The organism is Clostridium sp. MCC353 (genome assembly GCF_018785315.1).
GTDB lineage: Bacteria > Bacillota > Clostridia > Lachnospirales > Lachnospiraceae > CHH4-2.
The window spans coordinates 1-57,671 of sequence record NZ_WQPN01000109.1 but is presented as its reverse complement, the minus strand read 5'-3'; the positions used below and the strand labels follow the sequence as shown (position 1 = coordinate 57,671).

The 57,671-nt window shown below is 48.0% G+C and carries 52 protein-coding genes and 1 pseudogene (1 of these 53 running past the window's edge); 37 read left to right on the top strand and 16 right to left on the bottom strand.

Annotated features, from left to right (window positions below):
- Positions 1-211, top strand: the end of a protein-coding gene (locus GPL15_RS18545) for a M14 family zinc carboxypeptidase (protein ID WP_215700188.1). Its footprint begins 1,007 nt before the window's first position; only the last 211 of its 1,218 coding nucleotides appear in the window; its start codon lies beyond the left edge, outside the window; its stop codon occupies positions 209-211.
- Here GPL15_RS18545 and GPL15_RS28100 read toward each other — a convergent pair.
- Positions 195-320 (bottom strand): annotated as a pseudogene (locus GPL15_RS28100) (DUF6783 domain-containing protein); the annotation flags it as partial. The gene GPL15_RS18545 and the pseudogene GPL15_RS28100 sit on opposite strands and share 17 nt — an antisense overlap.
- Between GPL15_RS28100 and GPL15_RS28095 the strand changes: the two are divergent.
- The 8 genes from GPL15_RS28095 (at position 279) to GPL15_RS18510 (ending at position 7,099) form a co-directional block, all read left to right on the top strand.
- On the top strand, positions 279-398 hold the full coding sequence (locus tag GPL15_RS28095) for a DUF6783 domain-containing protein (protein WP_346345002.1): 120 nt from the start codon (positions 279-281) through the stop codon (positions 396-398). The pseudogene GPL15_RS28100 and the gene GPL15_RS28095 sit on opposite strands and share 42 nt — an antisense overlap.
- Positions 399-495: 97 nt before the next feature.
- Positions 496-1,413, top strand: a complete 918-nt coding sequence (locus tag GPL15_RS18540) for a phosphatidylglycerol lysyltransferase domain-containing protein (RefSeq protein WP_215700187.1) — start codon at positions 496-498, stop codon at positions 1,411-1,413.
- 4 nt (positions 1,414-1,417) lie between these two features.
- On the top strand, positions 1,418-2,548 hold the full coding sequence (locus GPL15_RS18535; RefSeq protein WP_215700186.1) for a GNAT family N-acetyltransferase: 1,131 nt from the start codon (positions 1,418-1,420) through the stop codon (positions 2,546-2,548).
- A 100-nt stretch (positions 2,549-2,648) separates the two neighbouring features.
- Positions 2,649-3,797, top strand: coding sequence for a hypothetical protein (locus GPL15_RS18530; RefSeq protein ID WP_215700185.1), 1,149 nt, complete (start codon positions 2,649-2,651; stop codon positions 3,795-3,797).
- A gap of 3 nt (positions 3,798-3,800) precedes the next feature.
- Positions 3,801-5,075, top strand: a complete 1,275-nt coding sequence (locus GPL15_RS18525) for a tetratricopeptide repeat protein (protein WP_215700184.1) — start codon at positions 3,801-3,803, stop codon at positions 5,073-5,075.
- Between the two features lie 54 nt (positions 5,076-5,129).
- The gene (locus GPL15_RS18520; RefSeq protein ID WP_215700183.1) at positions 5,130-5,852 is read left to right on the top strand and encodes an NAD-dependent protein deacylase; all 723 of its coding nucleotides are present in this window, start codon (positions 5,130-5,132) and stop codon (positions 5,850-5,852) included.
- 15 nt (positions 5,853-5,867) lie between these two features.
- On the top strand, positions 5,868-6,878 hold the full coding sequence (gene mgrA, locus GPL15_RS18515) for an L-glyceraldehyde 3-phosphate reductase (protein WP_215700182.1): 1,011 nt from the start codon (positions 5,868-5,870) through the stop codon (positions 6,876-6,878).
- A 14-nt stretch (positions 6,879-6,892) separates the two neighbouring features.
- Positions 6,893-7,099 carry a DUF951 domain-containing protein gene (locus GPL15_RS18510; RefSeq protein WP_215700181.1) on the top strand — a complete coding sequence of 69 codons (207 nt, stop codon included), beginning with the start codon at positions 6,893-6,895 and terminating at the stop codon, positions 7,097-7,099.
- On the opposite strand, the gene GPL15_RS18505 is transcribed toward GPL15_RS18510, so the two are convergent.
- The gene (locus GPL15_RS18505) at positions 7,071-7,742 is read right to left on the bottom strand and encodes a GntR family transcriptional regulator (RefSeq protein WP_215700180.1); all 672 of its coding nucleotides are present in this window, start codon (positions 7,740-7,742) and stop codon (positions 7,071-7,073) included. The two genes, GPL15_RS18510 and GPL15_RS18505, sit on opposite strands and share 29 nt — an antisense overlap.
- 35 nt (positions 7,743-7,777) lie before the next feature.
- Positions 7,778-8,563, bottom strand: a complete 786-nt coding sequence (locus GPL15_RS18500) for a metallophosphoesterase (protein ID WP_215700179.1) — start codon at positions 8,561-8,563, stop codon at positions 7,778-7,780.
- Positions 8,564-8,784: 221 nt separating this feature from the next.
- On the opposite strand from GPL15_RS18500, the gene GPL15_RS18495 reads away from it, so the two are divergent.
- From GPL15_RS18495 to rpsR, 5 genes are all read left to right on the top strand, one after another.
- Positions 8,785-9,087, top strand: coding sequence for a metal-sensing transcriptional repressor (locus GPL15_RS18495; protein WP_215700178.1), 303 nt, complete (start codon positions 8,785-8,787; stop codon positions 9,085-9,087).
- A gap of 92 nt (positions 9,088-9,179) precedes the next feature.
- Entirely contained in the window at positions 9,180-11,690 is a 2,511-nt protein-coding gene (locus GPL15_RS18490) for a heavy metal translocating P-type ATPase (protein ID WP_215700177.1), read from the top strand.
- 330 nt (positions 11,691-12,020) lie between these two features.
- Complete coding sequence (gene rpsF, locus GPL15_RS18485) at positions 12,021-12,308, top strand: 30S ribosomal protein S6 (RefSeq protein WP_215700176.1); 288 nt, start codon at positions 12,021-12,023, stop codon at positions 12,306-12,308.
- 24 nt (positions 12,309-12,332) lie between these two features.
- Positions 12,333-12,791: a single-stranded DNA-binding protein gene (locus GPL15_RS18480; protein WP_215700175.1), complete on the top strand. Its 459-nt coding sequence runs from the start codon at positions 12,333-12,335 to the stop codon at positions 12,789-12,791.
- 30 nt (positions 12,792-12,821) lie between these two features.
- Positions 12,822-13,091, top strand: a complete 270-nt coding sequence (gene rpsR / locus GPL15_RS18475; protein WP_215700174.1) for a 30S ribosomal protein S18 — start codon at positions 12,822-12,824, stop codon at positions 13,089-13,091.
- Between the two features lie 111 nt (positions 13,092-13,202).
- Here the strand turns inward: rpsR and GPL15_RS18470 are convergent, their stop codons facing one another.
- Positions 13,203-14,174, bottom strand: coding sequence for a LysR family transcriptional regulator (locus GPL15_RS18470; RefSeq protein ID WP_215700173.1), 972 nt, complete (start codon positions 14,172-14,174; stop codon positions 13,203-13,205).
- A 170-nt stretch (positions 14,175-14,344) separates the two neighbouring features.
- On the opposite strand from GPL15_RS18470, the gene GPL15_RS18465 reads away from it, so the two are divergent.
- The 10 genes from GPL15_RS18465 (at position 14,345) to GPL15_RS18420 (ending at position 24,838) form a co-directional block, all read left to right on the top strand.
- Entirely contained in the window at positions 14,345-15,400 is a 1,056-nt protein-coding gene (locus GPL15_RS18465; protein ID WP_215700172.1) for a C45 family peptidase, read from the top strand.
- Positions 15,401-15,413: 13 nt separating this feature from the next.
- Positions 15,414-16,592, top strand: coding sequence for a C45 family peptidase (locus GPL15_RS18460; protein ID WP_215700171.1), 1,179 nt, complete (start codon positions 15,414-15,416; stop codon positions 16,590-16,592).
- A gap of 37 nt (positions 16,593-16,629) precedes the next feature.
- Positions 16,630-18,228: an ABC transporter substrate-binding protein gene (locus GPL15_RS18455; protein WP_215700170.1), complete on the top strand. Its 1,599-nt coding sequence runs from the start codon at positions 16,630-16,632 to the stop codon at positions 18,226-18,228.
- Between the two features lie 33 nt (positions 18,229-18,261).
- The gene (gene nikB / locus GPL15_RS18450; RefSeq protein ID WP_215700169.1) at positions 18,262-19,212 is read left to right on the top strand and encodes a nickel ABC transporter permease; all 951 of its coding nucleotides are present in this window, start codon (positions 18,262-18,264) and stop codon (positions 19,210-19,212) included.
- Positions 19,205-20,092 (top strand): ABC transporter permease, encoded by an 888-nt coding sequence (locus tag GPL15_RS18445; protein ID WP_215700168.1) that lies wholly within the window; start codon positions 19,205-19,207, stop codon positions 20,090-20,092. Before nikB ends, GPL15_RS18445 begins: the two co-directional genes overlap by 8 nt.
- 12 nt (positions 20,093-20,104) lie before the next feature.
- Entirely contained in the window at positions 20,105-21,112 is a 1,008-nt protein-coding gene (locus GPL15_RS18440) for an ABC transporter ATP-binding protein (RefSeq protein WP_215700167.1), read from the top strand.
- On the top strand, positions 21,109-22,065 hold the full coding sequence (locus GPL15_RS18435; RefSeq protein ID WP_215700166.1) for an ABC transporter ATP-binding protein: 957 nt from the start codon (positions 21,109-21,111) through the stop codon (positions 22,063-22,065). Before GPL15_RS18440 ends, GPL15_RS18435 begins: the two co-directional genes overlap by 4 nt.
- A 283-nt stretch (positions 22,066-22,348) precedes the next feature.
- Positions 22,349-23,038 carry a hypothetical protein gene (locus GPL15_RS18430; RefSeq protein WP_215700165.1) on the top strand — a complete coding sequence of 230 codons (690 nt, stop codon included), beginning with the start codon at positions 22,349-22,351 and terminating at the stop codon, positions 23,036-23,038.
- A 119-nt stretch (positions 23,039-23,157) separates the two neighbouring features.
- A complete protein-coding gene (locus tag GPL15_RS18425) occupies positions 23,158-24,249 on the top strand; it encodes a CAP domain-containing protein (RefSeq protein WP_215700164.1) in 1,092 nt (363 codons plus the stop codon).
- 91 nt (positions 24,250-24,340) lie between these two features.
- Positions 24,341-24,838 carry a hypothetical protein gene (locus GPL15_RS18420; protein ID WP_215700163.1) on the top strand — a complete coding sequence of 166 codons (498 nt, stop codon included), beginning with the start codon at positions 24,341-24,343 and terminating at the stop codon, positions 24,836-24,838.
- Between the two features lie 106 nt (positions 24,839-24,944).
- On the opposite strand, the gene GPL15_RS18415 is transcribed toward GPL15_RS18420, so the two are convergent.
- The 3 genes from GPL15_RS18415 to GPL15_RS18405 form a co-directional block, all read right to left on the bottom strand.
- A complete protein-coding gene (locus tag GPL15_RS18415) occupies positions 24,945-26,939 on the bottom strand; it encodes a right-handed parallel beta-helix repeat-containing protein (RefSeq protein ID WP_215700162.1) in 1,995 nt (664 codons plus the stop codon).
- Positions 26,940-27,149: 210 nt separating this feature from the next.
- On the bottom strand, positions 27,150-28,220 hold the full coding sequence (locus GPL15_RS18410; RefSeq protein ID WP_215700161.1) for a substrate-binding domain-containing protein: 1,071 nt from the start codon (positions 28,218-28,220) through the stop codon (positions 27,150-27,152).
- A 13-nt stretch (positions 28,221-28,233) separates the two neighbouring features.
- Positions 28,234-29,382, bottom strand: a complete 1,149-nt coding sequence (locus tag GPL15_RS18405) for a GGDEF domain-containing protein (RefSeq protein ID WP_215700160.1) — start codon at positions 29,380-29,382, stop codon at positions 28,234-28,236.
- A gap of 232 nt (positions 29,383-29,614) precedes the next feature.
- On the opposite strand from GPL15_RS18405, the gene GPL15_RS18400 reads away from it, so the two are divergent.
- Positions 29,615-30,115 (top strand): hypothetical protein, encoded by a 501-nt coding sequence (locus GPL15_RS18400; RefSeq protein WP_215700159.1) that lies wholly within the window; start codon positions 29,615-29,617, stop codon positions 30,113-30,115.
- A gap of 110 nt (positions 30,116-30,225) precedes the next feature.
- Positions 30,226-31,557: an amidohydrolase gene (locus GPL15_RS18395; RefSeq protein WP_215700158.1), complete on the top strand. Its 1,332-nt coding sequence runs from the start codon at positions 30,226-30,228 to the stop codon at positions 31,555-31,557.
- Between the two features lie 106 nt (positions 31,558-31,663).
- Here GPL15_RS18395 and GPL15_RS18390 read toward each other — a convergent pair whose 3' ends face one another.
- On the bottom strand, positions 31,664-33,628 hold the full coding sequence (locus tag GPL15_RS18390; protein ID WP_215700157.1) for a right-handed parallel beta-helix repeat-containing protein: 1,965 nt from the start codon (positions 33,626-33,628) through the stop codon (positions 31,664-31,666).
- Between the two features lie 171 nt (positions 33,629-33,799).
- Between GPL15_RS18390 and GPL15_RS18385 the strand changes: the two genes are divergently transcribed.
- On the top strand, positions 33,800-34,714 hold the full coding sequence (locus GPL15_RS18385) for a tyrosine-protein phosphatase (RefSeq protein WP_215700156.1): 915 nt from the start codon (positions 33,800-33,802) through the stop codon (positions 34,712-34,714).
- A 227-nt stretch (positions 34,715-34,941) separates the two neighbouring features.
- Here GPL15_RS18385 and GPL15_RS18380 read toward each other — a convergent pair whose 3' ends face one another.
- The 7 genes from GPL15_RS18380 to GPL15_RS18350 form a co-directional block, all read right to left on the bottom strand.
- On the bottom strand, positions 34,942-37,614 hold the full coding sequence (locus tag GPL15_RS18380; RefSeq protein ID WP_215700155.1) for an ABC transporter permease: 2,673 nt from the start codon (positions 37,612-37,614) through the stop codon (positions 34,942-34,944).
- The gene (locus tag GPL15_RS18375; RefSeq protein WP_215700154.1) at positions 37,611-38,294 is read right to left on the bottom strand and encodes an ABC transporter ATP-binding protein; all 684 of its coding nucleotides are present in this window, start codon (positions 38,292-38,294) and stop codon (positions 37,611-37,613) included. Before GPL15_RS18375 ends, GPL15_RS18380 begins: the two co-directional genes overlap by 4 nt.
- Positions 38,295-38,375: 81 nt before the next feature.
- Complete coding sequence (locus tag GPL15_RS18370; protein WP_215700153.1) at positions 38,376-39,368, bottom strand: HAMP domain-containing sensor histidine kinase; 993 nt, start codon at positions 39,366-39,368, stop codon at positions 38,376-38,378.
- A complete protein-coding gene (locus GPL15_RS18365) occupies positions 39,361-40,041 on the bottom strand; it encodes a response regulator transcription factor (protein ID WP_215700152.1) in 681 nt (226 codons plus the stop codon). The genes GPL15_RS18370 and GPL15_RS18365 overlap by 8 nt, the downstream gene beginning before the upstream one ends.
- Positions 40,042-40,134: 93 nt before the next feature.
- Positions 40,135-41,031, bottom strand: a complete 897-nt coding sequence (locus GPL15_RS18360; protein WP_215700151.1) for a LysR family transcriptional regulator — start codon at positions 41,029-41,031, stop codon at positions 40,135-40,137.
- A gap of 26 nt (positions 41,032-41,057) precedes the next feature.
- Positions 41,058-41,981: a LysR family transcriptional regulator gene (locus tag GPL15_RS18355; protein ID WP_215700150.1), complete on the bottom strand. Its 924-nt coding sequence runs from the start codon at positions 41,979-41,981 to the stop codon at positions 41,058-41,060.
- A 128-nt stretch (positions 41,982-42,109) separates the two neighbouring features.
- Positions 42,110-42,769: a GntR family transcriptional regulator gene (locus GPL15_RS18350; RefSeq protein WP_215700149.1), complete on the bottom strand. Its 660-nt coding sequence runs from the start codon at positions 42,767-42,769 to the stop codon at positions 42,110-42,112.
- A 493-nt stretch (positions 42,770-43,262) separates the two neighbouring features.
- Here GPL15_RS18350 and GPL15_RS18345 point away from each other — a divergent pair, with 493 nt between their 5' ends.
- Both GPL15_RS18345 and GPL15_RS18340 read left to right on the top strand, forming a co-directional pair.
- Complete coding sequence (locus tag GPL15_RS18345; protein WP_215700148.1) at positions 43,263-44,525, top strand: 3-isopropylmalate dehydratase large subunit; 1,263 nt, start codon at positions 43,263-43,265, stop codon at positions 44,523-44,525.
- A 4-nt stretch (positions 44,526-44,529) separates the two neighbouring features.
- A complete protein-coding gene (locus GPL15_RS18340) occupies positions 44,530-45,036 on the top strand; it encodes a 3-isopropylmalate dehydratase small subunit (RefSeq protein WP_215700147.1) in 507 nt (168 codons plus the stop codon).
- Positions 45,037-45,157: 121 nt separating this feature from the next.
- Here GPL15_RS18340 and GPL15_RS18335 read toward each other — a convergent pair whose 3' ends face one another.
- Entirely contained in the window at positions 45,158-46,057 is a 900-nt protein-coding gene (locus tag GPL15_RS18335; protein WP_215700146.1) for a LysR family transcriptional regulator, read from the bottom strand.
- 364 nt (positions 46,058-46,421) lie between these two features.
- On the opposite strand from GPL15_RS18335, the gene GPL15_RS18330 reads away from it, so the two are divergent.
- From GPL15_RS18330 to GPL15_RS18295, 8 genes are all read left to right on the top strand, one after another.
- Positions 46,422-47,366 (top strand): ABC transporter permease, encoded by a 945-nt coding sequence (locus GPL15_RS18330; RefSeq protein WP_215700145.1) that lies wholly within the window; start codon positions 46,422-46,424, stop codon positions 47,364-47,366.
- Between the two features lie 40 nt (positions 47,367-47,406).
- Entirely contained in the window at positions 47,407-48,267 is an 861-nt protein-coding gene (locus tag GPL15_RS18325; RefSeq protein ID WP_215700144.1) for an ABC transporter permease, read from the top strand.
- A 51-nt stretch (positions 48,268-48,318) separates the two neighbouring features.
- Complete coding sequence (locus tag GPL15_RS27785; RefSeq protein ID WP_215700143.1) at positions 48,319-50,346, top strand: ABC transporter ATP-binding protein; 2,028 nt, start codon at positions 48,319-48,321, stop codon at positions 50,344-50,346.
- Between the two features lie 115 nt (positions 50,347-50,461).
- Entirely contained in the window at positions 50,462-52,138 is a 1,677-nt protein-coding gene (locus GPL15_RS18315) for an ABC transporter substrate-binding protein (RefSeq protein ID WP_215700142.1), read from the top strand.
- Positions 52,139-52,149: 11 nt separating this feature from the next.
- Positions 52,150-53,133: a mannonate dehydratase gene (locus GPL15_RS18310; RefSeq protein ID WP_215700141.1), complete on the top strand. Its 984-nt coding sequence runs from the start codon at positions 52,150-52,152 to the stop codon at positions 53,131-53,133.
- 13 nt (positions 53,134-53,146) lie between these two features.
- Entirely contained in the window at positions 53,147-54,496 is a 1,350-nt protein-coding gene (locus GPL15_RS18305; protein ID WP_215700140.1) for an FAD-dependent oxidoreductase, read from the top strand.
- 343 nt (positions 54,497-54,839) lie between these two features.
- Positions 54,840-55,823: a mannonate dehydratase gene (locus GPL15_RS18300; protein ID WP_215700139.1), complete on the top strand. Its 984-nt coding sequence runs from the start codon at positions 54,840-54,842 to the stop codon at positions 55,821-55,823.
- A gap of 12 nt (positions 55,824-55,835) precedes the next feature.
- A complete protein-coding gene (locus GPL15_RS18295; RefSeq protein ID WP_215700138.1) occupies positions 55,836-57,515 on the top strand; it encodes an ABC transporter substrate-binding protein in 1,680 nt (559 codons plus the stop codon).
- The last annotated feature ends 156 nt before the right edge of the window (positions 57,516-57,671 follow it).

Genomic DNA, 57,671 nt, shown 5'->3' with positions numbered 1-57,671 from the left:
CCAGGCTGTTTCTGCGGTCACCGGATATCCTCTGGACGCCAATTACCAGAATCTGGACCCCGCCGGATATAAGGATTGGGCGATTTCCAAAAAAGGGATTCCCAGCCTGACCATAGAGGTGGGAAGAGATACTTCGCCGGTTGATCCGGCACAGTTTCAGGAGATTTGGAACAAGAATAAAGAAGTGTGGAGAGTTATCTTAAATTATTAGGGGCATACTTAGAACTAGAGTGTGTTTGAAAATTCATTTCCGTCATCTGCGCGCCCCACTTTGCGGTATATTTGCCCCGAATTCGGTCAACGTAGCCCGCTACGCCTCCCTCATTCGGAACAAATCTCCCACAAACTGTGACGCACAGCTGCCAGAAAGCAATTTTCAAACACACTCTAGAGCGTGAACCGGTTTACCGGAACGATGGATGCGGACAGGGGTTTTAGGAAAAATGTTTCCGGGCGCTTGGGCAGGAAAAGCAGCATAAGAAGAAAGGAAGAAATATGAACTTAGTTTTTAAAAAAGTGGATGCTCACGATATAGACAAGCTGACGCCTTATTTTAATTTAAGAAGCAACAGAACGTGTGACAGCGTATTCCTGGACAGCTTTTTGTGGAGGGAATACTATAATGTAAGATATGCAATTGTAGAAGGCAGGGCCCTGTTGTGGCTGATGAGCATGGACGGAGAGGAGCACAGCGCGATGCCGATGTGCCGGGAAGAGGATCTCCCCTTCTATTTTAATATGATGGTGGATTATTTTAACCAAGTTCTGAAAAAACCATTCAAAATCTATTTGGCCGATGCAGAGGCGGTGGAATACCTGAATCTGGACCCGGAACGGTTTCAGGTGACGGAGCAGGAGGATTTAAAAGATTATCTCTATGACGCCCAGGCGCTGCGGACTTTGGCAGGCAAAAAGCTTCATAAAAAGAAGAACCATTTAAATGGATTTTTGCGGGAATATGAAGGACGGTTCGAATACCGGGCCCTTTGCTGTTCCGACCGCTACGATGTATGGAATTTCCTGACCAAATGGAGAGATAAAAAGGGTGAGGAAGTGGAAGAACATCTGGATTATGAAGTGGAAGGAATCCATGAAATCCTTAAAAACTGCTCGGCTTTATGCGTGCGCATGGGTGGCGTTTACATTGACGGAAACCTTGAGGCATTTACCATCGGAAGTTACAATGAAAAAGAAATGATGGCAGTGATCCATATTGAAAAGGCGAACCCTGAAATCCACGGTTTATACCAGTTTATCAACCAGCAGTTTTTAATCCATGAGTTTCCGGAAGCCAAATTGGTCAACAGAGAGGATGATTTGGGGCTGGAAGGGCTGAGAAAGGCCAAAATGTCCTACAACCCCATTGATTTTGCAAGAAAATATCTTGTCTTGCAGAAAGATTTTAAAGGATGAGCCTATGATCGGTTATCTGAATGAGAATGAGAAAAATAAATCAGAATTATTGTGGAAACAGGCATTTCCGGAGGACTCCGAAAGCTTTGATCAGTATTATTTTTCCCACAAGGTAAAGGGAAACAGGATACTGGCAAAGGAGGAGGACGGAATCATCGTGTCTATGGCCCATTTGAACCCTTATCTGGTTCAGGCGGGCAGCCATGTGTGGCGGAGCGACTATATCGTGGGCGTAGCTACCGATAAGGAGAGACGCCACCGCGGTTATATGAGAGAGATACTGACATGGATGATGGGGGATATGTACGAGGAAAAAATGCCATTTTGTTTCCTGATGCCGGCAGATGAGAAAATTTATCTGCCGTTTGATTTTACCTATATTTTTGACCAGCCCCATTGGAAGTTGAAGGAGGGCTGTTTTGTCAATGCCGTGTCCTGGAAGGAGGCGGGGAAGACCCTGGAGGAGACAGCCGCATTTATGGAAAAATGGCTGTCCAGCCGTTTTGATGTATACTGCAGGCGGGATGAAGCATATGTGGAACTGCTCTTGAAGGAACTTGCAAGTGAAAACGGCCGTCTGAATCTGCTGTTTGATGATGGCCGTCTGATCGGGGTTGAGAGCCGGTGGGGAATTGAAAAGCAGGATCAGCGGCTGCTTTATTGCGAAAACGGATATACGGAAGAGGAAAAGGCCCCCACACCCGCCATCATGGCCCGGATTATCTGTTTGGAGCGTTTTATGGAAGCCATTTGCTTGAAGGATGACTGCCGGGAGAAAGAAATGACCGTAACATTGGCGGTGGAAGACCGGTTTTTGCCGCAGAACCATGGCGTTTATCTGTGGCATTTGAATCATGAAACGTCCTGGGTGGAAAGAATAAACACGGATTCAAAGAACCGTGAAACCGTGAACACGGATTCAAAGAACCGCGAAACCGTGAACACGGATTCGAAGAATCGCGAAACCGTGAACACGGATTCCGCATCCATAAAGGCAGGACAGGCCGGCGAACTGCTCTCCATGTCCATAAGCCGCCTGACTTCCTGGCTGTTTGGCTATTCAGAAGAGGCGGGGCCGGAATGGATGAAGAAAATACGGACTTTGAAGGGCGTTTTTCTGGATGAAGTGGTATAATGAATAAAAGGGCCGGGACATTTTACTGAAAATGTTTGAAAGGCAAAATGGGGTAACCGTTCAGACCAGTCTGAACGGTTACAAAATGGGAGAACGGAGTATGAAGATACAGAAGAGAAAGCTTGCCTTATTTACAGCCGTATTCTTATTTGCGATGATTTCAGCATGTTCGCAAAAGGCCGTAGATATTGCCAAAGAGATGGAGCGGGGCCAGAAATTCTTGACGGAAATGAATTATGAAGACGCGATTATCACCTTCAGCCGTGTGATCGAAATTGAGCCCAGGAATATGGAGGCCAACCGTATGCTGGCTTCTGCTTATGAGCAGTCGGGCAAAAGGGAACAGGCAGCAGCGGTGCTTTTGTCTGTTTTAACATCGCCGGAATATACGGAAGAAGACCGTATAATGCTGGCAGATTCTCTGCTTTTGATGGAAGACGGAGAGAAAGCCTCTGCGATGGCGCAGATGGCTTATACCCAGACCGGGGATGAGCAGTTTATTTCCGTAGTATTTTCCGTCAAGGGAAGGCTGAAGGATTTTGAGGGAATTGACCAGGGAATTGATGATATTCAGATGCTGGGCGGAGCAAAGGATTTAATGTTTGAGAACCTGGTACAGAATTTCGTGGACGCCGGGGATACTGACTCCATGAAGCAGCTTTCTGAGCTTTTAAAGGAAAAAGAAGTGTGTGACAGTACGGTTCTGGTTCTGGATATGTGGCAGGTCTATATGGATGGGGGAGAGGACGGCGTGATCCGGCTTCTTGAAACTTACTATGATGAAGGGAAAGACCTTCCTGTGATTGGAACTGATGAAGAATTTTACATAGGCGGTTACAATGAGGATGGAAAGCGGGAAGGTTACGGCATCTGCTTTTATGGAGAAAAAGTAAAACCCACCAGCCGTCTCTACGCAGGATACTGGAAAGAGGATTTAAGAAATGGAGAGGGCAGGGCTTACCGTACTTCGGATTACCGCATTCGGGGGCAATGGAAGGATGACAGGCCGGAGGGAGAGGTGCATATTTACCAAAAGGCTGTAAATGTGGAAGGATCTCTCGACCAGGGACATGTCATATCTGAAATGAACCTTTATGAAGGCGGAGAGTGGAGCGCTGTACACTGCACTGCCGACCAGACGAAAAGCACCGGCTATTCATTCCGCACGGAGACCATGGATAATCCCGGAATCTGCCATCACGTAGAAAAGCATACCTATTGCTGGGATTGCTATACGGAGGAGGAATAGGCGATGAAAAAGATAAAGAAAAGTTTAGCAGTTTTGTCTTTTTTGGTTTTAACGACAGCTTGTTCTTCCGGGAAAAATGAAACCATAAAGATAGAAGATAACCAATATTACGCCGGTTTCCAGGCTTTGGATAAGGGGGAGTGGGATACCGCGGTGAGCCTTTTTGAAAAGAATTTGGATGAACAACCGGAAGATATCACCCCTTATATAGGAATGGCCCGGGCGCTGATCGGAGCCGGAGAGCTTAAAACGGCCAAAGAGACGCTTTTTAAAGCCCTGGAAATGGAGCCGGAAACGGAAAATGCCCTGTTTTATTTAGGAGAGGTCAGCCAAAAGCTGGAGGACTATGACCAGGCAGTGATTTGTTATGAAAAGCTGATGGAATTAAGGCCGGAAGATGCTCTGGTGAAAGAACGGCTGATAGATAATTTATGGAAAACAGATGATAATGAGAATAAATATAATGTCTCCCTGTACATCTACGAGCAGGACAATTCTTATTTACAGAATTTGTTATGGGCATGTTCCGCCTGCAAAGATGAGCAGAAGATGGATGCCGTATTGGAACTGACAAAGGATACGGATCAATACGATCCTGTAAAAGCCCTGTTTGAATCTTATACCGCATTAAAGAATGGGGACAGGGAAAAAGCGGAAACTATTTTGTTCGATATAGATAATTCAGAAAAATTGTTCCAATATGGTAAGCTCTATTACGGTGAATGCGACGGTCAGAAGAATTTGAATGGTCTGGGCGTGGGAATCCAAAAAGTTTTTGGCCAGTATGGGGCCATGGTGGGTACCTGGAGCAGCGGATACTGGGACGGTGACTGCACGGCCTGGAATGGAAAAATTACAAATATGACATCCCGAAGCAATGGAATTAAACGAAAAGGAAAACGGCGTGAGTCCAACATTTATAGGGGGATTTGGCAGGCCGGAAGGCCGGAAGGAGAAGTCGTTCATGATAACAGCAGTTCTTTAACCTATGATGATGAGGCCCAGCCGTACCATAGCGGGCAGGAGAACACTGTGCTGCACTTTGCCAATGGCGGCGCTCAGGGTGAGACAGTCACCCGGAGAAAGATTTATAACAACTACAACCAAAGATGGGAGGATTCGGATAACATACACCATGTATTTGTGGATGGAAAGCCGAGCCTGTTTGAGATAGAGGCCTATGATGGTAAAAAAGAAGTCTATGAGGCCTATATTAATGGCAATTTTGTCATGCGCTATGAAGAAACCATGTGTGACTGCAGTTATATATGGAAGTAAGACGGATGAAGGCAATAAATAAAAAACAACCAATAACAGAAAGGCGGATATGAGATGGCAGATTCAATGGAAATTTTGAAAAAATGGATTGAAGAAAGCGGAAACATCGTATTTTTCGGCGGCGCGGGGGTATCCACGGAAAGCGGTATCCCTGACTTTAGAAGCGTAGACGGATTATATAACCAGCAGTACAAGTATCCGCCTGAGACGATCATCAGCCACAGCTTTTACCGTAAAAACCCGGAGGAATTTTACCGTTTTTACAAGAGCCGCATGATCTTTTCCGATGCCAAACCCAATGCGGCCCATCTTGCGCTGGCGCGGCTGGAGAAAATGGGAAAGCTGAAAGCTGTGATCACCCAGAATATCGACGGCCTTCACCAGGCGGCAGGAAGCCGTGAGGTGCTGGAACTCCACGGTTCCATACACAGAAATTACTGCACCAGGTGCGGCCAATTCTATCCCCTGGAAGAGATCATGGAAATGGAAGGGGTGCCCAGATGCAGGTGCGGCGGGATCATAAAACCGGACGTGGTTTTATATGAGGAAGGACTTGACCAGGATACCCTCAGCAAATCCGTCCATTACATAAGCAATGCGGATATGCTGATTATCGGCGGAACATCCCTGACCGTCTATCCGGCGGCAGGGCTTATAAATTACTATAATGGGCATAAACTGGTTTTGATCAACCGGAGCGTTACGCCTTTAGACAGTCAGGCTGATTTGGTTATCAGCGGAAGTATTGGAGAAGTTTTGGGAAGTATTGTTGAATAAGAGGAGGAGTTAAACATGTATCAGGCGCAGGAAAACAGATATGATACTATGGAATACAGAAGATGCGGAAAAAGCGGATTAAAGCTTCCTGTAATCTCCCTGGGGTTATGGCAGAATTTTGGTCTGGAAAAGCCGCTGGAGGATCAGAAGGAGATTATATTCAGGGCATTTGACAAGGGAATTACCCATTTTGACCTGGCTAACAATTATGGATTTCCGGCCAGAGGGAAAGCGGAAGAGAATTTTGGACAGATTTTGAAAGACGGTTTATCGCCCTACAGGGATGAACTGGTCATATCCTCAAAAGCCGGTTATGAGATGTGGCCGGGGCCTTATGGAAACTGGGGGTCCAGAAAATATCTGACTGCCAGCCTGGATCAGAGTTTGAAACGGCTGGGGCTGGATTATGTGGACATTTTCTATCATCACCGTCCGGACCCGGAAACTCCCATAGAAGAGACAATGGGGGCGCTGGCCGATTTGGTGAAGAGCGGGAAAGCGCTTTACGTGGGCATTTCCAATTATAATGATGAGGAAGCGAAAAGGGCCATAGAGGTTCTGAGAGAGAATAAAACCCCGTGTCTGATCCATCAGCCCCGGTATAATATGTTCGAACGCTGGATAGAAGACGGGCTTTTGGATACGCTGGAACGGGAGGGCGTGGGATGTATCGCTTACAGCCCTCTGGCACAGGGGGCGCTGACCGACCGGTACTTAAATGGAATACCCGAAGGGTCAAGGGCCAGCCGCAGCGGAACTACGGTGGCAGGAAGGTATTTGACCGGTGAGCGGCTGGATCAGATCAAAAAGCTGAATGAAATTGCAGAAGGCCGCGGCCAGTCCCTGGCCCAGATGGCCCTGTCCTGGATTCTGTCACATAAGGCGGTGACCTCCGTACTGGTGGGAGCCAGCAGCGTGGGACAGCTTGAAAACAGCATCGAAGCCAATCAGAAGCTGGCATTCCAACCATCTGAATTGGAACGGATTGAGGCCGTTATCGGGAAAGGGCCCGGATTATTAGCATAGGAGGTTGACGGATTATGCCCGGACAATGGGTTTATGAAATAGGAGATATCGTTAAATTAAAAAAGCCGCATCCCTGCGGCAGCAATGAATGGGAAATCCTGCGGGTAGGCGCTGATTTCCGCTTGAAATGCATGGGATGCGGCCACCAGATTATGGTCGCCCGTAAACTGGTGGAAAAGAATACCCGGGGGCTCAGGAAACCGGAACAAAATAATCTTTAAATTCCGTATAGATTAACTGTCCAAGACGGGTTATGCCGCCGTAAAGGTGCTTCTTCATGAGAGGTTCAATTGCGGCGGTATCTTTTCGCTCCAGAATGTCCAGAAGCTCTTCATGTTCTTCGATAATCTGTTCGAAGTTCTTCATCTCTACAATATCCATCATGCGGAACCGGGAATAATCGCTGTCCGTCTTCTGAATCATATCCCAGATATAATTTTTCTTCGTTTCAATGAACCAAATGCTGTGAAGCCGGCTGTCCAGTTCATAGAAGTCTGCCGGTTCAAATGCTCCTGTAATCAGTTTTCTGGATTCCCGCACCAGATGGCGCATCTTTTCCAGCAAAAGCAGGTCGCATATTTTAGTGAAATCCCTGAGCACCATGGTCTCAACTGCCAGCCGCTGGTAGATCATTTGGTTTACGCTGTCCAAATCCAGAAGCGTAACGGCAGTTCCCTTATAAGGCGTGATGGTGACCAGCCCATTCTCCTGAAGGCGCTGCAAAACGCCCCGGATCGGGGTGCGGGAGACGCCAAAACGGGCACAGAGTTCATTTTCGCTGAGAACTTTTCCGGGTTCCAGAGTCAGGTTGATAATTTCTTCTTCTAATATCTTATAAATCGCATCGCTGTTAAGTGTTTCCATAAAATCTCTCCTTGCCGGAGGGCTGTCTCCGTATTTCAACTGTGTCGTAATGCAATAATAACTAATTCAGGCGGATTAAAGATGCGGACGAGAAAGTTGTTGCCCAGTCCGCGGCTGACAACCAGATGTTTTCCATCTTCTTCAAAAAGCCCGCCGTCGTATTTGGGGAACAGGCTCAGATCCGGGGACAGAAGTCCTCCCAGCCCTGGAATCCGTATGATCCCCCCGTGTATGTGCCCGGATAAAGTCAGATCGGCGCCCCATTCCCGGTAGGAGGGATAGTAGAGCGGATTGTGGGACAAGAGCACGGTGTAGCAGGAACGGTCAATGGTTCCAAGGGCCTTTTTCGTATCTTCCGCTGAAAAATGAATCCCCTTCACATATTCGCCCAAAGGATCTTTATAATAAACCATGGGCGTGACTAAGCCGTACAGCTTGAGAAATGCACCTTTTCGCGAGATGGTGGTCCAACTGTTTTCCAAAACTTTAATTCCCATCTTTTTGAGGTCGGAGAGCAGTGCGGAAAGGACGTCCCTGCTCAGGGTCTGTTCATGGTTGCCGGTGATATAGTAAACAGGATAGCGTTTCACAAGCCTGCGGCATAAGCTTAATAGGCCGGAAACCGCCATGCCGCTGTCATCCGCCATATCGCCGGTCATGGCTATAAAATGAGGACGGGCCTGGTCGATCTGCTTTAACAAAAGCCGGTTATCAGGGCCGTACAGCGCACCGTGAAGGTCGGATAGATGAACGATCCGGCAGCCGTTAAACTCTGCCGGAATCTTTGGTGAGTCAATTGTATAGTGAACGGTCTGAAACAAACATAATCCTTTCAGGACAAAATGCCCGCTGTTTTATAATTTAGACGTAACAGACCAGCTTTCTGAACTGTTACATTTAGGTTTATTATACAAAGTATTTTGGCCTGTTACAAGTAATTCGGAAAAATTAAAAAAAACACTTGCATTATACCTATTGGGGGTATATAATACATGTAAAGATACCTGATGGGGGTATAGATGGAGCGCAAGGAGGATAAGTTATGGAAGAACAGATGAATTGCTGTCATAAAACAAAAGAGCGGTCTGAGAAGGAATACAGAAGTCTGATCAACCGGTTGAACCGGATTGAAGGACAGATACGCGGCATTAAGAATATGGTGGAGAAGGACGCTTACTGCACCAATATCCTGGTACAGGTGGCAGCGGCCAATGCGGCCCTCAACAGTTTCAGCAGAGAACTGCTGGCCAGCCATATCAGAACCTGTGTTGCCGATGATATAAGGAACGGCAAAGATGAAACCATAGATGAATTGGTTGACACGATGCAGAGGCTGATGCGTTAGAGAGTGGAATTGAAAGCATTTATGGAAAGAGTATTCCGGAAAATAGTATATAAGAATTATCTTGGAAAAAGAATTAAGAAAGGAGCAGATAGATGGAACAGTATAATGTAACAGGCATGAGCTGTGCGGCATGCAGCGCCCGTGTTGAAAAAGCGGTATCAAAAGTACCGGGCGTCACGTCCTGTTCGGTCAGCCTGCTGACCAATTCCATGGGAGTGGAAGGCGATGCTCCTGCGGAGGAAGTGATACGGGCTGTGGAGGAGGCGGGATATGGAGCGGCCCCCAAAGCCGGGGCGGCTAAGACACCTTCCGCTTCGGAAACCGACGACATGCTGAAGGACCGGGAGACGCCGGTATTAAAACAGAGATTGTTTTACTCGCTGGGATTTTTAATTGTCCTGATGTATTTTTCCATGGGGCATATGATGTGGAATTGGCCGGTTCCGGCATTTTTCGCGGATAATCATGTGGCTATGGGATTATTGCAGCTGATCCTGACCGGCGTGGTTATGGTCATTAACCAGAAGTTTTTCATCAGTGGATTCCGGGGGCTGATACATAAGGCGCCCAATATGGACACCTTGGTGGCGCTGGGATCGGGGGCTTCATTTATATACAGCGTATATGCGCTGTTTGCCATGACGGACGCCCAGGTCAGGGGAGATATGGCAGGGGTTATGGTATACATGCACGAATTTTATTTTGAATCCGCGGCCATGATCCTGACCCTGATTACGGTTGGAAAGATGCTGGAAGCCCGTTCCAAGGGAAAGACTACGGACGCATTAAAGAGCCTGATGAAGCTGGCTCCCAAAACCGCAACAGTTGTGAAAAATGGCGTGGAGACGGAGGTTTCCATCGATCAGGTAAAAAAAGGCGATATATTTGTAGTCCGTCCGGGGGAGAATATACCGGTAGATGGGATTGTGCTGGAAGGCAGCAGCGCGGTCAATGAATCGGCGCTGACCGGGGAGAGCATTCCTGTGGATAAGGCGGCCGGCGACCAGGTTTCGGCAGCCACCACCAACCAGTCCGGCTTCATCAAGTGCGAAGCGTCCAGAGTTGGAGAGGACACCACCCTTTCCCAGATCATTCAGATGGTCAGCGACGCGGCGGCCACCAAGGCGCCTATTGCCAAAGTTGCGGATAAGGTGTCGGGAGTATTTGTTCCGGCTGTTATATTGATTGCGGCGGTGACGCTGATTGGCTGGCTGATTGCGGGGCAGAGCATAGGGTTTGCACTGGCAAGAAGCATTTCCGTGTTGGTGATCAGTTGTCCCTGTGCGCTGGGGCTGGCCACGCCGGTGGCCATTATGGTAGGCAACGGCATGGGGGCAAAGCATGGAACCATGTTTAAAACAGCCGTTTCATTAGAAGAAACGGGAAAAACGGAAATCGTGGCTTTGGATAAAACAGGAACCATTACCAGCGGCGAACCGAAAGTGACGGATATCATCACCGCGGAAGGCATGAGCGAAATCCGGCTCATGGAACTGGCAGCGGCTTTGGAAAAACGGAGTGAACATCCTCTGGCTAAGGCTGTTTTGTCAAAAGCAGGAGAAGACCAGACGGAGATCAGGGAAGTTACGGAGTTTCAGGCCCTGCCGGGCAACGGGTTATCGGCTGTGCTCGACGGTTCCAGGCTGTGCGGCGGAAACTTCACATTTATAAGCAGCCAGGCGGAAGTGACGGATGAGATGAGACGGCAGTCGGAACGTCTGGCGGAAGAGGGGAAGACGCCGCTGTTTTTCAGCAGGGACGGACAGATGGCAGGTATCATTGCCGTAGCCGATACTATAAAGGAAGACAGCCCCCGCGCCGTAAAGGAACTGCAGAATATGGGAATCCATGTGGTAATGCTGACCGGGGATAATGAGCGGACGGCCAAAGCTGTGGGAAAACAGGCCGGTGTGGACGAAGTGATCGCAGGAGTACTTCCGGAAGGAAAAGAGAATGTGATCCGGGAACTGAGGAAAAAGGGCAGAGTCGCCATGGTGGGAGACGGAATCAACGACGCGCCTGCACTGACCAGGGCGGATATCGGAATCGCCATCGGAGCGGGAACCGATATCGCCATCGACGCGGCGGATGTGGTTCTGATGAAGAGCCGATTAAGCGATGTTCCGGCGGCAATCCGACTGAGCCGGGCCACATTGAAGAATATCCATGAGAACCTGTTCTGGGCATTCTTTTATAACGCGGTGGGAATCCCGCTGGCGGCCGGTATCTGGATTCCACTGTTTGGATGGAAATTGAATCCCATGTTCGGAGCCGCGGCCATGAGCCTGTCCAGCTTTTGCGTGGTAACAAATGCGCTCCGGCTTAATTTTTTCAAAATGCATGACGCATCCAGGGATAAAAAATTAAAAGTGAAAAGAAAGGAAGAAAAAACTATGGAAAAGACGATGAAAATTGAAGGAATGATGTGCGGTCACTGCGAGGCCAGAGTGAAAAAATGCCTGGAGGCCCTTCCGGAAGTGAGCGAAGCGGCAGTCAGCCATGAAGCGGGCACCGCTGTAGTCACATTGAATGCCCAGGTGGCGGATGATGTCCTGAAAAAAGCGGTGGAAGACCAGGATTATAAGGTGCTGTCCATCCAGTAATGGGAACGCATATAGAATAGAAGAGATCTTTTGAATACAGATATTGTTTCATGGATCAAAAGTTCAGCCTTTAGCTGTCCGCCCGTCGGTCTGCCCCGGGGATGCTGCTGAAGGCTGAACTTTTCGGTTCCCGTACGTCCGCCTGTTTTGCAGGCGAGTTATGGCCCGGCTTGTACATACTCTAATTAAAATAGGAATAAAAACAGTAAAAGAAAACCAGAAAACGCTTGATTTTACGGACAAAGTTTGATAGAATTAATATTCGTGACATATAAATTCCTTGCTCCTGAACTGAAAGCAGGGGCCAGAGACCACAAGGAGGTTAAAAGCATGAACAAATATGAATTAGCAGTTGTTCTTAGCGCAAAACTCGATGATGAGGAAAGAGCAGCAGCACTGGAAAAGGTAAAAGGATATATTACCCGTTTCGGTGGAACTGTAACTAACGTTGATGAATGGGGTAAGAAGAGATTAGCTTACGAAATTCAGAAGATGAAAGAAGCCTTTTACTACTTCATCCAGTTTGAATCTGATTCCAATTGTCCTAACGAAGTGGAAGCACACGTTCGTATTATGGAGCAGGTTATCAGATATTTATGCGTAAGACAGGATGCATAATAGAAGATAAGAAAGAGTGATCGTATGAATAGAGTTATCCTTATGGGTAGATTAACAAGAGATCCTGAAGTGAGATATTCCCAGGGCGAGCGTTCTATGGCAATCGCAAGATATACTCTTGCCGTTGACAGAAGGGGCCGCAGAAGCCAGGACGGAGCTGAGCAGACAGCAGACTTTATCAATATTGTAGCATTTGACAGAGCCGGAGAATTCGCAGAAAAGTACTTCCGCCAGGGTATGAGGGTTTGTGTATCAGGAAGGATTCAGACTGGCAGCTATACCAATAAAGAGGGTCAGAAAGTTTATACAACTGAAGTTATTGTAGACGATCAGGAATTCGCTGACAGCAAGGGCGCTTCATCCGATATGGGTGGCGGCGGATACCAGCAGCCAGCAGCCAGACCGGCACCATCCAGCGCGATCGGTGACGGATTTATGAACATTCCGGACGGAGTTGAAGACGAGGGACTTCCGTTCAATTAATACCTATATTCGAAGAAGGAGGTAACATCAATGGCATTCAATAAAAATGATAAAGCTGACGGTTCTAAGATGAGAAGAGGCGGCGGTATGCGCAGAAGAAAAAAAGTCTGTGTATTCTGCGGCGATAAGAACGGCGTAATCGATTATAAAGATGTTAATAAATTAAAAAGATATGTATCTGAGAGAGGTAAAATTCTTCCCAGAAGAATCACAGGAAACTGTGCAAAACATCAGAGAGCTCTTACAGTAGCAATCAAGAGAGCACGTCATATCGCTTTAATGCCTTACACAATGGAGTAAGAGTTTGAATGAGATTTCACATCGCAGATGTGAAATCTCATTTTTAATTTTTGAAGAAAACGATTCGGCCTTATTTGTATTATGTAAAAAACCCTAAACCCGCATTTCTAGTTATTTCCAGAGCGGCGGCAGCACCTTCACATTTCTCACCACCAATTCCGGCGTAGTCGCAATGATTTCCTTAGTCAGGTTGATAAAATTAATAATAGGCGGCGTGAGGATTTTGTTTTTGCGGTAAGCAAAAATCAGTTTCCTGGTCAATACCGGGTTATCCAGTGAAAAACAGGCGAATTTGTCGGGAATTGCCAGGCGGATCGGGGTGACGCAGGGGCAGACTGCCAGTCCGTCCCCTACGGACACCAGTCTGACAACGGTTTCGTGCCGGTATAATTCCCGTTTGATGTTGTACTTGATTCCATGGCGTTCCAGCAGGTATTCGGTTATTCTGCGCATTCCGCTTCCGGGGGCAACTACCAGGAAATTCTGGTTGTTTAAAAGCCTGGCCGGAATCAGGTACGGCGTCCAGGGGCTGTTTTGGGATAAATCAAACTGGGAGGCGAACTCCGAATCCCTGGCGGCGATGATGATGAGCGGATCATCGGCCAGCACTTCGAAATCGATATCCGGGGACCCCACCGGCAGGGTATAAAAGCTCAAATCAATCTGCCCTGAGATCATCTTTTCTTCCAGCACATTGCTGTGCCCTTCTATAAATTTAACGTCAACTCCCGGATGCGCCCTGGAAAATGCGGGAAGCAGATGGGGGAGCCATCTTGCGCCCCTCTCTCCGGGGATGCCAAGGGTCAACTGGCTTTTTTCCGATGTGGCAATCGCCCGCATTTCCCCTTCTAAATAATCGTTTAATTCCAGCATCTTTTTTGCCTGGGCTAAAAATACCTTTCCGGCGTAGGTTGGCTCAATGGGCACTGCGCTGCGGTCGAATAGCTGAACGCCCAACTGCTCCTCCAGCAGATTGATGGATTTTGTGAGGGCGGGCTGGGATATGTAGAGTGATTTAGCGGCACGGGACATATTTTTGTGCTCTGCAATTGCAATGATATATCTGAAATGGTTAATGTTCATAAGTTATCACCTCAATAATTATTATAACAAAAAGTTATCGCAATGTAAAATCTTTGGTATTAGACGTTTGTAAAAATTATTCGTATACTTAATTTACCGGATTTAGATGTTTGACAACTGTGTCAGACGGCTAAATCTATTGTTATATTCCAGGAAAGGAGGGGAATTGTATGAGGGAATTTCCATATGTAAAAGTGGATGCGCCAACACCTTTTGAAAGAGGCGTTCAGTACGGAGAGCAGGCGAAGGCGTATATAGTAAAAGCCAGGAATTATTATAAAGCGTATTTTGAATCCAGAGGTGATTCCTGGGAGAATGTGTGCAGGTTTGCAGCGGATTACGCGGATCTGATCCGGGGTAAATTTCCGGATTTGGTCAGCGAAGCGGAAGGGATTGCCCAGGGGGCGGGGCTTTTGTTTGCCGATATCATGGTGATCAACTGCCGGTATGAGATGAGCAAATTTCCTAAAATACCGGAATGCACCACCGGAGCGGTGTTAAATGACGCCACGGAAAAGGGATGCACATATTCCTTTAAGAATTGGGACTTTTCCCAGGGCGTGCTGGATCATGTGATCATCCTGCATGTTGTGACGGAAGATGGTATCCGGATTTTGGGACTGACCGAAGCAGGGCAGATGATCCGGGATGGTTTTAACAATTACGGGCTGTCCATAGGGACCAATAACCTGCAGTCGGTTTATGACAGCGCGGGATTTGGCATGCCGGTGACATTTTTGAGAAGAAAGATTTTAATGTGCCAAAATTTCAGCGATGCGGAAAAGCTGATCGAAGAATCGAAACGCACGGTTTCCAACAATATCCTGCTGACGGACGGCAGAAACAGCGCTGCCAGGGACTACGAGTGGCATCCTGAAGGGGTGAATAAATTGGAGCCGGAACAGGGGATTTTGACTCATGCCAACCATTTTGTCGAAACTCCTGAAATCGACGCGATTAAAGGCCGGCCAAAGAACCGGGATATCCGGCTGAGGGAATTACTGAAAGCCCGTTATGGGCATATTACACCGGAATATATTATGGAATGCATGAAAGACCATGAATATTATCCGCTTTCAATCTGCAGCCATCCGTCGCCGGACGGAGACGGGTATACGAAAGAACGGATGACCGTATCGTCAATGGTTGTGGATTTCGAAAATGAGTGCGCATATATTTGTGCGGGGCCACCCTGTAGTGGAGAATACAAAAAGTACCATCTGTAAAAGGAGCGAAACGATGTTAAACCAGTTGAGTTTTAAAAATGGAATGCTGACCGGACGCCAGTGCGCAGCATCGATTGCCGAAAACCTCCGTGTTTTTTGGCAGACAGCAGCAGAGGCCGGAATTTCAAGAACAGAAATTGAAAGACAGGCCGGGAAAACGGCAGATGCATTCTCAGATGCCAGGTATGAAGAGATACGGGGAATGGCAAAGGGGGCGGGAGTGAGTTTTAAGGAACTGCTTGCCTATAATCTGTTCCAACCCCAGGTTCTGCCTGAGGGCTGCACCGTTTTTTGGGCGGCAGGAAAAGCCAGCAGCACCGGCGCAACCATTCTTGGGAAGAACAGCGATAAAGGCGGGGATGAAGGATTTACTGGCAAAAACTGCCATAACTTACATGAAATAAATGTGGTATCATATTTTGAAAATGAGGACGGAAGCCATATTATAGGCGTGTCGGCAGCCGGTACTACCGGGCTTAAAATGGGGCTTAACAGCTATGGCGTGGCGGCAGCCACCAATTTTGGATACTCGGCTAAGGTCAAGAAGATGACGCTGTCCGTAGAAGCCAAATTCGCCGGGGACCGCGCCCAGATCGCCAGAGACGCTCTGGCAAAAAAAACAGCCCTTGAGGCGGCCCAATACACCGCCGCCAGGCTGATGGAACGGCCCATGGCATCCAGCGGCATGTTTGAATTTGCGGATGCGGATTCCGTATACGTCGTAGAAAATGTATATGAATATGTGGCTGTCCAAAAGGTGGTGGATGCGGTGGATTCCAGGTCCAATTATTTTGTCACCCTGGGGCATTTGAATGAACCGGGCAATGCTTCCTGCTATTGCAGGTATCACAGAAGCCAGAAACTGCTGGCCAAAGTGGATGGGCACGTGACGGTGGAAGACTTAAAGAATATCTCCATGGATCACCATGACGGAACCGGATCAGTTGGAATCTGCCGTCATACGGAAGGGCTTGACAGTTCCACCCAGTCGTCGGTTGTTATAGAGCTGAACAGGGAGCGCCCTGAACAGTCCCGGATCCATGTCGCATTGGGGAAACCGTGCAATGCCTGGAGGTATGAAGACGGGCATACGGTGATCACCATGGATATGAAGCGGGAAGAGATTCCGGAGGCATTTTTACAAGGAGAACCTTATAAGAAATACGGTACGGCGGACCCCTTATTACAGTGAGTATGAAAAGGTAAGATACGAAAAGGAGGAGTATACTATGAAGTTAAAATTAGCAGCATTGACTTGTTCCGTTGTTTTGGCATGTTCTTTGATCGGATGCGGGGGTAATAATGCGTCTGCGCCTGCCGGCAGCACTGCGGCGGGAAATTCTACACAAGCAGCCGAAAAGACAGCGGAAAGCACAACGGCAGCGCCGGCAGAAATGCCTTCATCCGATGTTAAAGTCCAGGAATCCGTTGTGGTGGGGATCAAAGCGCAGATAACCAGTATGGATGTACAGAGCGTCAGCAATGTTGCCCATAATATTCCATATAAGCTGACACATTCCACGTTGGTAACGATGAATCTGGATACTGGCGAAATCCTTCCTGACCTGGCAGAAAGCTGGGAGTGGACAGACGATGCGACCATCGAATTTAAACTCAGGGAAGATGCAAAATTCCACAATGGAGAGCCGGTGACGGCAAGGGATGTTGTCTATACATTTGAAAGAGGAAGGGATGGGATCGCTTCTTCTAATAAGATGAAACCGGCAAAAGAAGTGGTTGAGGTGGACGAACATACGGTGCGTATGGTATTGGACGCTCCTAATCAGGACTGGCTGGATACCATTTCCCTGCCTGTATTTTCCATTTTATCGGAAAAAGCGCTGCAGGATGATCCGGATAAGGGATATGAAATCGGAGCCGGACCATATATGGTTAAGGAATTTGTGAGCAAGGATTATCTGGCCCTCACCCGGTTTGAAGATTATATGGACGGCCCGGTTCCTACGGTTAATCTGACCCTGCGCTACATACCGGAAGCTTCCTCACGGTTAATCGCCCTTCAGACAGGAGAAATTGACCTCTGCCAGGATCCTGATACCATTGAGCTGGATACGATTAAAGATGATCCAAATCTCAAGCTGGTGGAATTTGAAGGGACAACCTGCCAGTTCTTCGCATTTAACTGTAAAAATGAACTGACCAGCAATAAATATCTGCGCCAGGCCATTGCCTGTGCGGTAAATAAACAGGACATCATGGATGCCACCATCAATGGATATGGAACGATTGCCGATTCTTTCTGGGGGCCGACACAGTTCGGTTATGTTGATGATTTTGAAACATGGCCTTATGACCTTGAGAAAGCAAAAGAGCTGATGAAAGAAGCCGGATTTGAAAATGGCGTGGATCTGGAAGTGACCGTAGCTTCCGGCGCCCGTGTGATTACGGCTGAAGTTTTACAGTCCCAGTTAAAGGAAATCGGCGTCAACGTAATTATCAATGAAGTGGATTCAGCGGCATTGACCAGTATCACCAATGAAGCGAGACATCAGGGCCTGGTATACGGTTTAGGATTTAATACCGCAGGCGATGAAGTGAGACGTGTATACGGCGAAGGCAGCTCCACCAACCGTTCCCACTATTATAATGAAAAAGTGGTGGAATTAATGGACAAGGCTGTTCAGGAATTCGATGAGAGCAAGCGTCTGGAGTACTATAAAGAGATTCAGGAAATTGCAAAAGAAGACATTCCGGTCATTCCTCTATACTATGAGAAAAACTTCTGGGGAGTTAAAAAGAATGTAGGCGGCGTTACCTGGTATGGAAACTCGAATGTGGACTTGTCTACGGTTTATGTTGAGGAGTAATGAAGTTAAGAGGAAGTATGAAAGGAGCTTACGATGTATCGTTATGTGATTAAGCGTCTGCTCATGTTGATTCCGGTTATCATAGGTATCTCTTTTCTGGTCTATTTTGTAATCGATTTAGCTCCTGGAGATATTATCAGCCAGATTGCGTCTGAGGACGCAACCGTAGAGGAAATAGAGGAATTACGTGAGGAATATGGATTTAATAAGCCGATCATAGTCAGGTACGCGGAATATATGTCAGGCATGCTGCACGGCGATCTGGGAACTTCATATATTACCGGCGAACCTGTATTTGAAAGCTATATGAAACGATTGCCCAATACACTGATCCTGGCCTTTGCCTCCATCCTGGTTTCGGTGGTCATATCAATTCCGCTGGGGATTATTTCTGCGGTCCACCAGGGGACGTGGAAGGATAATGTGACCATGGTGGTGGCGCTGTTAGGTTTATCAATGCCCAACTTCTGGCTGGGGCTGCTGCTCATTATATTATTTTCACTAAAACTGGGACTTCTTCCTTCCGGGGGCTACGGTACAATAGCCCATATCATACTTCCTGCCATTACAGTGGGTACCGGGTTAACGGCTATGTTAACCCGTACCACCCGCTCTTCCATGCTGGATGTGATCCGCCAGGATTATCTGAGGACCGCCAGGTCCAAAGGGGTTCCGGAAAAGAGAGTGATCCATAAACATGCATTAAAAAATGCTTTGATTCCCATCATCACCGTTATCGGAACCCAGCTTGCGTCCTGCCTTGGCGGAGCGATCATAACGGAAACCGTATTTGCATGGCCCGGAGTGGGGCGGCTGATCCTGGATTCGGTCAATTCCAGGGATATTCCAATGGTTACAGGATGCATCATTATGAAAACCATTACCATCAGCCTCATTCTGCTGTGTGTTGATTTGCTTTACGCGGTGGTGGATCCGAGAATCAAGGCCCAGTATGCTGTGAAGGGAGGAAAGTCCCATGGATGAAAACATGATACTTGTTTCCAAGCAATATAAAAAACGAAGCCAGGGAGCTGAGATTTGGCGCAGAATACGTAAAAACAAAGGCGCCATGCTGGGACTTTTTCTGGTCATCATGATTGTGCTGATCGCTGTTTTTTCCGGGGTATTTTTGGACTATGAAACCGACGTAATCGGACAGAATATATCCCAGCGTCTCCAGCATCCCAGCTTCGCCCATCCCATGGGTACGGATGACGTGGGCCGGGATGTTATGAGCCGTCTTTTATACGGAACCAGATATTCCCTTTCCGTAGGCGTGGTTGCGGTAATCATTGCCTTGGTTTTCGGCGTGACTTTAGGGTCTGTGGCCGGGTTTTTCGGCGGTAAGATTGAAGAAGTCATCATGAGGGCCAGCGATATGCTGGCGGCGGTTCCCAGCATATTGATGGCAATCGCCATCGTGTCGGCGCTGGGACAGAGCACATTGAACCTGATGCTGGCAGTGGGAATCACCAGCGTACCGCAGTTTGTCCGAATTACCAGGGCGGCAGTGCTCACGGTACGAAACCAGGAATACATAGAAGCCTCCCGGTCCATAGGGCTGAATGAGTTTAAAATCATCTGGTGCCATGTACTGCCCAACTGCCTGTCGCCGATTATTGTCCAGACCACGCTTCGTGTGGCTTCAGCCATCATATCGGCTTCCAGTTTAAGCTTCTTGGGATTAGGGGTGCCGTCTCCAAATCCGGAATGGGGCAGTATGCTGTCTGCGGGAAGAAAGTTTATCAGGGGCTACAGCTACCTCACCCTGTTCCCGGGTCTTGCGATCATGATTACGGTCTTGTCTTTGAACCTTTTGGGAGACGGGCTTCGTGACGCATTAGATCCGAAACTGAAACGATAAGGAGGATAGGAGATGGAAAATACCAAGGATTTAGTGCTGGATATTGAAAATCTGGTCATCCATTATGTGCTGGAAGAAGAGACGGTCTGTGCCGTAAATGGGGTTGATATCAAATTGGGCAAGGGCAAAATACTGGGCCTGGTGGGGGAAACCGGAGCGGGAAAAACCACCACGGCTTTATCTGCCCTGCGCCTGGTTCCGGATCCGCCGGGAGTGATAAAGAGCGGGAAGATCCTGATCGCGGATCACGATATCATGAAACTGACGCCGGCTGAACTGGAAAAGGTGAGGGGAAAAGACGTATCCATGATCTTTCAGGATCCCATGACCAGTTTGAACCCGGTTTACACAGTGGGAGAGCAGATTGCTGAGAGCATCGAACTCCATGAAAACCTGACGAAGCAGGAAGCCTATGATAAAGCCCAGGAAATGCTGGAATTAGTGGGTATCCCGGCTTACCGTTCCGTGGAATATCCCCATCAGTTTTCCGGCGGAATGAAACAGAGGGTGGTTATCGCCATTGCCCTGGCGTGCAACCCTAAGCTGCTGATCGCCGACGAGCCTACAACCGCTTTGGATGTGACCATACAGGCCCAGGTTCTGGAGCTGATGAAAGATTTGATCCGGAAATACAACACCTCTGTTATGATGATCACCCACGATCTGGGCATCGTAGCGGAAATCTGCGACCAGGTTGCGGTCATGTACGCAGGCAGAATTGTGGAAGAAGGGCCTTTGGAGGCTGTCTATAACGAGACGATGCACCCTTACACGGAAGGTTTATTCAATTCCCTGCCCAATATCAACAGAAGGACAGAGGAACTGCGGCCGATTCCGGGGCTGATGCCGGATCCCACCGACCTGCCGCCGGGCTGCGCTTTTGCGCCCAGATGTCCATATGCGTCTGAGGAGTGCAGCAAATCCGTTCCACGGCTGAAGGATGTGGGGGGCGGCCACAGAGTCGCGTGCCTGGCTTATGAAAATCCTGATTTTGTAATAGAAAGGAGGAAACATTCATGAGTACTCCTATTTTAGAAGTCCGCAATCTGAAAAAATATTTTAAAACCCCCAGAGGTGTTCTTCATGCGGTTGACGATATTTCGCTGACCATTGAAAAAGGGAAGACGCTTGGAATCGTAGGGGAATCGGGCTGCGGAAAATCCACCACAGGAAGGGTGGTTCTACGGCTTTTGGAACCCACATCGGGGCAGATTCTGTTTAACGGGACGGATATCGCCAAGCTGAGGAAATCCCAGCTTCACAAGATGCGCAAAGAGATGCAGATGATCTTTCAGGATCCATTTTCCTCTTTGGACCCCAGAAAGACGGTGAACCAGATTATCAGCGAACCCATCATCGAGTACAAAATTATCAAAGATAAAAATGAGCTGGAAAAACGCGTGCTGGAACTGATGGAAACGGTGGGGCTGGCAGAGCGTCTGATCAATACCTATCCTCATGAACTGGATGGCGGGCGGCGTCAGCGTGTGGGGATCGCCAGGGCCCTGGCCATGGAACCCCAGTTCATCGTCTGTGACGAGCCGGTTTCCGCATTGGATGTATCAATTCAGGCCCAGATTCTGAATCTTTTGAAAAAACTGCAGAAAAAGATGGATCTGACCTATATTTTTATCACCCACGATCTTTCGGTTGTCAATTATTTTGCGGATGATATTGCGGTGATGTATCTGGGGCAGCTGGTGGAGAAAGCTCCGGCAGAGGAGTTGTTTGCCAATCCGGTACATCCTTATACGAAAGCTCTGCTTTCAGCGATTCCTGTTCCGGAGATCGGCAGGAGAAAAGAACGGATTATTTTAAAGGGCGAAATATCGTCCCCCATCGATCCGCCGGATGAGTGCCGTTTTGTAAAACGGTGTGCCTGCGCCGGTGATGAGTGCAGGAGAGAATGCCCGGGGCTTAGGGAAGTCGGCAAGGGGCATTTTGTGGCCTGCTGGAAGGCGGGCGGATTGTAGAAATGGGATTTCACCGTGAACAGGCATTTCAGTCTGACGGAGGAATCAGAATAATGGGAATTAGCTGTCAATTGTTTGGATTGGCAGCTATTTTTTTTGGTATTATTTAAAGATAACAGATCAGATGAAATGCCGGAAAAAGTGCCATTTTGGGTTAATGGGCATAAGAATGAAGCATTTTATCAGAAATAGATGTAATATTCTCCGAATTTTGATATAATCCAATTATCAGTTAATTGTAAAAATACGAAAAATGAATCTATGGGAAAAGGAGCGAAAGGACATGAAAAAGTTTAAGGCATTGCTGGCAGTTGGCGCAGCGGTTGGGTTAATTGCGGCAGGAAGCATGATATCTTATGCGGACGAGTGGAAACAGGATGACAGCGGCCGGTGGTACCAGAGGGACGATGGTTCCTATCCGGCAGACGGCTGGGAATGGATTGTTCAGGACCCTTCTTCCGGTCTGGCTTACTGTTACTATTTTGACACCAACGGATATCTGTTAACGGATGCGGTAACTCCCGACGGCTATCAGGTGGATAAGGACGGCGCATGGGTGGAGAATGGAGCGATACAGCAGAAAAACTTAGCTGCAAAAGAGGCGGAGAAGGACAGAAGTGGGGCTGGACAAAAGGAAGAGGAGAAGGAAACGATTTCTGCGGAAGACGCCAAAAAAGCCTTATATGATGCTGAAGAGATGAGCTTTTTTTATAGAGAACAGGCAGTTTTTGATTATCTGGAAGCCATGGGGTTTGATACCAGTGGTTTGACAATTAACAGGGAAGAGGGGATCAAATATTCTACCGGAGTAATGGCTGGCCGCGAAAACTCCATGTACGAGATGCTGAAATATGATTCTCAGAAGGCATTGAAGAGGATTGCGGAATACATGAGCGGAAAGAGCTATTTAGATAAAGACGGCGAAAAATCGGATAATCTGATCGCAGCGGTGGAAGCATATCTGAACAGATAGGGGACAGGGGAACATAAACTGTTATAGTCAAAGACCGCAGTTATGTTATATATAAGAATTTAAACAGATTTAAAAAGGTTAAAACAGATTAAAATGGCGAAAAGAGGAACAAGACGGATATGAGAAAGAGGATTGGCCGAATAGCGGGATTATCTTTGTGTTTGACATTGTTATTTTCCAGCAATGCGTTTGCTGAATGGAGACAGGATCAGGGAAACTGGTGGTTTGTGAATGCTGATGGGAACTATGCAAAAGACGGATGGCATTGGATCGATGGCAGGTGTTACTATTTTACCCCGGAAGGATACTGTCTGATGAATACAAAAACCCCGGACGGCTATGAAGTGGATGCCAGCGGAGCCTGGATCATTGGCGGGGTGGTCCAAACACAGCAGTATACCCCGGTAAAGGGCTGGAATGACGTGAACGGCGTGTGGAAGTATTATACGGGAAACAAATACATAACTTCCGATTGGAAGACGATTGAGAATAAACGCTATTATTTTGATGAAAACGGCAGTATGGTGAAAGGTTTCCAGCACATCAACGGGGATCAGTATTATTTTAATGACGACGGCTCCCTGCAGCTGGAGTCATTTACCATGGATGATATACGGTACATCATAAAGGAAAAAGGCATTATTGCGGATGAAATCGATGAATTTGACTGGTTCACAGGGAATTACCGGGATTCCGACGATGACGACGATGATGATGACGATATCTCAGACTATTACGATAATTCATGGTATTATGATAATTCAAGCTATTATGACAACGATGATTATTATGATGACTATATTGGCCGGGATGAAAACGAGGCATTTGAAGCGGACGAAAGCAGTTACGCCTATGAGGTGTTTGAGATTGTAAACAGAGAGAGGAGAAAGAACGACAAGGAATCTTTGGAATGGGATGAGGAACTGGCATACTGCGCCCAGGAGCGGGCCAACGAAATCCAGGAAGATTACAGCCATACCCGCCCGGACGGAACTTCCTGCTTTACTATTTTAAAGGATGAGGGCATTTCCTATTCAAGCTGCGGTGAGAATATAGCCTATGGGCAGAGATCACCGGAATCCGTCATGGATTCCTGGATGAACTCGTCAGGACATAAAAAGAACATACTAAAAACTTCATTTGGACGGATGGGAGTTGGATGCGCTTATATTAATGGGACTTATTATTGGGTGCAGATGTTTACGGATTGATGAAATGGCGCGGGGTAATAGTTCAGACAGGTCTGAACTGTTACCCCGCGCAAGCGTTATCCGGATATTTGGTGAAAATACTACGCTTGCAATGGATGAAGCCCAAAGTTCAGGAATGGCAGGAAACCCGGTAGTCTATTGGGGATATCTGGATGGCAGTAATTTTGTGAGTTTAGGATCATGGGAATCCAGCATGCAGGGGACGATGCTGATGAATGAAGGGATTCTGGGCGGAAAACATTATCCTGTGATCAATCCGGAACAGCTTGCAAAAGATAAGGCCGACGGTTCAGTCTATTCCAAAACTTATGTGGCAATGATAAATGCTGTTAATACGACAAACTATGCAGATGATTACATGGGATATTTTTTTAAACTAAAACAGGGCGGTACAAATGTGTCATCCGCGGCGTGGAAGCAGGACAGTGCGGGCTGGTGGTATGATAACGGCGACGGAACCTATCCGGTGAATCAATGGAAAGAGATAAAAGGCAGATTTTATTATTTTGGATCGGACGGGTATATGCTTCATGATACGGTAACGCCGGATGGTTATCAGGTAGGGGCGGATGGAGTCTGGATTCAATAACAGCAAGAAACATTCCATTTTTACAATCATCCAGTTAAAAACTGTGAAAAAACATGTGTTAAGTGAATACAGCGCCGGGATTCCCGGCGCTGTGTCTATTCAGCTATTAAATTAAAGATTTTCCCAATTCTTTCTCAAACGGTCCCGGCGTAGGATTTACGCTTCGTTTCTCGCCCCAGTAATCCCTGTCAAAGAAGATCGGGCTTCCGTCCGGATTCTCAAATTTCTGTTCCGGTTCAAATGCTTCGCCCAAAACTTCGGTTGAAATGAAAGGAGTGGCAAGCTCCGGCATGCAGTCATAGAGGTTGGTATCCAGATAATATGCGCCGTCTTTTTCCGCTAATTTCACGTACACATCCTGTCCGGTAACTTCGGCATAATTAACCTCTTTATCACATGGCTTTGCACCGTTAAAGAATACATTTCCTCCTGTATAAACAGGAAGTTTTGTATAGTATTTGCTTCTGTCTTCCACAGCTCCCTTGTCATTTTCCTTCTTGAACAGGGCTTCGTATTCATCCCAGGTAGGATAGCCGTTGAATTCTGCGGTTCCTGTTACGGTGCCTACCAATTCGATGTTATTTGCTTCGATGAAATCCGTATAAGCTTTCGGAATCGGGTTCTGGATGAATATGTTGTTGTAGAACCGGTTATCGCCGTGTAAGAAAGTCATAAATCCGGCCACTTCCGTTCTGTGAGGAACGTGATACGGCGTATATCTCGGTCCGGTAGCCGGGCTGCCGTTGTCGGTTCCGCCGCCTACACTTGTAAATGGCCCGCAGATCAGGTTATGTACATAGGCAACGCCCTGGGTAGCAAGACGTCCTGCATAAGCGGATAAAAACAGGTTGTTGTCAACAAGGGTAGGGCCGTGGCTCACTTCTATAAATAAATCTTCCCCTAAAGACAGCTTGGTTGTCAGCTCCGCATCTTCCGGCGGCATATTGTCGTGGAACAGGTTCTGGGTGATACGGGTTCCCTGTGCCTGCCAGTCAACCCAAATGCCTCTTGTACAGTGATGGATGTGGTTTCTGCGGAAAATAACGTCGATTGCCGCGTGGAGCTTGATTCCGCCGATCTCAGCGCCCGTTAACTGCTGTTTTGTGTTGATGTCATGGATATGGTTGTCTTCAATGATGGAGAAGACACAGCCTAAATGTCCCACAATTCCGGTCTGTTCACAGTCGTGGATATGGCATCTGCGCACGATATGGGAACCGATATTCTCTTTTGTCCAGCCTTCGATCTGGGCCTGGCAGATGGCGTCACGTTCGGTCTGGGTTCCGTGTTTCAGACGTTTCAGGGTCCATTTGTTCTCATTATTAGGCTGCAGATATTTTCCCAGGGAAATGCCGCAGCACTTGGAATCAGAAACTTCACAGTCTTCAATGATCCAGCCTTTGCTCCAGTGTGGCCCGATCATGCCTTCCTGATAAGCTGTAGGCGGAGCCCATGTGGTCGCAGCCTGTTTTACCACGAAACCGGAGAGGGTGATATAGTTGACGCCGGTTTTTTCAGGATAGAAGCAGTTTCTGCGCACATTGATTTCCACATTGTTTTCATTGGGGTTATTGCCCTGGAAGTTTGCGTAAATAAGGGTGGTATCATCTTCCTGGCAGCTGTACCACTGGTAAACGGAAAATTCATGATCCCATGAAGGCATATAGACCTGAGGGTCCAGCACAGAGTCAAGGGAATCTGTCTCATACATGGACTTGCCGTTTAAATAAACCTCGCCGGTGTGCAGAACGATGCTGCTGTAATACCAGTCTCCCCCAATCTCTGTGGTATAAGGGTTGTAAGAACCGAAAATCCCGTTTGGAATGCGGGCAACCCATACGTTGTCCTTATAGTGCTCCCAATTTTTAACCGGTTCCGCACCTGAAATGATGGCCCCTCCGATCACTTCGGAACGGTAAACGATAGGTTTTCCCTCTTCACCGCCGTTGATTGGATTTACATATTCCCGGTAAATACCTGGCGCTACGATGACTTCGTCTCCGGCTGCTGCGATCTGTGCAGCCTCGCTGATCTGCTTAAATGGCTTCTCTTTTGTTCCGTCTCCGCCGCGTGCCGCATCATATGCTACATAGTAAACCATATGTCTCCTCCTTATTGCGCTCGAGCGCATTTTTCTTTAAAACTAACATATCTATACAAAGATGTCAATAATATTTCAGTTAAAACAATATTTTTTGGTAATAATTCGTAACAGACAGGTCTGCGCATTTACTGCGCGGACCGTACGAAAACACAGCGGCTGCAGGCATCCAGCCCCTCGCCGCAGGCAGCTTTAATGGGACTTTCTCTATCAATTTTCACATTGGATGTCTGAACCGTTATATAATTCCGGGGACAGGCTCTGCGCAATATAGATATTTAAATCAGTGTAGTAAATGTCCTTTTCCGGCTCTTTGCCAAGGGCCAGCTTGTTGAATAAAATCTCCAGTGCCAGACGGCCCTGGTTTTTGGAATCCTGGGATATGGTGGCGGATACCAGGCCATTTTCCAGCATGGGTTTCATGGGATCCACCAGGTCGTTGGTGATGATGCGGACCTTTCCGGTTCCCATGGCTTTGGAAATGGCATGGCAGACGCTGTAGTCCCCCGGATTTACCAGATAAATGATATTCATATCGGGATGACTGCGAAAGGCCTCATTTACCGTATCATAATGATCCGGCATATCGTCTTTCAGGAGATAGGTCCCTGCGATCCGGATGTTGGGATAACGCTCTTCGATCTCCTGCTGAAATCCCTTCACCCGTTCTTCGTAGCTGAACGGATTGGAAGCCTGGTTGGTGAAGATCACCACCCGGCCACAGTCATTGCAGAGCAGCGCGGCCAGGCCGGCGGCCAAACGCCCCGCCTTTTTATAATCGCTTCCCACATAACAGCACCGTTTGCAGGAAGGGTCATCCACATTAAAGAACAGGATTGGAATCTGCATGGACACCGCTTTTTGAATCATTTTCACGACGCCGGGGGTATTGCCGGGGGCGACCGCTAAAGCATCACAGTCGAAAGACTGGGAGAGCCTTTCCAGCTCCTCTTCGCTGAGAGGGTGGTCCCGGTCAAAGGTATAAAATTCTACCTGAACCCCAAATTTCTTCAGATCCTCCGCTTTTTCAAGGGCCCCCTTGCGGATTTCACCATAAATGGGGGCCTTTTTTCCTGTGGTGGAGCAAAAGCCGATTTTCAGTTTCCGTTTTCTGGCGGCCAGGGCCTTTCCTGCTTCATTGGGCTGGTAATCCAGTTCGCGTATGATTTGGCTGATCTTTTCGGCTGTCTCCGGTTTTACGGCGCCTCTGTTATTGATCACCCGGTCCACGGTTCTTCTGGATACTCCGGCCAGTTCGGCGATCTGTTTGATTGTTGCCATTGGATCCCCCTCCCTACTGTTTTTCTATGTCTGAGTAATAAATCTGCTTTTTGGAATACATCTGCTTGTCCGCTTTGCGGTAAGTGCTGTGCAGATTATTGTCTTCCTGTTGGTCATAAATAGCATATCCCCATGAAAACGTCAGCTCCGGGGAGAAAATCAGTTTGTTGAATTCCCGTTCTAATGCGTCCATCAGCGCCTCTATTTTCTGTTTATCCGCCTGAGGGACCAAAATCACAAATTCATCCCCGCCGATCCGGTACATAACCGCTTTTTTCGTATCCAGGTTCTGGTAAGCCCTGGAAATGCAGGTGATATACTGATCCCCTTTTTCATGTCCGTAGGTGTCGTTGACCTTTTTTAAGCTGTTCAGATCAATGGAAATAACCCCCATCTCTTTTTCCAGCTTCATGGCTGTGATGTTATCCATATCGGTTTGGTAGGCATTCCTGTTTTTTAGCTGGGTCAGATAATCGGTATTGGCCATATCATGATAAAACGGATTGGATATATGGCGGAACAGGGCTCTGGATATCAGGCAGGCGATTAGGCCAAACAGTAATATGAACCAGGGCAGGAGAAGCCTTAAATTGCGGTAAGTCATATATTGGTGTTCTGCCTCGAATTCGATGCCGATCACGCCGATTACCTGGTTTTGATCGTAAATGGGAAGATAGGTGATGAAAATCTTGCCCCATTCCGTGTCCTTAATTTTATCAGGCAGAACCTTTTCCCCTCCAAGAGCTCTTTTCATATCCGGGTAGATTTCGCTTTCGATGGGATCTCCCGGATAGCGGAAACTGGGATTATCGGGATCTAAGCCGTCGATCACATAGATAAATTCCCCCTGTTCATTCTCCTTGGCCGTATACAGATACATGACTCCGGTGACTTCCTTAACGCGGCGGAAAACATCATGGGCCTGTGCATAATCCTCGCTGTTAAAATCATCCCGGGCCGAGATATTGCTGAATGTATCGGCGTCCAGATACGGAGCGATATAGGCGTAGATGGATTCAACCTGGTCATTTAAGCTCTTTAAAGTATCCCTGTATGTTATATTATATTGTAAAATGAAGCTGGTAAAGGTTAAAACGGCAACGATCACGGCTGTAAATATAGACACCTGAAGGTCCACGCGTTTCCAATAGTTTTTTTTCATGAGAAAATCCTTTAACTGATCGCAAAAATATTAGAGTTATATAGGTATCATATAATGGAACGAAGGAAAGGTCAATAAATAAACAGGAATACGGTCATAGCTTCCGCTGCAGTCCGCCGTCCTCTTCCGGGCTTTCAGCCCCCTCTGTCGGCCCCTTTTCCGGCTTGATGAAAGTTATTAAAGATGATAAACTGATAAATGGACTAAAATAAAAATTCCATGGAGGATTCGGATGAAAAAGAGCTTTAAATTTTTAATAGGCGGCATAATCGCATCTGTTGTTATTCTGGTGGTAATCGTGGCTTTATTGGTGGGTAAGCTGGTTACTCATAAGAAAACGCCGGCTGCATTTGAACAGTTTTCCGTATATGCGGAGGAACAGGGATATATATTTGAGGAAGAAACAGACATGATGCCAGAGGGATTTGGAAAATACGGAGTGGCTTATCAGGAGAATGAAGATCAGGATTTTGTGATAACCTTCAGTGAATGCCCTGATGTGGAGGGAGCAGTCAAGCTATATAACAAGAGTGAAAGTTTAATCACCGAAGAGTACAAAGGGGCCGTATCCAGCCATGTCAATGTAAACCTGGGAAATTATTCTAAATATGAGCAGACCAGCGATGGGATCTTCGCTGCTGTTGCCAGAGTTGAAAACACAGTGCTTTTCGTCCATTCCAAGGCGGAGGATAAAGAAGAGCTGCAGGATTTCATAAAGGGATTAGGGTATTAGGTATTCGCCGGGGGCGGCAGCATTTTTATGGTTTTTCAAGCAGCATTCCGCTGCTGTAACGCGGCTGCCGGTAAGCAGTCTGCTGATAAGGAGAAGGAGGGGTTGTCCAGATGGATGAAACAGAGAAGAGGATACTTGAAATCATTGACAGCAAAAGGGAGGAGATCATAGGATTTGCCAGAGATATCTATGATCATGCGGAACTGGGGTATAAGGAGTTTGAAACGGCGGCTAAGTTTGAAAAGGTTTTGCGGGATCACGGGCTGAGATACGAGAAAGGCCTGGCTGTTACCGGAGTGAAAGGCTATTTGAATGAAGAGAAAAAGGATCATTTCTCCCTGGCCCTCATCGGTGAACTGGATGCGTTGAGGATTCCAACCCATGCCCATGCCAACCCTGATACGGAAGCGGCCCACTGCTGCGGCCATCATGCCCAGATGGCCGGTATTATGGGAGCGCTGCTGGCGCTTTGTGACGACAGTGTTGCCAAAAGCATGGACGGGCAGGTCATTTTCTTCGCGGTCCCTTCAGAGGAGTATGGGGAAATCGAGTTTAAGAACCAACTGAAGGCGGAGGGGAAGATTGTATATGGAGGCGGAAAAAGCGAACTGATAAGAATTGGGGCATTTGACGATGTGGATATGAGCATTGTACACCACACCCAGGAAAATGACGAAGTTACCGTGGGAAGCGGGACCAATACGGGGTTCGTCTCCCAGGTTGTCCGTTACCTGGGCAGGGAGGCCCATGCCGCAAGCGCGCCTGAAAAGGGGATAAATGCCTTAAATGCGGCCTCCATTGGACTGACCGCCCTCGCATACCAGCGTGAAACATTCCGGGACGAAGATTCAGTCCGGGTTCACCCCATCATAACAAAAGGCGGAAACCTGGTTAACGTGATTCCAAATGAAGTGGTCATCGAGACTTTGATCAGAGCCAAAAATGTGGAGGCCATGGAAGACGCCTATTTTAAGACCACGAGAGCGTTTAAGGCGGGAGCGGATGCTTTGGGAGCCGGGTATGTGATAGAAACCATGCCGGGATACCTCCCTACCTTGGGCAGTGAAGCGAATCCGTCCATGTACGAAGCCGCCCTTTTAGCGTCCCCGGACTGGGCGGTTAAAAAAGCCGATCCCCGCAGCCACAGCGGCGGTTCCACGGATGTGGGGGATGTGGAGCACATCCAGCCGGTTCTCACCTTCAATACAGGCGGGGCCAGGGGCGGAGCCCATACCAATACATATGAGATTTATGATGAGGAACTGGCTTATGTGGTTACGGCTAAGATATTTGCATTGACAGCGTATAAACTGCTGAAAGACGGGGCTGCTGCGGCGAAAAAGGTGAAGGACGGGTATAAGCCTAAGTTTACGAAAGAGGAGTATATTGCGTTTATGGATAGTAAGATGGTGAGGGAGGAAAAGGAAATACAAAGGACTTGAAATGGATGAAGACAGGGCTTTAAACAGGGGCTGGAGCACTATTTTAGTGCCTCAGCCCCTTCGTCATTTTACATTTGATATTACTTTTTTAGGTAAAGTTTTCCCTTCAGCGTTTCGCAACTTTAATTTTCTGCGCCCCGTCACACAGTCCTTCAAACGGTCCAACCGTCATCTTGCCGGCCGGCCGCACATTTCCGAAGAAATCACTTTCAATGCAGAGCGGCGTTCCGTCCGGTCTCTCATAAGGAAGTTCCGGTTCGAATGCGATGCCGAGGAAATCGGTGGTGATTGTCACGGTTTCTACCTGGGACAGCCTGTTTCCGAAATCAAATTCCAGATAAACCCCGTCCTCTTCCTCACTGATCTTAACCACCGGTTTTTCGTCCGGGAACACTAATGTGCCAGGTTCTTTGCGGTATGGTTCTGCGTCGTTAAAATAGAGATTTGATCCGCAGTGCATAGGAAGTCTGGCATCCGCAAATTCATCCACCGTATGCAGTTTTTCAAACCAGTTTTCCTCATCCGTAGGGCATTCGTTGTAGAGAGCCAGCCCTTTGGGAACGCTTCCGTCTTCTAAAAGGTTGGCATCCGCATGGAGCCAGCTCGAAGTATCGATGTTCTTTTCCTTTTCCACATTTTCCGGCTGGGTTCCGGTGAAAATGTTATTGTAATACCGGTCGTCGCCGCCGATAATCGTCATAAATCCGTGTACTCCTGTTTCGTGCGCATAGTGGTAAGGGGTGAAACGGTTGGTAACTCTGGCCCAGGAGATAAATCCGGCAAACAGGTTATTGACATAAGCGCCGCCCTGTGACAGGTCTCTTACATTTTTCATGGAAAGCATGATGTTGTTGTCCACCACATAAGGCCCGTGGCTCACTTCCACAAATAAATCTTCCGTATCATTATCGTACAAAAGATTGCCTGAAATACGGGTTCCCTGGGTCTGCCAGTCCATCCAAAGGCCGCGGTCACAGTTGTGGATGTGATTGTTGCGGATCTGGCAGTCTAAAGATGCGTGAAGTTTGATTCCGCCGACTTCAGCACCGTTGAACATCCTTTTATGGTGAATATTATAAATGTGATTGTTATAAATCTGGCTGAACACTTCTCCCAAATGTCCGCATATTCCCGTCTGTTCACAATCATGGATCACATTATTCCGGACGATGTGGGAGCCGATGGTTTCCTTGCTCCATCCCATATGTAAGGCGTTCATGATGACATCCCGTTCCCTCTGGGTTCCCTGTTTGGTCCCCACTAAAACCCATTCATTGTGCCCGGTAGCTATTTCTTTTCCAAGGCTGATGCCGGAGTTTTTCGCATTGCTGATCTCATTGTATTCGATGATCCATCCCTTGCTCCAATGCGGCCCGATTAGCCCCTCCTGAAGCGCCGTAGGCGGAGCCCAGTTGGGAGCTGCCATGGTGAGGTGGAAGCCTCGCACGGTAATGTAATTAACCCCGGTCTTCTCAGGCCAGAAACAGAATTTTCTTACATTGATTTCAATTGTATGTTCAGAAGGATCAAATTCCCCGAAGTTAGCATAAATAGTAGTATTTTCATCGTCCACTTCGCTGTACCAGGAGTGTAAAGACCATTCCGGTTCTCTTGCCTCTGAAAATGGCACCGGATTCATAACGCCGTCTAAGGAAGCCGCTTCAAATAAGGATTTTCCATCAATATAAACTTCGCCCAAATGGAAAATGCGTTCCAAACTCTTAAACCAGTCTCCCCACACCACCTCTTTATAAGGGTTAAAATCCCCGAAAAATGAATTGGGAATCACAGTTTTATAAACGCTGCCTTCTACTTTATTCCAATCCGTGATCACCTCTCCGCCTGAGATCACAACCTTTTCTCCCGGAGCGGCCTCATAGGTGATCCTTTCATTTTCTCCGGTTCCTCCGTTTATGGGATTCACGTATTCCCGGTAAATGCCTTCATGAACCGTAATAGTATCCCCTGCCATTGCCAGACCGGCTGCTTTTTGAATTGTTTTGAAAGGCCGTGTTTCCGTACCTGAGTAAGTATCGCATCCATTGGGTGAAACATGAAAATGATTTGCCATAGATAAAACCTCCTGCTATAGTTCGTGTTGTCCGCTACCTTTACATTTTACATTGGCCAGGCAGGGTTTAACAGCGTGGGATATACCAAATTTTTATTGTTATTTTGTATATTTTACCAGTTAAGGGAGATATGTGTAACAAAATGAAACAGGTGTAAATTGGGAACAGTTGTGATAGAATGGTTTTATATCATAAAAATCGATATAAAATTCCGGCCCCGCGTCATTTTGACCGGTCTGGAATTCGATATGAAAGGAAGAGAGGAAGGTTTAAAAGAAGTGGCAGAACGAATCAAATTAGAAAGTTTGCAAAATACAAGAGATCTGGCCGGATACACCACAGCAGACGGCAGAATCATCCGCCCCAAATGCCTGATCCGAAGCGGCGCCCTGGCCGGAATGAGCGAAAATGACAAAGAGATTTTATTTGGAGAATATGGCGTCCGCACCGTGATTGACCTGCGCACCGGCATAGAAGCGGATGAAAAACCGGATCCGGTGATCCCAGGGGTAAAGAATATTTTCAATCCCATTTTAAATGAGGAAACAGCCGGTTTCACCCATGAAAATGAAGACGGCGAAGGGGTGGACATGTTGGAAGGATTCCTAAAACATGCCAAATCCCTAAACGGGCACCCGGAAATTTATATCAACCACCTTTATGAAAACTTAGTGCTGAATGAACAGGCCGTTAAACACTACGGTACATTTTTAAATCTCGTTTTGGAAGCTGAGCCGGGAGCGGTCTTATGGCATTGCAGCGCTGGCAAAGACCGGGCCGGTATGGCTACAGCATTTTTATTAACCGCCATGGACGTGGACCGGGCCAATATAATCCGTGATTTTACCGCATCCAACGGTTTCCTTCAAAAAGAGACAGAAGGAATGGTCGCTCTGGTTCGTTCCAGAACTTCCGATCCAGATCTGGAAAAATGCGCAGAAACCCTGTGCCAGGTTCACGAATCCTATATCCAGGCAGCATTTAAGACGATTGAAGAGCGGTTTGGGGATATGGATACCTACATGGAAAATGAATTGGGATTTGGACGCGAAAAAAGAGATAGGCTGAAGGCAAAATATTGTTAGAGGGAATCTTTATTTAGTTGATTAGCAAAAGTAACGCCATGAATCCAGGGAATGGGGACGGACGAGGGCGGAGGCCTGCTTGGAGGTGTGACGCCGGGCGGAGCGGAAGCCGGTTTTCATCCCCGACGGATGCCCCTCGGCCTGGCCCCTTCCAAAAATCCGGCCATCTGACCGCCCCCTCCTCCCGCTTTTCTGCGTAACTTTCTCCCCTAAATCCCAATTTCACATCAAGTCATATCATCCCTGAGCGCCTCAATGATATTTTCCTTTTTTATCCTGCTGACCGCATACAGCATGGTTATGAATATCACAAAAAATACGCCCGATATACTGATCAGGATACTCTGCCACGGTAATAGGAAGCTGATTTCAGCCCCGCCGATGACCATCCCTTTATAGATCAGCCAAGAGAGGAAACAAGATGCCGGAAGCCCGGACAACAAGGTTCTCATACCGTAAAATGCGCACTCAAATCTCATCATCTTGTTGAAGCCCCGGTCGGACATCCCTATGGAGCGGAGCATGGCCAGCTCCCGACGGCGCAGCTTGATATTTGTGGAAATGGTGTTGAACACATTGGCAGTGGCGATCAGTGAAATCATAATGACAAAAACATAGGTGAACAGATCCACCACAAATGAGATATTACGGTTCTGCTCCAGCATTCCATAAACATTGTCCAAGGTATAGCCGGAGGCAATCCCTTCACTTTGAATGATGGCCTCCATTTCCGCCAATGTTTGGGATGGATTCTCCGACCGGAAGGTCAGACCCAGTTTGGTGCGGATGACAGCTCCGGACGATTCAAATTTCTGTTCATACATCCCTTTTGACTGGTAGGGGGCGACTGCTGTGAAGACGTAGGGCGTCACTTCGGAAGGCCGTTTGGGAAGCGTGTCAACCGGGATGGAGTCTACAAAGGTTATGTTCAAATTCAGGTCCGTATCCGTTTTTGATCCGCCAGATGTGCCATATGTGTCAGATGTGCCGGACGGGAGCTGAAAAGTCATGGTACGGTCTGCGAACATATCGATCAGGACGGTACGGCCGTTTTTCCCGGTATCCTTTTGTTTGACTTTGGCGGCCGCCGGCAATTTAGCATTTTCACCGGTGTACTCTTGTGGAGATAAGCCAAGGTCTTCCACGTAATGCTGGTAAATGCTGTCTTCAATGAACTGGATGTCGATGGGCAGATCGATGGACAGGTCAATGGACATGCCGGTAGGCAGATCGATGGGAAGGTCAAGGGGAGCGTCTGCCAGGCCGCCGCCTGCTGTTTCCCGGTAAGCGTCTGAAAAATCCCTTGTATTAACGGTAATCGGACACGTTAATACGGCTTGGTAGGAACTGTCATAGACACCGGATGCATGTTTCAGCTTATCATAAAGGCAAAACAGCTCATCTTCGTCCATATCCTGGGTATAGAAACAGATATCATAATCAGTTTCCATTGCCGCCTGTTCCGCCGCCTGCTTCAGATGAAGCCCGAATGCATTTGACGAAACAAACAGCGCCATGCTGAAAGACAGTGATAATACGACACTCCGGTAACGCTTTTTATTCCGTTTAAAGTTTTTTAATGCGAGAGTTCCCTCCAAACCCCAGATGCGCTCCGTTAATTTAGAAGTTTTCACCGCTTTGCAATCGACTTTGATCTCATTGGTCTGGCGGATGCATTCCATTACGGGAGTTCCGGCCGCTTTCCTGGCCGGGAGATAGGCGGAAATCAGGATCGTAATCATGCTGACTGCGGCCGCCCCGGCAATAATGGGCAGGGAAACCGTAAGGGTCAAAGGTACGGTATCATAAAAAATGTTTCTGAAATTTTTAGATACCATGGAAATGACCAGGTCAATGCTGGGGATTCCGATGAGAATTCCAACCGGTATGCCGATCAAACCGATGCAGAATCCCTCGAATAACACAGAATTCCTGAGCTGATGTTTGGTTGCGCCCACCGAGGAGAGGATTCCAAACTGGCGAATGCGCTCATTCAGAGAGATGTTGAACGAGTTATAGATCAAAAAAATGGAACCCAGCATGACCAGTGCGACCAAGATTCCGGCAACTGAAAACAGAAGCGCGTTAAACAGCTTATCATCAGAAAGGCCCATAAAACGCAGCACATCATCATTTAAAATATAAGCATAGTTTCCAGCCTTGGCGGCAGCGTAAGCACGGACCTGTCCCGGGTGATCCAGGGTGACATAAATATTGAAACTTTCCATTTTCCTGGTGGTGTCCGCTGTTGTTATCAAGGTATACCCCGGGGCAGTAAATTCTTCAAATGAAGGTCTTTGGCAGATGCCCACAACCGTGTATTTTTTCTGCTCTTTAGGCACAAACCGTTCACCGTTTTCTCCCGGCCGGTTTCCCGAGAGATAAGGATCATGCTGTCCCAGGCCGCCGCTGGCATCCATCCGGTTTCCAACATCCAGTGTAAGGGTGTCCCCCACTGAAAAATTAACGCCGCCGTTTGCCTCTAAGTGGGCAGGAACGAGAATTTCGCCGCTGTTTTCAGGAAGTCTGCCGGAAAGCAGTTTTATGGGCAGATGGTCAAATGTTTCCCTCCCGAATCCGGCGATAAAGAGATAAGGTTTCTCAGGGTTTTCCCCTCCTTTAAGCTCTGCGTAGCCGATATTTTCTAATATTGCCGTCTCCGCCGCTTCTTTATCCCGCAGCCGTTCCTGTACAAAAATGGGATCCACATCCAGAAACCCCACATGCCAGGTGCCGTATTTTATAACCGCGCCATTTACCAGGAATTTCTGCAGGGAAACGGCGAAGGTGGCAACCGCTGTGATCATGGCGGCGGAAAGGATGACTCCGATAATTGTCACAATTGTTCTTGTGCGGCTCTTTTTCATGCTTTGAAGGGTGACTTTATGAAAAATGTTCATGGCCTCACCCTCTCATCCTTCACCACTTTGCCGTCCGAAATGCCGATAATGCGGTCCGCCTGCAGAGCGATATTCTCGTCATGGGTGACAATGATCAGGGTCTGGCGGTATTTTTCATGGCTCAATTTGAGCAGATTGATGATTTCCCGTCCGTTGCGGCTGTCCAGGCTGCCTGTGGGTTCGTCGGCCAGCATGACAGCAGGGGCGTTCATCAAAGCGCGGCCGATGGAAACCCGCTGCTGCTGTCCGCCGGAAAGCTGGTTAGGCAGATGGGTTCTGCGCTCCTTCAGCCCCAGCAGGTCCAAAAGTTCATTCAGCCGCTCTTCATTGACCTTCCGTTTGTCCATCAAAATGGGCAGGGTGATATTTTCCACCACATTCAGGGTGGGAATCAGGTTGTGGAACTGGTAGATCAGCCCCACCTGCCGCCTGCGGAAAATGGCCAGTTTCTCATTGTCTGCGGCATAAACGTCCTGTCCGTCCAAATAAACCTTTCCGCCCGACGGCATGTCCACGCCGCCAATGATGTGGAGCAATGTGGATTTACCCGAGCCGGAGGGGCCGGTGATGGCGGTAAACTCCCCTTTTTCAATGGTCAGGGATACATGGTCAAGGGCAGTAACCTGGTTTTCCCCTTTGCCGTAAACCTTGCATAGATTTTCTATTTTTAAAAACTCCATTATGTGAGCCTCCTTTTTATAGCTTACCCATATAATAGAACCTTTAACTTACATCCCGGTGACATCCAAGTGAGAGATCCGTCACTTTGGAAAATGAATGACAAAAAGCGCGCCGCCCTGGGCATGGTTCTTAGCGGTAACGGCGCCGCCCTGCCTTGTTATGATCATTTTACAGAGAGCCAGGCCGATCCCGTATCCTGCGGTATTTGCATTTTTACCCCGGTAGAATCTGTCAAACAGGCAGGCCAAGTCCTCTTCCTTTAAAAAGCCGGGCCCGCTGTCGTGGATGGAAATCTGGGTGAAGAGGGGGGTATCGGCGCAGGTGATCTCAATTTTTCCATTTTCCCCCGCGCTTTCCATACAGTTTTTCAGGATATTCTGAACCGCCTCGGAAAGCCAGGCAGAATCGCCCTGGATGAAAATCCCCTTGGGCGCATCAATTTGTAAATCAATCCCGTGCAGCTCCATGGGGATCAGGAGCGGGCGGACCGCGGCATGGATTATGGCATTGACATCGGTCTTTTCATTTTGGAATAGTGCAATGCCCGCGTCCAGCCGGGATATTTTAAGCAGGGAAGTGATCAGCCAGTCCATTTTTACCAGCAGTTCCTCCAGCTCCCGCACAAATGTCTTCCGCCTGTCTGCGTCGGTTTCGTCTGCCAGCAGTGACAGAATCAGGTTTGCCGATGTGAGCGGGGTTCTGAGCTGGTGGGCGATGTCCGCCAGAGAATCGGCAAGATGACATTTTTCCCTTTTCAGCGCCTCATTCTGTTCCCGGATTCGCAGCGTCATTTTTGTTATTTCGCTGTTCAAAATAGAAAGCTCGCCCTCGTCCAATTGGTTGATATACAGGCGCTCCGCATCATGAAGCACCAGATCGATTTGGCTTGAAATTTGGGCAATGTTCTTGTACCTGGTTTTGGTAAATATAAAAAATGCAGCTCCAAAGGCAGCGGAAGAGAGGAGGGCCAGGACACCGGCCCCATTTCCAAGCGCAAACCCCAGGGTTACGGACACTGCGGCCATAAAAAGGTACAAAATGGAAAAATGCCTGAATTCCCGGTTCCTAAACATATCCGTCCCCCAATCTGTACCCGGTTCCGCGGACGGTCAGAATGATCCGCGGGCTTGCAGGATCGTCTTCTATCTTCTCCCGCAGGCGTTTGATGTAAACGGTCAGGGTATTGTCATTGACAAATTCCCCGGCAGCGTCCCACAATTCATCCAGCAGCCTGCTCCGTGTGATGATAATTTTAGGATTGTTGATAAATACCAGCAGCAGCCGGTATTCTAACGCGGAAAGGAATACTTCACGGTCATTTTTTGTCACTATGCCGCCTGACGTATCCACACGGAGGCCCTGTATTTTGAACACCGTCCCCTGCCGTCCGCTTTTTCGAAGCGCGGCCCCGATCCGGGCAATCAGTTCCCGGGGGCGGAATGGTTTGGTGATATAGTCGTCCCCGCCCAGGTTCAGCCCTGTCACAACGCTGGCTTCATCCCCGGAAGCGGTCAGAAAGATGACGGGAATGTCCCGGGTTTCTTTGATTTCCGTACAGACCGTAAAACCGTTTCCGTCGGGCAGGGAAATGTCGATTAAAGCCAGGTCGAATTTATTCCCGTCAAGCGCAGCCAGGGCTTCTGCCTGAGTGAAGGCGTGGGTGATGGAAAATCCCTCTGAGCGCAGCAGGAGTATGAGATTTTTTGCGATCGTTTTATCGTCTTCAACCAAAAAAATACGTTTCATTTCATATACCGTCCTTTTAAGCTGCTGCATTTAAGCTGCTGTATTTAAGTTACTGCATCTGTCTTACCGGATTATGAAAAAATGTCCCCGGTTTTACTCTGTGTTTGTTTCCTTGCGGATCAAATCCATTAAAAAGACATGGGCGTCGGTCAGCTCCAGGTTTTTCCTCCGGATCAGAGCTGTCATCCGGTACAACTGTGGAGAAAGTGAGTAATAATCCAGGTCTCTGTGGATAACATGCTTAATTGGAAGAAAGGCGGCGCCTATGCCGCCGGAAATCAGGCTGCGTATCATATCGGCCTGATTCAGGCTGAAGCCGGCAGAGGGGATGTTTGGCAGCTCTTTAAAGAAGTCATCCACTAAATAGCGGATGCAGTTTCCGGGTTTCTGAAGGATAAAGTCCCCCTTTTCCAGAATCCGTGCCGCTTGGGAGGCAGTTAATTTTTCCCCGGGCGGATAGAGGCCGCGGCATGGATGGGCGGAAGGGAGGACAAAAACCACCTCTTCATTTTCCAGCGCTTCGCTGAGCCCGGGAAAATTCCGGACAGCGCAGGTTGTAACCAACGCCAGGTCAAAACTGCCGTCCATGACGGATTTTTCAATATTGGATAAGTTGGAATCCAGGATTTCTACTTCCGTATGGGGAAAATGTCTCCGGAATTCCGGTAAAACAGAATATAATTTCTGTAAAGTTTTTGCAGAAGAGCTTCCTATGGTTATGAGCTGTATCTGTGATGCCTGCCGGATGCTCTTGTATGCGGATTTTTTTAATTCCAAAGCCTTTTTCGCGTATGAGATGTACATTTCACCCAGGGGAGTGGGGATGAGTTCGGATTGTCCTCTGGTAAAAAGAGGGGCTCCCAGTTCCTTTTCCAGCTTGCTTAAATACTGGCTCAGGGAAGACTGGGAGACGTACAGGGTTTTGGCGGCATTTGTGATATTTCTCTGCTTATCAATTTCTGCAATATATTCTAAATATCTGGTGTCCATAAATATTACCTCATTTGGCCTGGATTTTACAATAGGTTAGAGAGGGGCGGCTGGAACATGGGATAATATTCCTGTATCAGGGAGATTATCATCTCTTCCCCCGGTGTGAGAGGGCGGCAGGCCTGGCGGGAGATGAAGTTGATCCGGCAGGCCCGGGGATTGAGCCGGTAATACCGGATGGCCGGGCTTGGCAGGGCACAGCTGGCCGGGAGCATGGTGACGCCAAACGCTTTCGATACCATGGCCGCGGCATGGTGCATGTGTTTGATCCTGCATGTGGAAGCGGGAAAGAAATTGATCTGCCGGAACAGCTGTTCTTCAATCCTGCGGACATTGGAATTCTCCGCGGCCAGTATGAAATGATCTTCCGCGAAATACCGGCCGATATCCTCAGGTGTGATCTGACGTTCAGGGTTTGGAAGGCGGCAGAAGGGATGATCCCCATGGACCGCAAACAGTATTTCCTCTTCCCCCAGGATCTGATTGCAGCCCGGCATCCCATTTAAAGAGGTGGCCGCCATAAGAGCGATATCAGCCTTTCCTTCCTCCATCATTTTTTTAATCTGTGTCTGGGTCTCCTCAGAGAATTCCAACGTACATTCGGGGAATTCCTTTTTAAAAATGGGAAGGATGTGGCACAGAAGTTTTAATGCCCATGATATGGAAGCGACCAGCCGAATATGCTCAGAATGGATAAGGAGAGCGGCTTCCCGCTTAAAGTTCTGCTCCATGGCCTGAATATCACGGCAGGCGGCCAGATAGATCCTGCCGGAAGGCGTGGGATACAGTTCCCCGTCATGCCTCAGAAAGAGGGCGGCGCCCAATTCCTCTTCCAGTTTGGAGAGATACTGGCTTAATGTGGGCTGGGAGATGGACAGGGCCTTTGCGGCTCTGGTTATGCTTTTGTAACGGTCGATTGCCAGAATGTAGTTGAGGTATTTGATGTCCAATGGAGTTCCTTTCTTTTTTTCATGAAGCGTGTTACATGAAGCGTGAAGGCATTTTCGAAAATGCCTTCACGCTTTAATGTCAACCCCGAAGGCATTTTGAAAAATGCCTTCACCCTTCATGTTAAATTTTACGTCAATTCCAGATTATAACTGTCAATAATATTCTTCATACTCCTGTTTAAATGATTTTCCATATCTTTCCGGGCCATATAAGGATCTCCCTTTATAATATCATCCAAAATAGCCCTGTGTTCATCGACAGAGATCCTGTTGTGCTCCTGTTCTGTAACGGTCTTCCCAAAGGAACTCCCATTCCATAAAGAAGTCAGCATGGAGTACATCTTTTTATTCCCGGCGGCCTTCCAGATAGAGGTATGGAAGAGCTGGTTATACTCCCTGAATTCCTCCGGCGAAAATCCGTCTTTTTTCTCCTCAATCCGTGTCTGTCTCAGCAGCAGTTCGGACACGTCCATACGGGATAAAGCCGCTCTGGAAACAGCTTCCCCTTCTAATATAATGCGCACGTCAAAATGATCCCGTATCATGTCAACGCTGATACCCTTGACGATCGCCTCTTTATTCAGGCGCAATTCGATCAGCTCTTCTGAAGCCAGCATTTGAAATGCTTCCCGTACCGGCGTGCGGCTCACCCCTAATTGTTCCGCAGTCATCGTCAGGGAAAGAGTTTCTCCTTCCTTATATTCACCGGATAAGATTGCTTTTCTGATAATGGAAGCAATTCTGTAACGGGTTGGCAGTATATTGACAGTTTCAAGTTTTGCAGCCATATGTTCCCCCAAAATGTATTATTTTAAATGTAACAGTTCAGACGGCGGGAAAAATGATAACGAAAGCGGCGTCAAGCTTGCTTGTAAGCGGGTTTCGTTATCATTTTTCACATCGGATGAACATCCGATGCTTCTTGACCGGTATTTTCGGTCAAGAAGATGGAACGTTTGAACCGTTATATTCAGACATGCTGCAGCCACGGTAAGGCATGTCCGGATACCTGGTTTAATATTAGCATAAGGAATATTTAAATGTCAATGTTTCCAATTGTATGCAGAACGAAAAAGTGCACAATTAAAATACCGTAAATCCCCAATAATATGTAAATATACTTTAAAAATAATTGACATAACTCTAAATATGTGCTATAAATGGCTTAGATTGCATACGATATACGATATGTGAAATACATAATGCAAATGTAAACAGATTCCGGTTATAAGGCAGGAAGTACAACAGGCCGCCGGAACAAATTAAGAAGGAGGAGACAGCTTGCACGCCATAGAAAAAATACTGGCCAAAAACAGTGGAAAGAAGTCAGTGAAAACAGGAGAAATTATAACTGCAAAAGTGGATTTTGCAGAAGTTAATGACCTTTATCTCCAAACGATTTATTCTTTCAGGGAGATGGGAGGCAGAAGGGTATGGGATAAGGACCGGCTGGCATTTGTATTTGACCATTATGCTCCGGCGCCAACCATCCAGTCGGCATCCAACCATAAAGAGATGAGGGAATTTGTAAGGGAACAGGGGCTCACCTATCATTTTGATATCAATGCTGGAGTGTGTCATCAGGTTATGCCGGAAAGCGGCCTGATCTGCCCGGGGTCTATTGTGGTTGCCACCGATTCCCACACCACAACCCATGGGGCATTTGGAGCCCTTGGAACAGGAGTGGGGGCGACGGATATGGCTACCATCATGATTACAGGGGAATTGTGGTTCCGCGTACCGGAAATTATTGAAGTGAGAATTGACGGAACGCCTATGGACGGCGTTATGCCTAAAGACGTGATACTCCATATATTAGGGGAAATGAAAGCGGACGGCGCGGTTTATAAAGCCATTGACTTTACCGGCACTTATGTAGAGCAGCTGGATGTTGCCGGACGCATGGCCATCTGCAATATGGCGGTGGAGATGGGAGCGAAGACCGCCTATATGCAGCCCAATCAACAGGTTATGGATTACGTTTCCAAACGTGCCGTAAGAGAATTTGAAGTACAGGAAACCGATCCAGGATATCAGTATGCAGAACAGTATCATTTTGATATCAGCGGCATGTCCCCTCAGGTGGCGGTTCCCCACAGCGTAGACCAGGTAAAACCGATCGAAGAAGTGGAGCCGGTTCATGTGGATCAATGTTTCATAGGCGCATGTACAGGGGGCCGTGTAGAAGATATTGCTTCGGCTGCCGGGATTTTAAGAGGAAAGAAGATTGCCAGAGATGTCCGCTTGATTATCATTCCGGCATCTACCGAGGTACTGCGCACCTGTATAGAAAAAGGATATCTTCAGGATTGCATCGATGCCGGTGCGGCTATTTCAACTCCTGGATGCGGGCCATGTCTCAGCGCCCATGAAGGAGTTCTTGCCCCCGGAGAAGTTTGCGTGACCGCTTCCAACAGAAATTTCCCGGGCAGAATGGGAAGTAATCAGGCGTCAATTTATCTGGCGTCACCTATGACTGTGGCGGCATCGGCCCTGACCGGCGTGCTGACCGACCCGAGAACCGTGATTGGAAAGGATGTGTGAGAAGATGGAATGTGTATACAAAGGAAATGTCTCAGTGCTGGGCAATAACGTGGATACCGACCAGATTTACCCGGGAAGATATCTGGCTCTGGTGGATCCGGAAGAGATAAAAAGCCATTGTCTGGAAGACTATGAAACGCTCCACCGGCAGTTTAAAAAAGGGGATATTATTGCGGCTGGCAGTAATTTTGGCTGCGGTTCCAGCAGAGAACATGCGGTAATCGCTATTATGCATATGGGCGCTTCCATGGTAATTGCAGATTCATTTGCCAGAATCTTTTATAGGAATGCTTTGAACCTGGGGCTGCCGCTGATGGTGTGCCGGGGGATTTCAAAGAAGGTAAAAGATGGGGATGTGCTGGAAGCCGATATTGAGACAGGGGTGATAAAGAATTTAACCCGGGGTGAAGAATATGCCGGGGAATGTGTTGGAGAATATGCGCTGGAGATTCTGAAAGCGGGAGGGATTAAGCCGCTTATGAGGAAGAGGATGATGGCGGAGAAAGAATAAATTTAACGCGAAGGGTGACACGAAGGGTGAAGGCATTTTCGAAAAAGCCTTGGTGCTTTAAAGTAAAGGGTGAAGGCATTTTCGAAAATGCCTTCACCCTTTACTTTAAAGCACCTTTACATTAGCGAAACAACGGATAATTCTGCGCCATCTCAATCAACCGCAATTCCGGCTTACTCAGCGGCCTGTCATCCCGGTAAATCACCGCGCTCAGCCGGTAAATCCCCGGAGAAAGTGAAAAATAGGTAATCGGCAGTTCCGGCCTCATACAGGTACGCGGGATAAACGCCACCCCAACCTGGTTCGCCACCATATTCGTCACCGTAGTCATGTGATTTACCGAACAAATGGCATCCGTATTGATGTTGCATTCCTTTAAAAAGCCACTGGTCGCATTGCTCACTGTGGAGTTTTTTCTGGGCAGAATGAAGTTTTCGCCGGAAAATGCCTCCGACAGCATGGCTGCGGTCAGGGCTTTTTTCTTGTTTTCTTCCGTACAGAATGGGTGGGAAGACGGAACCGCGAATAAAATCTCCTCCTGACCCAATATCTCGCTGCAGTGCTCAAACTTCTTAACTGAAGTCGTGGCCACAAATGCGATATCTATGCTTTTCTCTTCCAGCAGCTTTTCCGTAGGCATCAGGTTTCCTTCAAATAATTCCAGGCTCACTTCCGGGAACTCTTTCTTCAGAATGGGAATCAGTTCCGACACCATTTTAAGAGACCAGATTGAGGTGGTAGCCACATTGATGTGACCGGTGTTGGTCACTTCCGCGATACTCCGGTAGAGTTCATTCTTCATATCCACCATCTTCTTTGCGCATTCCACGTACATATTGCCAGCCTTGGTGGGAATCAGTTCCCCTTTCACCCGGGTGAAGAGGGGCGTTCCCAGTTCCTGTTCCAGTTTGGCCAGGTACTGGCTGAGCGAAGGCTGGGAAACATAGAGCTTCTCAGCCGCCTTACGCATATTTTTTTCATTTGCGATTTCTATAATATAGGATAAATATCGGGTGTCCAATCTGCGGCTTCCTTTCCTTAGATGTCGTGTTTTATTTAATAGGCAGGGACTATTGAAACAATAATTATTGCCAATTGGTGAATTTTACAGCCCTATAGTATAATGAGTCCATGAGAGTTGTGCATCTTGTATATAATAGTTTCTATTATATCAATCTGTATGGAAAAAGCAATAGAGAGCACTCTCAGAAACTTTCTTGCACCCATCTTTGTGGCTGATTTTCCGCCAGCCGTACATAAATTTAATCAACGTACGCCCCGCGTACGCCTCATAAATTTGTGCACAACTGAGCAAAAATCATCTCACAAAGCTGGGCACAAAGAGTTTCCGAGACCGCTCATAGATGAGAAAGGGAGCAGACAAAATGGGGCATTACATAATAAAACGTGTTGGGCAGATGGTGGTTATCTTATTTTTGATCTCAGTATTCGTATTCATGCTGATGTCATTTATCCCCGGAGATCCGGTTTACGCGATGATGGGGGAAGAGGTTTCCCAGGAAGAATATGACAGGGTTTATCATGAACTGGAGCTGGACAAGCCTGTGATGGTGCGGTATGCTAGCTGGCTGACAAAAGCATTCCGGGGGGACCTGGGCAAGTCCACCCAGTTTCATAAACCTACGGTAGATGTGCTTTCAGAGCGGGTTCCGGTCACCCTTTATCTGTCCTTCATTGCATTTATCATCAGCGTTCCGCTGGGAATCCTGTTCGGGGTTATCAGCGCAGTGTTCCGGGGGAAGGCGGCCGACAATGTGGTGACCCTTTTGGCAAATATCACCGCCTGCCTGCCTCAATTCTGGATCGGGGTGCTGGTTATGTATGTATTTTCTTTAAAATTAGGATGGCTTCCCTCCTATGGATTTACATTTCCCTGGGACGATTTTTCAGCCAGCATGCGACAGACGGCCATGCCTCTGTTTTGTCTGGCCCTGGGAGGAATCGCCACGACCACCAGGCAGACCCGCTCCAGCATGCTGGAAGTGATCCGCCAGGATTATGTGCGGACAGCCCGGTCAAAAGGGCTGACGGAGAAAAAGGTCATCTTCGTACACGCTCTGAAAAATGGCTTGATTCCCGTTATTACCATTCTCGGCATGAGATTGGGAGCCATGCTGGGCGGCTCCATGTTTGTGGAATCCGTATTTTCCATTCCCGGAATGGGTTCTTTGTTTGTGAAAGCGATCACCTCCAGGGATATGCCGGTGATCCAGGCATGCGTTCTGATCACTGCGGTGGTCGCGTGTGTGGTGAACCTTTTAACCGATATCCTGTATGCGGTTGTAGATCCCCGGATTCGGGTGGACTAAATGTGAAGAATGCCGTATGGCGGCAGAATGAGAGGGAAAGATGGACAAAAGCAGATATGATAAGATTTTAAAATTCTCCAAAACACTTTTTTCCAGAAAAATAGTATCGGTCAGCGGATTTTTTATCCTGCTGTTTATCGTAATAGCCGTATTTGCGCCGCTTATCGCGCCCTATGATCCTGATTTCGCGGACTTTGCGGCATATCTGCAGGGGCCGTCCAGACTGCATGTGCTGGGAACGGATTCCTATGGGCGGGACGTTTTAAGCCGTATCATCTATGGTACGAGAGTGAGCTTAATTATCGGCGTGCTGGCGGTGGTGATCGCCTGTGCGGTGGGAACCTTTTTCGGCATGGCCGCCGGTTATTTCGGAGGGGTGGCGGATGATGTGATAAACCGCCTGACCGAGGCGGTCCGGGCCATTCCCCAAGTGGTCCTGGCAATGGCGCTCACGGCGGTTTTCGGCGGGGGAATCCGGAACCTGGCATTGATTCTGGGGATTTCATCCATGGCAGGATATGTGAGAATGATGAGAGGGCAGGTGCTTTCCATTAAGGAAGCCGATTACATCATGGCGGCAAAGCTGCAGGGCAATAAGAATTTCCAATTGATGTTTAAACACATTCTGCCCAACAGCATTTCACCTATTATTGTAATGATGACCCAGCAGGTGGGGAATACCATCCTTTCTGAAGCGGGGCTCAGTTTTTTAGGACTTGGAATCAGCGCCCCCACCGCCTCCTGGGGCAGTATGGTCAGCGAAGGCCGCATGTTTCTTCTGCAGAATCCCGTATTCGCGCTCACGCCCGGTATCTGTGTGGCGGTTCTGGTTATCAGTCTGAATATGTTTGGCGACGGCATCCGGGATGCCCTGGACCCCAGGCTGAGGGGAGAGATTTAGACGGGAAGTTCAGGAGTAAAATGCCGTTTGTGCGGCGGTAAGGAGAAGAGGATGAAACATTTATTAGAGATAAAAGATATCCGCACGTGTTTTCGAACAGACGGAAAAGATGTCCACGCGGTAGACGGCGTCTCCATGTATCTGGATCCGGGGGAGATTATCGGGATTGTGGGAGAATCGGGCAGCGGCAAATCGGTGACCATGATGAGCATGCTGCAGCTCATTTCCTCTCCCGGCCGGATAACCGGAGGCGGGGTTTATCTGGATGGAAATGACAAAAATATGCTGGAATACGGTCCGAACAGCGAGGAAATGCGCCGGATGCGGGGCGGAAAAGTCAGCATGATTTTCCAGGAGCCCATGACTTCGTTAAATCCGGTTCTGACCATAGGGTACCAAATCCAGGAAAATATCATGCTCCATTTAAAGGTATCCAAAGAGGAAGCGAAAGAACGGACCATCAAAATGCTCAAAATGGTAAATATCCCTGATGCGGAGCAAAGGTTCAATTACTATCCGCAGCAGTTTTCAGGCGGCATGCGCCAGAGGATCATGATCGCCATGGCAATGTCGTCGGAGCCTACTATATTGGTGGCTGACGAGGCGACAACCGCTTTAGACGTGACCACCCAGGCCCAGCTTTTGGAAATGATCCGGGATATCGCGAAAAAGACCAATACAGCGGTCATCATCGTAACCCATAATCTGGGGATTGTGGCCCGTTTTGCTGAGAGGATTTATGTGATGTATTCGGGCAGCGTGGTGGAAACCGCCAAAACAAAGGAATTATTTGCAGTTCCGGAACATCCCTATACCAGGGCGCTTCTCAGGGCGATTCCAAGGCTGGATGATCCCAAAGACAGAATCCTGATCCCCATTGACGGCCTCCCGCCAAACCCGGCGGCCAGACCGGACTATTGTCCGTTTTACGACAGATGTGAGTACAGAGACGGCCGGTGCAGATGTGAACCCAAGCCGGAACTGGCTGAAATCAGAGAGGGACATTTTGCGGCCTGCCTTCTGACAGAGGAAGAGAAACGGGAAAAAGCAGAAACTATCGCTTCCAAAGAGATAAAAAAGGCGCCTCAGAGCAGATGCAAAGATGAAAACTGCCTGGAAGTCAGCGATGTGAAAAAGTATTTTCCGGTTTATAAAGGCTTGATGAGGAAAAAAGTAGGAGAGGTTAAGGCCATTGAGGACATCACATTTTCTGTTAAAAAGGGGGAAACCCTGGGAATTGTGGGGGAAAGCGGATGTGGAAAAACAACCCTGGCAAGGTGCCTGATGAGGGTTTATGAACCGGAAGGCGGCAAGATCCTTTTTAACGGTACGGATGTGACTAAGCTGAAGGACAAAGAACTCCAGCCCTTCCGGCCCAAGATATCCATGGTGTTCCAGGATCCGTTTTCTTCCCTGGATCCCAGACAGACGGCGGAATCCATCGTGGGCGAATCCCTGAAATTACATAAACTGGTGAAGAATAAAGGGGAATACGATGCCAGAGTGGACGAATTGTTCCGCATAGCCGGTCTGGACCCGGCGCTAAAATACCGGGTGCCCCATGAGTTTTCCGGCGGCCAGAGACAGAGGATCGGCATTGCCAGGGCATTATCATCCAATCCGGATGTGATTGTCTGTGATGAGCCCATTTCAGCTCTGGATGTTTCCATTCAGGCCCAGATCATCAACCTGTTGGAAGAACTGCAGGCAAAGCTGGGGCTGACGTATCTGTTCATTGCCCACGACCTGGCAGTTGTGAAACATATCAGCGACAGAATCTTAGTCATGTATTTGGGACGGGTGGTAGAGATCGCAGAATGCGATGAATTGTATGAAAATACGCTTCACCCTTATACGAAGGCCCTCTTAGGGGCCGTTCCGGTGGCTGATCCGGCGATTGAAGAGAAACGGCAGCGGGTGCCCATACGCGGGGAGGTGCCAAGCCTTACAAACCGTCCCAAAGGCTGCCCCTTCCATGACCGCTGTGACAGCGCCACGGACCGGTGCAGACAGGAAACGCCGCGTCTGCAAAATGTGGGAAAAAATCATCAGGTTTCTTGTTTCATCTACGGTAATTAATAATTTTGGTAACAGTACAGGACGGCGGGAAAACCGGTGCTTCTTGACAGGCTTTTGGGTCAGGAAGATGAGCCGTTTGGAACAGTTACTGATTTTAAATAAAAGGAGGACTATCATGAAAAAGTTAGCAGCAATGATATTAGCAGGAACGATGCTCTTAGGAAGCATCACAGGATGCGGCGGTTCATCGGGAACAGCCGCAGGAGGTGGAGCAGGAGCCGCGGCAGGAAATGCGGCAGGAAGCACGGCAGCAGGAAATGCAGGAGGAACCGCCTCCCAGACAGGAGCCGCCCAAACCCAGCCGGATTCAAAGGGCGGAGAAAATGGGGAAACAGCCGCAGCCCTTTCAGCGGAGCAGAAAGGCGTAAAAATATCCACCATAGAAGGGCCCATCACCTTATTCCTTCCTCAGTCATCGTCCACAGGCGACCGCTGGTTTGCATCCCCTGCTGTAGAGTCTTTGGGAAGGCTGGCAGAAGACGGAACCACCCAGCCATGGCTGGCAGAGGAATTTATCACCGACCCGGAGGCGCTGACATTTACAATTAAGCTGCGGGACGGGGTGAAATTTCATGACGGAAGCGCATGTAATGCAGAAGCGGTGGCATGGAATATTGAGCAGTACATGAAAAACGGCAAGAGCGCGGAAATCAACAATCCGAAAGAAGTTACGGCAGACGATGACCTGACAGTGACCGTTCATTATGAGGAATGGGCCAACAACTGGGATACTGTGCTGGGCGAAATCTACATCCTTTCAAAAGAAGCTTATGATAAAAATGGAGAAGAATGGTGTAAGATCAACTGCGTGGGAACCGGTCCATTTATTTTTGATTCCTACATAGCGGGCAGCTCCCTGAAATATGTTAAGAATCCGGAATACCGGATCGATGGACAGCCATATGTGGATTCTGTGGAATTTGCGGTGATTCCCGATACCAACACCCAGGTATCCGCATTTTTAAACGGAGAAGTCGATATTCTGAACACCATTGACGGTACGGTTATCCAGACCATTATGGCAGCCGGATTTGAAAATGTAGGGCGGGAATCAGCCAATATGGCCAACTTGAAATACGTGTTATTTAACAGTAAAAACCCGGATCACCCCACAGGAGATCTGAAAGTGAGACAGGCCATCATGCATTGTATCGATTGGGAAAATGTTGCCAAAGCATTGTCCGGCGGCCTGGGTGAAGCGTCCAACCAGTTCGCAACCAAGGATTCCTGGGCCTACAGCCCCGATGCCAAATTCTATGAATACGATGTGGAACTGGCAAAACAGATGCTGGCAGAAGCCGGATATCCTGACGGATTTGAGACAAAAATCTACACCATCGCAAGAGACAATGATACCGCAGTTGCCCTCCAGGCCGCTTTAGCCCAGATCAACATCAAAGCCAGCGTGGAAACCGTGGATAACTCGGTTATGGCCGGAATGCAGAAGGAAGACGACATTGACGGCATTGTAATTGGAAAAGGCGCGGGCCAGATGGATTTCACCAACAACTATATCCGTCTCTATTCTTCACAGGGCATCAAGAACCATGGCATCATGCTCCGTCCTAAGGAATACGAAGACGCGTTATTCGGCGCGAGAGCCGCAAAAACACTGGAAGAAAAGAAGGAACTTCTGCAGCAGGCCTCCAAGATGCTGGTTGAAGACTATGTAATGCTGTTCCCCATGAGCGTGTTGTATAACTATTCATTCAGCCAGCATGGACTTGCCGACACAGGCATGTACTATGTGAGCCTGACACAGTGGACGCCGGAAGCAATGCATTGGCAGTAAGGAGAGGAAAAATGCTGGGAAACAAAATTCGCGTACAGCACAAAGTGGTGTCAGACTATACAGACGAACAACTGCTGTTTTTAAAACAAATGGGAATCAAATATGTATATGCAATGTTCCAGGATCAACACACAGACTATGATTCCGTCATGTTCTTCATGGACCGTCTCCGCAAGTTCGGCTTAACAGCCACAGACGGAGGAAATACCAATATTTACAAGAGCCCGGAAATCCATCTGGGCCTCCCCGGCCGGGATGAGGCCATTGAGCGGTACAATAACTTCAACCGTATTCTGGGAAAAGCCGGGATTCCGGTGGTATACATGACCTGGGAGCCCAACCAGGTTCTCACCACCCGTTTTGGGATAGGGGAACACACCAGGGATGCGGTGGGCAGAATTGTGGATATCGAGGAACTGAAGACCCACCCGTACAGCCATGGAAGGCTTTATACAAAAGAGGAAATGTGGGAGAATTTCAAGTACTGGCTGGACCGGGTTCTGCCGGTCTGCCAGGAAGCCAATGTAAAAATTGCCCTCCATCCCAACGATCCGCCGGTGGACTGCCTTTGGGGCATTTCCAACCTGATCACATCAACAGAAGATTACAAACATGCATTTGAACTTGCCGGAAACAGCCCTTATTTGGGAATGAAAATGTGCATGGGATGCTGGCTGGAAGGCGGGGAACAGTTTGGAAACCTGATGGAAGATATCGATTATTTCATAAAAGAGAAGAAAATCCTGATCGTTCATTTCAGAAATGTGAGCGCCACGGTTCCGTACTTTGAAGAGACCCTGTTGGAAGACGGCTACATGAATATGTACCATGCCATGAAACAACTGGTGAAAAACGACTATGACGGCACCATTCATGTTGACCATGTGCCGGTTTATGTGGAATCCTGCGGCGGTGTAAATTCATCATTCGCATATTCCAACGGTTATATGAAGGCCCTGCTTCACTGTGCGGTCGAAGAGGTGAATAAGGCTTAGATTGCGAGGATCTATGAATAAATTATATGATATCGCAGTGGCAGGCGGCGGCCTGGCCGGAACCTTTGCTGCCATTGCCGCTGCCAGAGAAGGAAAAACGGTACTTTTGATAGAAAAGAACGGCTTTCTTGGAGGCAGCCTGACGGCCTGCGGTGTGGGCCCCATGATGACGGCCCATGCCGGAGAAAAACAGATCATCAAGGGGTTATTTGAGGAAATGGTGGTCAGAATGATGCGGGGCGGTTATAGCTGCGGGCATATTAAGGATACAACCCGGTATGTCAGCTACATCACTCCATTTTCATCGGAAGGAATGAAACTTGTTCTGGATGAAATGACCTCGGAAGCCGACTGCCGCGTCCTCTTTCATACCAGCGTGGCCCAGGCGGACTGCCGGGACGGGAAGATTACTTCGCTGACCATTTGCAACAAAGACGGCCTGTCAAAGGTCAAGGCGGTCATCTACATCGATGCCACCGGAGACGGGGATCTGGCCTGGATGGCAGGCGCACCCATGCAGAAAGGCCGTCCCGAAGACGGACAGTGCCAGCCCATGACCCTGAATATGAAGTACAGCAATGTGAACCGGGAGCTGTTAAAAGCCTATCTTCTGGATCATTTGGATGAATTTCCGCGGCTGAAAGAAAACCGCCGGTTATTGGAGGAATCGAACCATTTGGCGGTGGCCGGCTTTGCAGATCAGCTTCAAAAAGCGGTGAAGAATGGGGAAATCAGATTTCCAAGAGAAGAACTTCTCTTTTTTGAAACCGACCGGCAGGGGGAATTTATCGTAAATACCACCCGGATTACCGGCTGTGACGGAACAGACGCCCAAAGTCTCAGCGACAGCGAGCGGGAGGGCAGGCGGCAGTGCGCCCAGTTAGACCGTTTTATGAGACGGGAAGTTCCTGGATTCGCAGAAGCCTGTCTGGAATTTACAGGACCGTCCGTGGGCGTGAGGGGCTCCAGGCAGTTAAAAGGAAAATATGAACTGACGACTGCTGACATTTTAGCAGGAAAAATGTTCGGCAGCAGGATTGCGCTGGCCGCCTATCCGGTAGATGTGCACAGCCCCGACGGCGCCGGGACGGACAGTTGTTTTGAAATGGGGGAAAATGGTTATTACAGCATTCCATTTGAAGTGATGTTCTGTGATGAGATCAGCAATCTCCTGGTCACCGGAAGATGCGTGTCAGCCAGCTTCGAAGCCCAGGCGGCAATCCGCACAACGCCCACAACGTCGGCCATGGGGCAGGCCGCAGGAACAGCCGCAGCCCTGGCACTGGAATGCGGCGTTGGCCCGGCTGAGCTGGACATCCAGCGGCTGCAGAAAAAATTAAAAGAGGGAAATGTGGTTCTCTGATGAGAAAATGTCCCGGGATCAGTGGAAAATAGAATATATCAGATGCAGAGTTTGGCCGATTAACGATCTTAGGTTGTCAGCCTTGCCTGCGGGGGAAGCCGGGTACTTTTGTATTCGGCTTTTTTTCGTGAGTTTTGTCAGATGGGAAGTCTGGCCGGTGCATAAGTATTCGCTATAAATTTTATAGTCCCTGCGAATTGGTCATAATGATGAACCGATATTATAATAAATACATAAAGATATACGAAATGCACAGAGAAATACAGAAAAGCAGCATGAATTACAGCGTTGTAACGGTGCAGGCATTGGAACTGTTACAAATAATAAAAAGAAGGAGACCGATATGTTAGGAAATAAAATTCGCACGCAGATGAAAGTGGTATCGGACTATACCGATGAGCAGCTTCGTTTTATAAAACAGATGGGCGTGGATCATGTATTTGTGATGTTTAAAAATGAACATACGGACTATGATTCGGTGATGAGATTTACGGAACGGCTTAAAAAGGCCGGGCTTACGGTTACGGATGCGGGTAATACGGATATTTATAAAAATCCGCTCATTCATTTGGGGCTTCCGGGGCGGGATGAGGCCATTGAGAGGTACAATGCATTTACCCGTATTTTGGCAAAGGCGGGAATTTTCATCACCTATATGACATGGGAGCCCAATAAAGTGCTCACCAGCCGCATTGATGTGGGCGGGCATACCAGACAGGCCCCGGCCAGGATTGTGGATATTCCGGAACTGGAAAAAAGACCGTACACCCATGGCAGGTTTTTTACCAAGGAGGAAATCTGGGATAATTTTAAATACTGGCTGGACAGGGTTCTTCCGGTCTGCGAAGAGGAAAAGGTAAAAATCGCCCTTCATCCAAATGATCCGCCGGTGGACTGCCTTGTGGGGATTTCCAACCTGATCACATCGGCCGCCGATTATAAACATGCGTTTGAACTGGCCGGAAACAGCCCTTATCTGGGAATGAAAATGTGCATGGGATGCTGGCTGGAGGCCGGAGAAAAGTTTGGAAACCTTCTGGATGACATTAAATATTTCATAGAACAGGATAAGGTATTGATCGTTCATTTCCGCAATGTGAGCGGAACCATGCCGTATTTTGAGGAAACACTGCTGGAGGATGGATACATGAATATGTACGATGCCATGAAACAGCTTGTGCGCAGTGATTATCAAGGTGTGATTCATGTGGATCACGTGCCGCGGTTTACCAAAGAATGCGGCGGAATGAATTCGTCTTTCGCCTATTCCACCGGATATATGAAGGCTCTGTTAAATTGTGCTATACAAGAAATCAATAAGCAATAAGGAGGAAGGACTATGAGAAAAACAAAAAGATTACTGGCTGCAGGATTGGGGTTCATGCTGGCCGCAGGCTGTTTGGGCGGATGCGGCAAAAAAGCCGAAACGGCCCCGGCTGCAAAAACAGAAGCTGCTTCAACCGTAAAGGATGCTTCCGGGGAGGGAGCAAAACAGGATACGGCGGGGAATCCGGCAGAAGAGCAAAACAAAAAAACAGGCACAGAGGAACCGGCACAGACGGGAACAAAGGAGAGCAAGGGCGGTTCGGTAGTGATAGCCAGTTCCACTCCTCAGCAGACCTTTTTTATGCCCCAGTCTTCCTCTACAGGAGACCGGTTTGGCATCCAGCCGATTTTAGAGCCGTTAGGAAGATCCGATCCGGAAGGAAATTATGAGCCGTGGCTTGCAGAAGAATTTGTTGTGGATAATGATGCGCTGACATTTACCATTAAACTGAGAAAAGATGTGTATTTTCACGATGGATCGGTCTGTGATGCAGATGCGGTTGTGTGGAACATTGAACAGTATATTAAAAACGGAAAGGCCAGTGAGATCGGCTCTCCGGTATCCGTTGGAAAAACAGATGATCTTACTGTGGTGATCCAGTACGATAAATGGGCCAATGACTGGGAAAATGTGATCGGAGATATTTATATCTGCTCAAAAGAAGCTTATGAGAAAAATGGCGCGGAATGGTGCAAAATACATGCGGTAGGCACAGGGCCATTCGTATTCGATTCCTATATTGCAGATACAAAGATTACATATAAGAAAAATGAAAATTACCGCATCGAAGGGCTGCCTAAAATCGACACTCTTGAGATTGACTTCATAAAAGACAGCAATACCGTTGTTTCTGCCCTTCTGAATAAAGAAGTGAATGTTGCGATGAAACTGAATAACGATCAGGTTATTAATACGGTAAAAGCGGCAGGATATGAACGGATTGGCGGGGATACGGCAAACTGTGCAGGTATCAAACACATTATCTGGAACAGCAAAAGCGATAAACATCCCATGGGAGATTTAAAGGTGCGCCAGGCTGTCATGCATGCGGTCGATTGGGATAACGTGGCAAAGGCATTGTCGGGAGGAATGGGAGAAGCAACACCATTGTTCTGCACAAAGGATTCCTGGGCCTATCATCCGGAAGCCGAATTCTATGAATATGATGTTGAATTAGCCAAAAAAATGCTGGCAGATGCCGGTTATCCAAATGGTTTTGAAACAACCATTTATTGTATATCCAGCAACACGGATACAGCTACCGCATTCCAGGCATGTCTTGACCAGATCGGCATCAAAGCGGAAATCTCCATTCTGGACAGTTCTGTTTTGGCATCCATGCAGAAAGAAGATGATATAGATGGATTTATTGCAGGCAGCGGGGCGGCAAAAATGGATTTTGTGAACAACTATATCCGTCTCTACTCTTCAGAAGGCATCAAAAACCACGGAATTATGCTGCGTCCGGCAGAATTCGAAGAGCCTTTATTCGCAGCCAGAGCGGCAAAAACCCTGGATGAGAAAAAAGCCCAGCTCCAAAAGGCGGCAAAAGCTTTGGTTCAGGATTATGTTATGATCACCCCTCTTGCAGTCACCTATTCCCAGTCTTATGGAGAACCGGGACTAAAGGATACCGGGATATCCGAAGTGGATATGGCACAGTGGACGCCTGAATCGATGTATTGGGAATAAAATTATTTGGGAATTTAAGTGAGAACGTTACGCGGGAAAGCGGGGAGAGGCAGCGGCCGGTGGACAGGGGGACCGGAACTATAATGTACCCATAAGTGTGGACACTTTGAAGAGTGGGGGCCCCGTCTTTTTAGACAGATCGTCTCCTCTGCTCCC

Excerpts from the sequence above, each read along its gene's own strand:
- GPL15_RS18490 (WP_215700177.1), top strand. The coding sequence starts at position 9,180 with ATGGAACAGTATAATGTAACAGGCATGAGCTGTGCGGCATGCAGCGCC.
- GPL15_RS18380 (WP_215700155.1), bottom strand. The coding sequence starts at position 37,614 with ATGAACATTTTTCATAAAGTCACCCTTCAAAGCATGAAAAAGAGCCGC.
- GPL15_RS18295 (WP_215700138.1), top strand. The coding sequence starts at position 55,836 with ATGAGAAAAACAAAAAGATTACTGGCTGCAGGATTGGGGTTCATGCTG.
- GPL15_RS18305 (WP_215700140.1), top strand. The coding sequence starts at position 53,147 with ATGAATAAATTATATGATATCGCAGTGGCAGGCGGCGGCCTGGCCGGA.
- GPL15_RS18470 (WP_215700173.1), bottom strand. The coding sequence starts at position 14,174 with ATGAACATTAACCATTTCAGATATATCATTGCAATTGCAGAGCACAAA.
- GPL15_RS18540 (WP_215700187.1), top strand. The coding sequence starts at position 496 with ATGAACTTAGTTTTTAAAAAAGTGGATGCTCACGATATAGACAAGCTG.
- GPL15_RS18430 (WP_215700165.1), top strand. The coding sequence starts at position 22,349 with ATGAAAAAGTTTAAGGCATTGCTGGCAGTTGGCGCAGCGGTTGGGTTA.
- GPL15_RS18415 (WP_215700162.1), bottom strand. The coding sequence starts at position 26,939 with ATGGTTTACTATGTAGCATATGATGCGGCACGCGGCGGAGACGGAACA.
- GPL15_RS18525 (WP_215700184.1), top strand. The coding sequence starts at position 3,801 with ATGAAAAAGATAAAGAAAAGTTTAGCAGTTTTGTCTTTTTTGGTTTTA.
- GPL15_RS27785 (WP_215700143.1), top strand. The coding sequence starts at position 48,319 with ATGAAACATTTATTAGAGATAAAAGATATCCGCACGTGTTTTCGAACA.
- GPL15_RS18535 (WP_215700186.1), top strand. The coding sequence starts at position 1,418 with ATGATCGGTTATCTGAATGAGAATGAGAAAAATAAATCAGAATTATTG.
- GPL15_RS18510 (WP_215700181.1), top strand. The coding sequence starts at position 6,893 with ATGCCCGGACAATGGGTTTATGAAATAGGAGATATCGTTAAATTAAAA.
- GPL15_RS18375 (WP_215700154.1), bottom strand. The coding sequence starts at position 38,294 with ATGGAGTTTTTAAAAATAGAAAATCTATGCAAGGTTTACGGCAAAGGG.
- GPL15_RS18340 (WP_215700147.1), top strand. The coding sequence starts at position 44,530 with ATGGAATGTGTATACAAAGGAAATGTCTCAGTGCTGGGCAATAACGTG.
- GPL15_RS18350 (WP_215700149.1), bottom strand. The coding sequence starts at position 42,769 with ATGGCTGCAAAACTTGAAACTGTCAATATACTGCCAACCCGTTACAGA.
- GPL15_RS18435 (WP_215700166.1), top strand. The coding sequence starts at position 21,109 with ATGAGTACTCCTATTTTAGAAGTCCGCAATCTGAAAAAATATTTTAAA.
- GPL15_RS18405 (WP_215700160.1), bottom strand. The coding sequence starts at position 29,382 with ATGAAAAAAAACTATTGGAAACGCGTGGACCTTCAGGTGTCTATATTT.
- GPL15_RS18425 (WP_215700164.1), top strand. The coding sequence starts at position 23,158 with ATGAGAAAGAGGATTGGCCGAATAGCGGGATTATCTTTGTGTTTGACA.
- GPL15_RS18480 (WP_215700175.1), top strand. The coding sequence starts at position 12,333 with ATGAATAGAGTTATCCTTATGGGTAGATTAACAAGAGATCCTGAAGTG.
- GPL15_RS18460 (WP_215700171.1), top strand. The coding sequence starts at position 15,414 with ATGTTAAACCAGTTGAGTTTTAAAAATGGAATGCTGACCGGACGCCAG.
- GPL15_RS18445 (WP_215700168.1), top strand. The coding sequence starts at position 19,205 with ATGGATGAAAACATGATACTTGTTTCCAAGCAATATAAAAAACGAAGC.
- GPL15_RS18400 (WP_215700159.1), top strand. The coding sequence starts at position 29,615 with ATGAAAAAGAGCTTTAAATTTTTAATAGGCGGCATAATCGCATCTGTT.
- mgrA (WP_215700182.1), top strand. The coding sequence starts at position 5,868 with ATGTATCAGGCGCAGGAAAACAGATATGATACTATGGAATACAGAAGA.
- GPL15_RS18325 (WP_215700144.1), top strand. The coding sequence starts at position 47,407 with ATGGACAAAAGCAGATATGATAAGATTTTAAAATTCTCCAAAACACTT.
- GPL15_RS18495 (WP_215700178.1), top strand. The coding sequence starts at position 8,785 with ATGGAAGAACAGATGAATTGCTGTCATAAAACAAAAGAGCGGTCTGAG.
- GPL15_RS18370 (WP_215700153.1), bottom strand. The coding sequence starts at position 39,368 with ATGTTTAGGAACCGGGAATTCAGGCATTTTTCCATTTTGTACCTTTTT.
- GPL15_RS18505 (WP_215700180.1), bottom strand. The coding sequence starts at position 7,742 with ATGGAAACACTTAACAGCGATGCGATTTATAAGATATTAGAAGAAGAA.
- GPL15_RS18520 (WP_215700183.1), top strand. The coding sequence starts at position 5,130 with ATGGCAGATTCAATGGAAATTTTGAAAAAATGGATTGAAGAAAGCGGA.
- GPL15_RS18530 (WP_215700185.1), top strand. The coding sequence starts at position 2,649 with ATGAAGATACAGAAGAGAAAGCTTGCCTTATTTACAGCCGTATTCTTA.
- GPL15_RS18440 (WP_215700167.1), top strand. The coding sequence starts at position 20,105 with ATGGAAAATACCAAGGATTTAGTGCTGGATATTGAAAATCTGGTCATC.
- GPL15_RS18420 (WP_215700163.1), top strand. The coding sequence starts at position 24,341 with ATGGATGAAGCCCAAAGTTCAGGAATGGCAGGAAACCCGGTAGTCTAT.
- rpsR (WP_215700174.1), top strand. The coding sequence starts at position 12,822 with ATGGCATTCAATAAAAATGATAAAGCTGACGGTTCTAAGATGAGAAGA.
- GPL15_RS18360 (WP_215700151.1), bottom strand. The coding sequence starts at position 41,031 with ATGGACACCAGATATTTAGAATATATTGCAGAAATTGATAAGCAGAGA.
- GPL15_RS18310 (WP_215700141.1), top strand. The coding sequence starts at position 52,150 with ATGCTGGGAAACAAAATTCGCGTACAGCACAAAGTGGTGTCAGACTAT.
- GPL15_RS18315 (WP_215700142.1), top strand. The coding sequence starts at position 50,462 with ATGAAAAAGTTAGCAGCAATGATATTAGCAGGAACGATGCTCTTAGGA.
- GPL15_RS18395 (WP_215700158.1), top strand. The coding sequence starts at position 30,226 with ATGGATGAAACAGAGAAGAGGATACTTGAAATCATTGACAGCAAAAGG.
- rpsF (WP_215700176.1), top strand. The coding sequence starts at position 12,021 with ATGAACAAATATGAATTAGCAGTTGTTCTTAGCGCAAAACTCGATGAT.
- GPL15_RS18365 (WP_215700152.1), bottom strand. The coding sequence starts at position 40,041 with ATGAAACGTATTTTTTTGGTTGAAGACGATAAAACGATCGCAAAAAAT.
- GPL15_RS18300 (WP_215700139.1), top strand. The coding sequence starts at position 54,840 with ATGTTAGGAAATAAAATTCGCACGCAGATGAAAGTGGTATCGGACTAT.
- nikB (WP_215700169.1), top strand. The coding sequence starts at position 18,262 with ATGTATCGTTATGTGATTAAGCGTCTGCTCATGTTGATTCCGGTTATC.
- GPL15_RS18410 (WP_215700161.1), bottom strand. The coding sequence starts at position 28,220 with ATGGCAACAATCAAACAGATCGCCGAACTGGCCGGAGTATCCAGAAGA.
- GPL15_RS18455 (WP_215700170.1), top strand. The coding sequence starts at position 16,630 with ATGAAGTTAAAATTAGCAGCATTGACTTGTTCCGTTGTTTTGGCATGT.
- GPL15_RS18390 (WP_215700157.1), bottom strand. The coding sequence starts at position 33,628 with ATGGCAAATCATTTTCATGTTTCACCCAATGGATGCGATACTTACTCA.
- GPL15_RS18465 (WP_215700172.1), top strand. The coding sequence starts at position 14,345 with ATGAGGGAATTTCCATATGTAAAAGTGGATGCGCCAACACCTTTTGAA.
- GPL15_RS18330 (WP_215700145.1), top strand. The coding sequence starts at position 46,422 with ATGGGGCATTACATAATAAAACGTGTTGGGCAGATGGTGGTTATCTTA.